Annotated in this window: 52 protein-coding genes (2 of these 52 cut by a window edge); 28 read left to right on the top strand and 24 right to left on the bottom strand. The window is 44.7% G+C overall.

From position 1 onward, the window contains the following. From hisG to hisD, 3 genes are all read left to right on the top strand, one after another. Positions 1-644, top strand: the 3' portion of a protein-coding gene (gene hisG / locus RTL34_RS06615; protein WP_312115616.1) for an ATP phosphoribosyltransferase. It extends 19 nt beyond the left edge of the window; the window shows 644 of its 663 coding nt (coding positions 20-663); its start codon lies beyond the left edge, outside the window; its stop codon occupies positions 642-644. A 15-nt stretch (positions 645-659) separates the two neighbouring features. Next, entirely contained in the window at positions 660-1,007 is a 348-nt protein-coding gene (locus RTL34_RS06610; RefSeq protein WP_312115614.1) for a gamma-glutamylcyclotransferase family protein, read from the top strand. A gap of 286 nt (positions 1,008-1,293) precedes the next feature. Then, on the top strand, positions 1,294-2,589 hold the full coding sequence (gene hisD / locus RTL34_RS06605) for a histidinol dehydrogenase (protein WP_312115612.1): 1,296 nt from the start codon (positions 1,294-1,296) through the stop codon (positions 2,587-2,589). A gap of 71 nt (positions 2,590-2,660) precedes the next feature. Here hisD and RTL34_RS06600 read toward each other — a convergent pair whose 3' ends face one another. Next, complete coding sequence (locus RTL34_RS06600) at positions 2,661-3,773, bottom strand: lipase secretion chaperone (protein ID WP_312115610.1); 1,113 nt, start codon at positions 3,771-3,773, stop codon at positions 2,661-2,663. A gap of 10 nt (positions 3,774-3,783) precedes the next feature. Continuing rightward, positions 3,784-4,833, bottom strand: coding sequence for an esterase/lipase family protein (locus RTL34_RS06595; protein ID WP_312115608.1), 1,050 nt, complete (start codon positions 4,831-4,833; stop codon positions 3,784-3,786). Positions 4,834-5,135: 302 nt separating this feature from the next. Between RTL34_RS06595 and RTL34_RS06590 the strand changes: the two genes are divergently transcribed. Continuing rightward, positions 5,136-6,704 carry a TerC family protein gene (locus RTL34_RS06590; RefSeq protein ID WP_312115606.1) on the top strand — a complete coding sequence of 523 codons (1,569 nt, stop codon included), beginning with the start codon at positions 5,136-5,138 and terminating at the stop codon, positions 6,702-6,704. Between the two features lie 72 nt (positions 6,705-6,776). Here the strand turns inward: RTL34_RS06590 and RTL34_RS06585 are convergent, their stop codons facing one another. From RTL34_RS06585 to RTL34_RS06575, 3 genes are all read right to left on the bottom strand, one after another. Next, positions 6,777-7,250, bottom strand: coding sequence for a hypothetical protein (locus RTL34_RS06585; protein ID WP_065253348.1), 474 nt, complete (start codon positions 7,248-7,250; stop codon positions 6,777-6,779). 64 nt (positions 7,251-7,314) lie between these two features. Next, a complete protein-coding gene (locus RTL34_RS06580) occupies positions 7,315-8,043 on the bottom strand; it encodes a pantothenate kinase (protein WP_219331637.1) in 729 nt (242 codons plus the stop codon). A 26-nt stretch (positions 8,044-8,069) separates the two neighbouring features. After that, positions 8,070-8,999 (bottom strand): biotin--[acetyl-CoA-carboxylase] ligase, encoded by a 930-nt coding sequence (locus tag RTL34_RS06575; protein ID WP_312115601.1) that lies wholly within the window; start codon positions 8,997-8,999, stop codon positions 8,070-8,072. Positions 9,000-9,108: 109 nt separating this feature from the next. Here RTL34_RS06575 and RTL34_RS06570 point away from each other — a divergent pair, with 109 nt between their 5' ends. Then, positions 9,109-9,921, top strand: a complete 813-nt coding sequence (locus RTL34_RS06570) for a sulfite exporter TauE/SafE family protein (protein ID WP_312115599.1) — start codon at positions 9,109-9,111, stop codon at positions 9,919-9,921. A gap of 41 nt (positions 9,922-9,962) precedes the next feature. Here the strand turns inward: RTL34_RS06570 and ribA are convergent, their stop codons facing one another. Continuing rightward, complete coding sequence (gene ribA / locus RTL34_RS06565) at positions 9,963-10,604, bottom strand: GTP cyclohydrolase II (RefSeq protein WP_312115597.1); 642 nt, start codon at positions 10,602-10,604, stop codon at positions 9,963-9,965. Positions 10,605-11,126: 522 nt separating this feature from the next. Here ribA and RTL34_RS06560 point away from each other — a divergent pair. Both RTL34_RS06560 and RTL34_RS06555 read left to right on the top strand, forming a co-directional pair. Continuing rightward, positions 11,127-13,268 carry a 1-deoxy-D-xylulose-5-phosphate synthase gene (locus tag RTL34_RS06560; RefSeq protein ID WP_312115596.1) on the top strand — a complete coding sequence of 714 codons (2,142 nt, stop codon included), beginning with the start codon at positions 11,127-11,129 and terminating at the stop codon, positions 13,266-13,268. Positions 13,269-13,303: 35 nt separating this feature from the next. Beyond that, positions 13,304-14,137 (top strand): inositol monophosphatase family protein, encoded by an 834-nt coding sequence (locus tag RTL34_RS06555; protein ID WP_007115595.1) that lies wholly within the window; start codon positions 13,304-13,306, stop codon positions 14,135-14,137. Positions 14,138-14,322: 185 nt separating this feature from the next. On the opposite strand, the gene RTL34_RS06550 is transcribed toward RTL34_RS06555, so the two are convergent. The 4 genes from RTL34_RS06550 to RTL34_RS06535 form a co-directional block, all read right to left on the bottom strand. Further along, the gene (locus tag RTL34_RS06550) at positions 14,323-15,393 is read right to left on the bottom strand and encodes a ParA family protein (protein WP_076776792.1); all 1,071 of its coding nucleotides are present in this window, start codon (positions 15,391-15,393) and stop codon (positions 14,323-14,325) included. 140 nt (positions 15,394-15,533) lie between these two features. Continuing rightward, on the bottom strand, positions 15,534-15,857 hold the full coding sequence (fdxA, locus tag RTL34_RS06545; RefSeq protein ID WP_007115596.1) for a ferredoxin FdxA: 324 nt from the start codon (positions 15,855-15,857) through the stop codon (positions 15,534-15,536). Positions 15,858-15,929: 72 nt separating this feature from the next. Beyond that, on the bottom strand, positions 15,930-18,833 hold the full coding sequence (gene mutS / locus RTL34_RS06540; RefSeq protein WP_312115591.1) for a DNA mismatch repair protein MutS: 2,904 nt from the start codon (positions 18,831-18,833) through the stop codon (positions 15,930-15,932). A gap of 150 nt (positions 18,834-18,983) precedes the next feature. Continuing rightward, a complete protein-coding gene (locus RTL34_RS06535; RefSeq protein WP_065253342.1) occupies positions 18,984-19,994 on the bottom strand; it encodes an adenosine deaminase in 1,011 nt (336 codons plus the stop codon). Between the two features lie 277 nt (positions 19,995-20,271). On the opposite strand from RTL34_RS06535, the gene secA reads away from it, so the two are divergent. Both secA and RTL34_RS06525 read left to right on the top strand, forming a co-directional pair. After that, a complete protein-coding gene (gene secA / locus RTL34_RS06530) occupies positions 20,272-23,082 on the top strand; it encodes a preprotein translocase subunit SecA (protein ID WP_203172234.1) in 2,811 nt (936 codons plus the stop codon). Between the two features lie 115 nt (positions 23,083-23,197). After that, positions 23,198-23,623 carry a hypothetical protein gene (locus tag RTL34_RS06525; protein WP_284034699.1) on the top strand — a complete coding sequence of 142 codons (426 nt, stop codon included), beginning with the start codon at positions 23,198-23,200 and terminating at the stop codon, positions 23,621-23,623. 70 nt (positions 23,624-23,693) lie between these two features. On the opposite strand, the gene RTL34_RS06520 is transcribed toward RTL34_RS06525, so the two are convergent. The 3 genes from RTL34_RS06520 to tsaB all read right to left on the bottom strand — a co-directional run bounded on the left by RTL34_RS06520 (position 23,694) and on the right by tsaB (position 26,122). After that, positions 23,694-24,494, bottom strand: coding sequence for a class I SAM-dependent methyltransferase (locus RTL34_RS06520; RefSeq protein WP_312115586.1), 801 nt, complete (start codon positions 24,492-24,494; stop codon positions 23,694-23,696). A 6-nt stretch (positions 24,495-24,500) separates the two neighbouring features. Beyond that, positions 24,501-25,337, bottom strand: a complete 837-nt coding sequence (locus RTL34_RS06515) for an undecaprenyl-diphosphate phosphatase (RefSeq protein WP_096489281.1) — start codon at positions 25,335-25,337, stop codon at positions 24,501-24,503. A gap of 113 nt (positions 25,338-25,450) precedes the next feature. Continuing rightward, positions 25,451-26,122, bottom strand: coding sequence for a tRNA (adenosine(37)-N6)-threonylcarbamoyltransferase complex dimerization subunit type 1 TsaB (tsaB, locus tag RTL34_RS06510; RefSeq protein WP_312115583.1), 672 nt, complete (start codon positions 26,120-26,122; stop codon positions 25,451-25,453). 334 nt (positions 26,123-26,456) lie between these two features. Here tsaB and RTL34_RS06505 point away from each other — a divergent pair, with 334 nt between their 5' ends. From RTL34_RS06505 to ubiA, 3 genes are all read left to right on the top strand, one after another. Further along, entirely contained in the window at positions 26,457-27,272 is an 816-nt protein-coding gene (locus RTL34_RS06505; protein WP_138018574.1) for an oxygen-binding di-iron domain-containing protein, read from the top strand. 16 nt (positions 27,273-27,288) lie between these two features. Beyond that, complete coding sequence (locus tag RTL34_RS06500; RefSeq protein ID WP_312115582.1) at positions 27,289-28,113, top strand: methyltransferase domain-containing protein; 825 nt, start codon at positions 27,289-27,291, stop codon at positions 28,111-28,113. A gap of 92 nt (positions 28,114-28,205) precedes the next feature. Continuing rightward, positions 28,206-29,117, top strand: a complete 912-nt coding sequence (ubiA, locus tag RTL34_RS06495) for a 4-hydroxybenzoate octaprenyltransferase (protein ID WP_312115580.1) — start codon at positions 28,206-28,208, stop codon at positions 29,115-29,117. A 69-nt stretch (positions 29,118-29,186) separates the two neighbouring features. Here the strand turns inward: ubiA and purN are convergent, their stop codons facing one another. Both purN and purM read right to left on the bottom strand, forming a co-directional pair. Next, positions 29,187-29,882, bottom strand: coding sequence for a phosphoribosylglycinamide formyltransferase (gene purN / locus RTL34_RS06490; protein ID WP_312115578.1), 696 nt, complete (start codon positions 29,880-29,882; stop codon positions 29,187-29,189). 161 nt (positions 29,883-30,043) lie between these two features. Beyond that, positions 30,044-31,090 (bottom strand): phosphoribosylformylglycinamidine cyclo-ligase, encoded by a 1,047-nt coding sequence (gene purM, locus RTL34_RS06485; protein WP_312115576.1) that lies wholly within the window; start codon positions 31,088-31,090, stop codon positions 30,044-30,046. A gap of 314 nt (positions 31,091-31,404) precedes the next feature. Here purM and RTL34_RS06480 point away from each other — a divergent pair, with 314 nt between their 5' ends. Together RTL34_RS06480 and ttcA are read left to right on the top strand one after the other, a co-directional pair. Next, a complete protein-coding gene (locus RTL34_RS06480) occupies positions 31,405-32,631 on the top strand; it encodes an AI-2E family transporter (RefSeq protein WP_312115574.1) in 1,227 nt (408 codons plus the stop codon). A gap of 251 nt (positions 32,632-32,882) precedes the next feature. Beyond that, positions 32,883-34,088, top strand: a complete 1,206-nt coding sequence (gene ttcA / locus RTL34_RS06475) for a tRNA 2-thiocytidine(32) synthetase TtcA (protein WP_312115572.1) — start codon at positions 32,883-32,885, stop codon at positions 34,086-34,088. Positions 34,089-34,336: 248 nt separating this feature from the next. Here the strand turns inward: ttcA and RTL34_RS06470 are convergent, their stop codons facing one another. Beyond that, entirely contained in the window at positions 34,337-35,002 is a 666-nt protein-coding gene (locus RTL34_RS06470; protein WP_312115570.1) for a DUF2799 domain-containing protein, read from the bottom strand. Between the two features lie 241 nt (positions 35,003-35,243). Here RTL34_RS06470 and RTL34_RS06465 point away from each other — a divergent pair, with 241 nt between their 5' ends. From RTL34_RS06465 to topA, 3 genes are read left to right on the top strand one after another with little or no spacing between them, the layout of a single operon-like run. Next, the gene (locus RTL34_RS06465; RefSeq protein ID WP_309574761.1) at positions 35,244-35,999 is read left to right on the top strand and encodes a nucleotide-binding protein; all 756 of its coding nucleotides are present in this window, start codon (positions 35,244-35,246) and stop codon (positions 35,997-35,999) included. An 8-nt stretch (positions 36,000-36,007) separates the two neighbouring features. Then, positions 36,008-36,508 carry a hypothetical protein gene (locus RTL34_RS06460; RefSeq protein ID WP_050324710.1) on the top strand — a complete coding sequence of 167 codons (501 nt, stop codon included), beginning with the start codon at positions 36,008-36,010 and terminating at the stop codon, positions 36,506-36,508. A gap of 47 nt (positions 36,509-36,555) precedes the next feature. Next, on the top strand, positions 36,556-39,324 hold the full coding sequence (gene topA / locus RTL34_RS06455; RefSeq protein ID WP_312115566.1) for a type I DNA topoisomerase: 2,769 nt from the start codon (positions 36,556-36,558) through the stop codon (positions 39,322-39,324). A 58-nt stretch (positions 39,325-39,382) separates the two neighbouring features. Here the strand turns inward: topA and RTL34_RS06450 are convergent, their stop codons facing one another. Together RTL34_RS06450 and hslO are read right to left on the bottom strand one after the other, a co-directional pair. Further along, positions 39,383-39,604 carry a dodecin family protein gene (locus RTL34_RS06450; protein ID WP_065253328.1) on the bottom strand — a complete coding sequence of 74 codons (222 nt, stop codon included), beginning with the start codon at positions 39,602-39,604 and terminating at the stop codon, positions 39,383-39,385. Positions 39,605-39,837: 233 nt separating this feature from the next. Further along, on the bottom strand, positions 39,838-40,773 hold the full coding sequence (gene hslO / locus RTL34_RS06445) for an Hsp33 family molecular chaperone HslO (RefSeq protein WP_138018583.1): 936 nt from the start codon (positions 40,771-40,773) through the stop codon (positions 39,838-39,840). Between the two features lie 368 nt (positions 40,774-41,141). On the opposite strand from hslO, the gene RTL34_RS06440 reads away from it, so the two are divergent. From RTL34_RS06440 to RTL34_RS06425, 4 genes are all read left to right on the top strand, one after another. After that, complete coding sequence (locus RTL34_RS06440; RefSeq protein ID WP_312115563.1) at positions 41,142-42,221, top strand: glutamate/aspartate ABC transporter substrate-binding protein; 1,080 nt, start codon at positions 41,142-41,144, stop codon at positions 42,219-42,221. 136 nt (positions 42,222-42,357) lie between these two features. Continuing rightward, positions 42,358-43,104 (top strand): amino acid ABC transporter permease, encoded by a 747-nt coding sequence (locus RTL34_RS06435; protein WP_040404072.1) that lies wholly within the window; start codon positions 42,358-42,360, stop codon positions 43,102-43,104. After that, positions 43,101-43,772 carry an ABC transporter permease subunit gene (locus RTL34_RS06430; protein WP_007116978.1) on the top strand — a complete coding sequence of 224 codons (672 nt, stop codon included), beginning with the start codon at positions 43,101-43,103 and terminating at the stop codon, positions 43,770-43,772. The genes RTL34_RS06435 and RTL34_RS06430 overlap by 4 nt, the downstream gene beginning before the upstream one ends. Before the next feature lie 115 nt (positions 43,773-43,887). After that, positions 43,888-44,616: an amino acid ABC transporter ATP-binding protein gene (locus tag RTL34_RS06425; protein WP_143822824.1), complete on the top strand. Its 729-nt coding sequence runs from the start codon at positions 43,888-43,890 to the stop codon at positions 44,614-44,616. 72 nt (positions 44,617-44,688) lie between these two features. Here RTL34_RS06425 and RTL34_RS06420 read toward each other — a convergent pair whose 3' ends face one another. Both RTL34_RS06420 and RTL34_RS06415 read right to left on the bottom strand, forming a co-directional pair. Continuing rightward, entirely contained in the window at positions 44,689-46,047 is a 1,359-nt protein-coding gene (locus RTL34_RS06420; protein ID WP_312115561.1) for a WS/DGAT/MGAT family O-acyltransferase, read from the bottom strand. Between the two features lie 28 nt (positions 46,048-46,075). Beyond that, complete coding sequence (locus RTL34_RS06415) at positions 46,076-46,927, bottom strand: thiazole synthase (RefSeq protein ID WP_312115559.1); 852 nt, start codon at positions 46,925-46,927, stop codon at positions 46,076-46,078. Between the two features lie 173 nt (positions 46,928-47,100). Here RTL34_RS06415 and gspE point away from each other — a divergent pair, with 173 nt between their 5' ends. The 3 genes from gspE to RTL34_RS06400 are packed head-to-tail and all read left to right on the top strand — an operon-like array spanning position 47,101 to position 49,108. Next, positions 47,101-48,606 carry a type II secretion system ATPase GspE gene (gspE, locus tag RTL34_RS06410; protein ID WP_312115558.1) on the top strand — a complete coding sequence of 502 codons (1,506 nt, stop codon included), beginning with the start codon at positions 47,101-47,103 and terminating at the stop codon, positions 48,604-48,606. Between the two features lie 45 nt (positions 48,607-48,651). Continuing rightward, on the top strand, positions 48,652-48,918 hold the full coding sequence (locus RTL34_RS06405; protein ID WP_050324716.1) for a BrnT family toxin: 267 nt from the start codon (positions 48,652-48,654) through the stop codon (positions 48,916-48,918). Beyond that, positions 48,908-49,108, top strand: coding sequence for a hypothetical protein (locus RTL34_RS06400; RefSeq protein WP_050324717.1), 201 nt, complete (start codon positions 48,908-48,910; stop codon positions 49,106-49,108). Before RTL34_RS06405 ends, RTL34_RS06400 begins: the two co-directional genes overlap by 11 nt. Before the next feature lie 10 nt (positions 49,109-49,118). Here the strand turns inward: RTL34_RS06400 and RTL34_RS06395 are convergent, their stop codons facing one another. From RTL34_RS06395 to RTL34_RS06385, 3 genes are all read right to left on the bottom strand, one after another. After that, positions 49,119-49,433, bottom strand: coding sequence for a hypothetical protein (locus RTL34_RS06395; RefSeq protein WP_219333418.1), 315 nt, complete (start codon positions 49,431-49,433; stop codon positions 49,119-49,121). A gap of 4 nt (positions 49,434-49,437) precedes the next feature. Next, positions 49,438-50,904, bottom strand: coding sequence for a tRNA (N6-isopentenyl adenosine(37)-C2)-methylthiotransferase MiaB (gene miaB / locus RTL34_RS06390; protein ID WP_312115554.1), 1,467 nt, complete (start codon positions 50,902-50,904; stop codon positions 49,438-49,440). 73 nt (positions 50,905-50,977) lie between these two features. Beyond that, entirely contained in the window at positions 50,978-51,739 is a 762-nt protein-coding gene (locus RTL34_RS06385) for a class I SAM-dependent methyltransferase (protein ID WP_312115552.1), read from the bottom strand. 258 nt (positions 51,740-51,997) lie between these two features. On the opposite strand from RTL34_RS06385, the gene RTL34_RS06380 reads away from it, so the two are divergent. The 4 genes from RTL34_RS06380 (at position 51,998) to RTL34_RS06365 (ending at position 56,809) form a co-directional block, all read left to right on the top strand. Further along, the gene (locus tag RTL34_RS06380) at positions 51,998-53,983 is read left to right on the top strand and encodes a lytic transglycosylase domain-containing protein (protein ID WP_312115550.1); all 1,986 of its coding nucleotides are present in this window, start codon (positions 51,998-52,000) and stop codon (positions 53,981-53,983) included. 323 nt (positions 53,984-54,306) lie between these two features. Beyond that, complete coding sequence (locus RTL34_RS06375; protein WP_312115548.1) at positions 54,307-55,098, top strand: T2 family ribonuclease; 792 nt, start codon at positions 54,307-54,309, stop codon at positions 55,096-55,098. A gap of 227 nt (positions 55,099-55,325) precedes the next feature. Next, entirely contained in the window at positions 55,326-56,312 is a 987-nt protein-coding gene (locus RTL34_RS06370; RefSeq protein WP_099834341.1) for a malate dehydrogenase, read from the top strand. A 233-nt stretch (positions 56,313-56,545) separates the two neighbouring features. Next, positions 56,546-56,809 carry a DUF2789 family protein gene (locus RTL34_RS06365; RefSeq protein WP_188874780.1) on the top strand — a complete coding sequence of 88 codons (264 nt, stop codon included), beginning with the start codon at positions 56,546-56,548 and terminating at the stop codon, positions 56,807-56,809. 153 nt (positions 56,810-56,962) lie between these two features. Here RTL34_RS06365 and htpX read toward each other — a convergent pair whose 3' ends face one another. Beyond that, positions 56,963-57,671: the 3' portion of a protease HtpX gene (gene htpX / locus RTL34_RS06360; RefSeq protein WP_312115543.1), read on the bottom strand. It continues 182 nt past the right edge of the window; the window shows 709 of its 891 coding nt (coding positions 183-891); the start codon falls outside the window, past its right edge — the gene reads right to left on this strand; the stop codon is at positions 56,963-56,965.

The following is a 57,671-nucleotide window of genomic DNA, read 5'->3' as shown; positions in this document are numbered from 1 at the left end:
CCAATTATAACGGTCTTACCTTAGCGTTATCCAAAGGGCGAATCTTAAAAGATACCTTGCCCCTGCTAAAAAAGGCAAGTATCGAACTACTTGAAGACCCAGAAGAATCACGTAAACTGATTTTCCCGACCACGCATGCTGATGTGCGGATTTTGATTTTACGCGCCAGTGACGTGCCCACCTATGTGGAGCATGGGGCGGCAGATTTTGGTGTGGCGGGTAAAGATGTACTGATGGAGCATGGCTCAAGCAATTTATATGAATTGCTCGACCTACAAATTGCCAAATGCCGTTTGATGACGGCAGGTAAAGTGGGGCTACAATTACCCAGTCGTCGTCTTAGAATTGCCACCAAATATGTCAATGTGACGCGCGCGTTTTTTGCCAGTCGTGGTGAACAAGTGGATGTGATTAAGCTATATGGTTCCATGGAACTTGCGCCATTGGTAGGCTTGGGTGATTTGATTGTGGATGTGGTCGATACCGGTAATACCTTAAAAGCCAATGGTCTAGAGCCGCGCCAAGAGATTTGCCAAGTCTCTTCGCGTTTGATTGTCAATCAGGTGAGTTATAAACGCAAATTTGCCCTGCTTGAGCCAATCATTGAAAGTTTCAAGCAAAGCATCGCTGATAACACCCAGTAAGTTTTCAAAATTACCATGATGCAGCATCTTTTTGTGTATGGCACGCTAGCGCCCAATCGTGACAACCACGCTATCATGACACCCATCAACAACGGCAGTTGGCAGCCTGCGATTATTCGTGGGCATTTGATGCTAGATGGCGGTTGGGGCTCGGCGCTCGGATTTCCTGCAGTCATCCCAGATGAACAAGGCGACATGGTAGCGGGCTGGGTGTTTTCGTCGGATGATTTGGTCAATCATTGGGCGCGGCTAGATGAGTTTGAAGGTGAAGCCTATCAGCGCATTGAAGTAACCGCCACGCTTGACAATGGTGCGAAAATCCAAACCTTTGTGTATGCACTCGACAATCTACAGCATTATTAAAGCTGGCTATGCCGATTAAAACATGGAAGATGAAAACATGGAAAACTAAAACATTGAAGATTAAAAAAAGACGTTATTAAGACGTCTTTTTTTAACTGGGTGAATTTTAACTGGGCGAAAACTAAAAGTGGTGACTGGTTGGCTCAGTTTGGCCGATTTTGATGCGCCAGTTTTGATGCGCCGATTTGGATGGGTTGGCGAAGCTGTGCAGGCTAAAAAGCCGCTTTCATCCATGAAAAATTTGTTATGCTATGGGTTAGTCATTTTTTATTCTTAGGGGAATACCATGCGATTGTTAAATAGCCAACAAGCCAGTTTTGAGCAGGAATTGACAGAGCTGCTTGCTTTTGAAACGGTAAATGATCCAGCGCTACTGGCTACGGTCGATGATATTATCGCGCAAGTGCGTCAGGGTGGGGATGAGGTGGTGTTAAAGCTGACCCAACAATTTGACAACCATCCTGCCAAAACTTTTGCTGAGCTAGAGATTTCACAAGAAAAGCTCAAACAAGCATTTGATGGGTTAAATCCTACAATCAAGCAAGCGCTTGAACTAGCGGCACAGCGCGTCACATCCTTTCACGAACGCCAACGGCAAGAAAGCTGGACGTATCAAGATGCGCTAGGTAATACGCTTGGACAACAAGTTACGCCACTCGATAAAGTGGGGATTTATGTGCCAGGTGGGCTGGCAAGTTATCCATCCAGCGTCTTGATGAATGCGTTACCCGCCAAAGTCGCAGGGGTCGGGCAAATTATCATGGTGGTGCCTGCTCCTCATGGTGAACTAAATCCTTTGGTATTGGCGGCCGCTTATTTGGCGGGTGTGGATAAAGTCTTTACCATTGGGGGCGCGCAAGCGGTGGCAGCGTTGGCTTACGGCACTAACACCATCCCGCAAGTCGATAAAATCACAGGACCTGGCAACAAATACGTGGCAGCCGCCAAACGCGCCGTGTTTGGGCAAGTGGGCATTGATATGATTGCAGGTCCCTCGGAAGTACTGGTATATGCCGAAGGTGTTGCAAATGATAAAGCCGACTGGTTAGCCATGGATTTATTATCGCAAGCTGAGCATGACACCGTTGCGCAAGCGATTTTTGTCACCCCATCTGAGCCATTACTCAAAAAAGTTGCGCAGGAAATCGAAAAAGCCTTAGCAGATTTGCCAAAAGCTGACATCGCTAAAGCAGCGATTGCCAACCGTGGCGCGCTGATTTTGGTGAAAGACCGAGCAGAGGGTATTGAGGTGATTAACCGCATTGCGCCCGAGCATTTGGAGTTATCGGTAGATGACCCAGAGGCAATGGTCAAAGATATCCGCCATGCGGGCGCTATCTTTATGGGTCGCTATACCCCTGAAGCGATTGGTGATTATTGCGCTGGCCCTAATCACGTTTTGCCAACGTCAGGTACCGCACGCTTTAGTTCACCGCTCGGCGTGTATGATTTTCAAAAGAAATCTTCGATTATTTATTGTAGCGAGCAAGGTAGCCAAACGTTGGCAAAAACTGCCGATATATTGGCGGTGGAAGAAAATTTGGATGCTCACGCGCGTTCAGCCCGTTACCGTGTGAAATAGGCTATGAGCCTGTGGCAATTCAACAGCTTATGGCAATTCAATGGGGCATTTAACTCATTTTAACGGGGAAGTTAACGCTGCTTTGTCAACACATCTAGGCGTAGCCGTTCTTCAGGCGTAAACATCGTCTGCTGTAACGCCACAATTTGTTGCTGTGCTTGCGGCACATTACCCAATTTGCTCAATATTTGGTTAGACTGTGTCTGATAAGTTGCCACACGCTGCGCAAATTGCGCTTCAGATTGGTCAAGCTGCTCAAGCCGTTTGACCGCTTCAGGGGAGACGTATTGACTACGCATGGCATTGATTTGGCTTTGCGTTGCCCCTTGTTGCTGCATTTGCTGTGTTTTCGCTAATAACTTGTCAATATTGCGCTGCTCGGTTAGCTTTGTCTGTAGATTTGGGTCTTTAACGCTGGCGATATAGGCAGTTTGCGCCTTATCAATGATGGCTTGGCGCTGATCATTGCTCAGTTGTGCGTTTTGGTTGGCTTCGACGACCGTCATGTTGTAGTCATTGAGGGCTTGTTCATCCCCAAAAAAAGCTTCACGGGTTTTGGCGTCAAAATAACGGGCTTGCAGCTGTTGTACTGCGCGTAATTGGTTTTTAATCGCAGATAAATCTAATGCGCTAACGTTGGGGTTTTGCTGTGCTTTAGGCTTATCTAGCTGGCTGACAGCAGTCAAATAGCTCAGATAATTTTGAAAAATCTGAACCGCCTGGCTTGCGGCAGGCTCAGGCGTATGTTCACGAATATAGGCAATCACCCGTTGTTCAATCTGGCTTAACGGCTCTTCCCCTTGTGCGGACAAAAAATAATCAAACAGTCGGCGCAAACCGGCGGTCACCACCAATTGCTTGTTTTCATCGATGATAATTTCGCCATCGACTTGGGTGCCTTGTAGTGATTTGGGCAGCGATGTGGCCAGTGATATGGGCAGGGGGGTAGCGTTCGCGGTGACGGAGGATGCATTGGCGAGTGTTACGGTTTGATTGGACGGCAATACACCAGATGGCATCGTACTAGCGGTATCATGCTGCAAAGGATTGGCTGTTTTGACAGCGTCCTTAGGTTTTAACCACAGTATGCAGGCTATCAATAATGCGATGATACCACTGGCTAATACGATTATTAGCCAGGTTATCGGTCGTTGGTTTGTGTCAGGGTTGTTTGATGGAACCATAGGCATAAGCTTACAATGATTGACCTTTTAAGCGATTGACTTGGTTGCGATAGACAGTCAATGGATTGGTATCTAGCAAACTGACAATGCCAAATACCTGATTGACTGAATCCATATGATTCATTTTATAGTTATCACGAATCACTTCACCGAGACGACTTGAACAGGGTGAAACAAGACCATCATTGGCTTCGCCATTGAATGACAAACCCGTCAACCCCAACACCGCATCAGACGGATCGACAAGCATGGTCATAGTTTGGGCGCCACTAAATGAGTAGTAACGTACATTGTTGACCACCGTGTTTATTGGGTAGCCACAATAACTGGTCGGCATGGCTGCAGGGAATTTTTGGTTAAATTTGGCCGCATAATTGGTGGTGAGTGAATTGACGGCTGCCCAGCCATCTTGCTGCTGTAGTTGATTGAGTGGCACGCCAGATCCGATGTCCATCACACCGCCCACCAATTCAAAAAACTTGATTGCCATTAAAGAGGCGGTATTAAATTCGCCAGCGGGTAAGCCATCAGCCGCACTGCCTTCAGTCACCATTTTGACCGTCCAATCCGCCATTTTTGAGCCTTGCTCAGGGCTGGAAATCGCCGTCACAGAGGATACTAGCGATGGTGCAACCCCCGCCACATAGCGAATATCAATACCACCGTGGCTATGACCGATTAAGTTAACCTTCGGGCTGCCGGTGATGGCAATGATGGTTTTGATTTGTTGGAGTAGCTGCTCACCGCGCACTTCGGTGTCATTGACACTTGATGTCTTGGTTACATATACACTTGCGCCATTTTTGGTGAGATCTTGAGGGATGCCATTAAAATAATCGACCAAACCAAACATTTTGCTCCAGCCACCAAGCCCGTGAGCAAGTACGATAGGGTATTTGGTTTTTGCATAATCTGAGGTGGCGCTCAGGGAAGTGACTGCGACACAGCCAGTGGCATTGGCACAGTTGTAATAGCTTGAGGCATAAGAAGACACAGAAAATGCGATGGAAGAAAAAAGCAATCCTTTGGCGGCACGGCGCATAAAGCGATGATGTGACATATACTTATCCTTGTAAAGTCATAATGAAGTTTCGCTGTCCTATCGATTAATTTAACCTAAATCAAGAATTTGTGAATCAAATGAAATGACTGATCAGTATATTTTTCTGCAATGTTAGTTGATGCAGTATGTAGGTAAGGTTACAGGTCAAGTGATGTATTAGCACAATTGGCGTGCCTTCTACAAAAGCAGACACAAATTATCATTGATTTTTTGCTATGATTTGCTAAGGTAACGGCTGATTTTTCGTTTTTGCTGTTTTTATTTTTTGCCCCTCATAACAAGAGAATAACTGACCCACTATGTTAGAACTACTATCTGACCCGTCAGCGTGGCTAAGCCTTGCGACGCTTGTCATTCTTGAGATTGTTTTAGGTATTGATAATCTTGTCTTTATTGCCATCTTAGCCAATAAACTTCCACCGCATCAGCGCGCTAAAGCCCGTAATCTAGGTCTTGGCTTGGCATTGGTCATGCGGCTGTTCTTATTATCGATTATGTCATGGCTCATTACCTTAACCGATCCCGTGCTCACATTGGGAAGTTTTGATTTATCGGTTCGTGACATTATTTTATTGGTAGGCGGGGTGTTCCTGCTGTTTAAAGCAACTACGGAGTTGCATGAGCGGCTAGAAGGAAAACCTGAGCATACCAACCAAAGCAAAGTGCAAGCAGGGTTTATCGCGGTTGTCGCACAAATCGTGATTTTAGATGCGGTGTTCTCGTTTGACGCGGTGATTACCGCTGTAGGCATGGCAAAACACCTTGAAATCATGATGGCGGCAGTGATCATTGCCATGGCATTGATGGTGGCTGCCTCTAAAGCGCTCACCGAGTTTGTCGGTCGTCATCCAACCGTGGTGATTTTGTGTTTAAGTTTTCTACTGATGATTGGCTTTAGTTTGATTGTTGAAGGACTAGGCTTTCATATGCCAAAAGGTTACTTGTATGCGGCGATTGCGTTCTCAATTTTAATTGAAGCGTTTAACCAAGTAGCCAAACGCAATAAAACCAAATATGAAAATCAAATTCCGATTCGTGACCGTACCGCGGATGCAATTTTACGTTTAATGGGTGGTAAAACCGAAGAAGTGGTTACCCCAGAGAATAATTCAGAACATTTTGATTTTGATAGTATGCCATTTGCGCAAGAAGAGCGTTATATGATTAGTGGCGTACTAGCGCTCAATGAGCGCGATGTACATACCATCATGACGCCGCGCAATGATATCTCTTGGGTCAATATCAACGGTAGCCGCGAAGAAATGCGCGCGCAATTGCTTGATACGCCGCATAGCTTGTTCCCTGTGTGCCGAGATACCATTGATAAAGTGCTTGGGGTAGTACGCGCCAAAGACTTTTTGGATTTGCTCGATAACAATGTCGCAGATATTGAAACCGCCATTAAACCCTTACTTAACAAGCAGCAGCCTGTGTTTGTGTCAGAGAGCATTGACAATCTAAAACTGCTCAATATGCTCAAAAAAGCCAAAGGTAATTTGGCAATGGTGATTGATGAATACGGTCAAGTCGCAGGATTAGTGACACCGCTTGATGTGCTAGAGGCGATTGCAGGTGAGTTCCCTGATGAAGATGAAACCTTAGAAATTATCCCCTATGACGATTATTGGATTGTGAATGGCACAGCAAGTTTGCACCAACTACGTTTGGAGCTTGACGATCCAGATTTTCTACTCGATGCCGATCAGTTCACCATTGGCGGGTATTTGATTTCGCAGCTGACCGATGCCCCAAAAGTCAATCAAACCATTGATATCGGTGCCTATAAGTTTACCATTCTAGAAACTTCAACATCGCGCATTTTGAAATTAAAAGTTGAACGTGAAGCCCCGATGGTGGCAACGGTTTAAATCACTGATTGGGTATAAAAGAAGGGGTAATTAACCCCTTTTTTTTGTATGACTTTTTTAGGGATATAACAATTAAGGAATTTGCTTAATTGTCAAGGTGATAGTAGGCAGTTTGCTGGTTGACGTGGCAGTAGATTGACTGGACACAGGCGTGGATGATAGCGCAGTCAAGGTAATATCCATATTGGCAAAACGCTGTGTTTGACGCAAGTCTCCGCGCAAATCCCCAATCGATAGGTTGAGGGTTTGTGGGCGAGAGGCGGTAGTCATAGCCGTGACCGCTACTGTGGCATTACCTGCCCAAATACACTGTACGCCTGTGGCACAGCGGCTATCATTGAGCACTTTATCAAAAGTCAGATTTAGCTGGTGTTCTTTAACAAAGATGTTTTGACCCAGTGCAAGCGTGACCGTGCGAGTGGCATTGGCTGGCTGGTTGACTGTTGAAGGCGTTGGTTTGGCGGGCAAGGTGGGCGCAGTCATACAGGCGGTTAATAGGCTCGTAGTGAGTAAGGCGATACTTGTGGTTTGAATGATTTTTTTCATCAGTAATTTCCTTTTTTTTTTAACGGTTAATTTTATTTCTGGTTTTTAGTTTTGATTTTTAGTGTTATTTTTTAGCGGCAAAAAAACGCTGTAGTCCCGCCAATACCAAGTCTTGCCGAATTTCCACGCTGGCTGATAGGTGCGGCTCAAAAGTATGGGCATCACCGCCTGTCATGGTGATTTCAAATTGAGGGTAGCGATGAATGGTTTCATTGATGGCCCCGACAATGGATAACATAATACCATGATGCACCGCGTCTTGGGTATTGGTGCCTGAATCTATACTATCAAAAGTGCCATCAATAATACTAATCTGGCGCGTTCCCGAAAATAGTGACTCGCGCTGCAAATAGATACTGGGGGAAATATAGCCCCCCAAGTGATGACCCTGATCGACCAAATCAATGGTAACGGCAGTGCCGCAGCCAATAACGCATTGTTTTTTGCTAGGCTCGATGATGCCGAGCATTTGTAGCCAGCGGTCAACGCCAAGTTGGGCGGGGTTATAGTCGCTCGACATCAGCGCGTGCTTGGCATGGACTTGGGCAAATTCAAACGGTTTTTGCAATCGCTCTAGGCTTTCTGCAACGTGATTATTGACGGCTTGTCCGAGCACGGATGACACCCCGATAAAATCAGGATTGAGTCGTTCAAGCCGAAAGGTCAACCCTTTGAGCAATTCGGCAGGCGCTTGCAAATGCTGCTCAGCCGCATGATCGAGCACTTGACCGCTATCGTCCGTGAGCCAATATTTTAAGCGGGTATTACCCAAGTCTAGCCAAAGTTTTGTCATAAGTGAGAACCTTTGAGAGGGATGCTTTATTTGTGTTTATTTGCCTGCAACGATGAAACGGCTGAATCCAAAACTTGAATGGTGCCTGTCCAAATCGTTTGTGTGCTGCCATCTGCTTGCTCAATCAATAGACAGCCTTGCGCATCGATACCTACTGCAATGCCTGTTATTGATTGCTCAGATAAGGCGTTATAAATTTGCAAATGCTTGTTGTTTAATACGTCTTTTTGGGAAAAATCATGGATAAATTGTTGACTTGCTTCAGCCGCTTGCAGCTGATTAAATTGCCCAATCGCACTAGCTATGGCATCGGTAACAGGCTGATAAAATTCACGGGGCTGTAAGCGCTGCGCTGTCAAATCTTGCAGGCTTATCGCTTGGTAGTTTAAGCCTTCTTGGGTTTTTTGGGTCAGCACAGGGGCATGGGCAATATTGACCCCCACACCGACAACGACCCCTAGCATGTGACCTGCGACATTGACAGGCTCTATCAAAATACCCGAGAGTTTTTGAAATTGGTCAGGTAGGTTGTCTTGTGGTTGATAAAAACCCACATCGTTCACCCATTTGACGCCAATGGTTGGCAAATGCTTTGCCAGTCTTGTTTGATTGATGTGTTCTATGATAGGTATTTGACTGAGCTGATAACCCACGCACAGTGACAAGCGACCATCTAGTCGATAAGATAAGCAAAGATTTTGCGGCAATGCATAGGCTTGTGTCGGCACATACAGCGATAAATAAACATTGCCTAGCGGTGATTGCCATGTTCTGCCATGTTGACCACGTCCGCTAGATTGGGTATCAGCAGTGAGTAAATGGGGTCGGCTAAAATGCGGTCGGTTATGGTCGGTGGGCGACTGTGCTTGATAACTGAGCACTATCCACTCAATCAGCTGGCTGTTGGTTGAGTGGGTGCTGGCTAAGTGGGTATGGCAAAGCGAATCAATTCTCATGAGGATGGGTACATAGGGTCGGGTTCATAAGCTTAGGCACAATGTTACAAACGTCAAAAAGATAAGTTTGCTATACTAACGCTATTTTTAATCAAAGGAAATGCAAAAAATGATGTATCTGTGGTTTTTGCTGGCCGGGGCATTTGCTGGCATTTGTGCCGGGCTATTTGGTGTCGGTGGCGGATTGATTATCGTACCCGTGCTGATGGCGATTTTTAAAGCATATGGCTATCCAAGCGATGTCATTACCCATTTGGCGGTAGGGACATCGCTTGCCACGATTGTGGTGACATCGATAAGCTCCATGCAATCGCACAATAAGCGCGGTGGCGTGCGCTGGGATGTATGGCGCAATATGTCAATTGGCTTGGTGGTTGGTAGTTTTGTTGGTGCTTATATCGCAGATTTATTGCATGGTAAGGTCTTGGCGTTTTTGATTGCTGGCATGGCGCTGTTTATGGGGCTAAAAATGCTTTTGGCTAAAAAATCGGAAGTTATCGCGACCACTCACTTGCCATCTGCGCCTGTACAAACAGGAGTGGGCGGGTTCATTGGGGCAGCATCGGCGATTTTTGGTATTGGCGGTGGCAGTTTTACCGTACCGTTTTTGAGCCGTTTTGGTTTGACCATGCAACAAGCGGTGGGTACGTCAGCAGCCTGTGGCTTACCGATTGCCATTGCGGGGGCGCTCGGGTTTATGTTTTTTGGCAAAGATGTACAGGGCTTGCCCGCTGAGGCGATTGGCTTTGTGCATATCACTGCGTTTTTATGTATTTCAGTGATGAGTTATTTATTTGCCAAAGTGGGGGCAAAATTGGCGCACCAATTGCCTGCCAACACCTTAAAGCGCATGTTTGGTGGTTTGCTGCTAATTGTGGGGGCAAAAATGATGCTAGGCGCGCTTGGCATTAATTTATGGTAAAAATAAACAATGGGTTTTGTGTCATGTCATGAGAATGAATTTTATAATCCATTCTCAATCATATGCCCCATGCGCTCTTTTTTGGTGATGAGGTAGGCTTCATTGTGAGGATTGACACCCACCAACAGCGGTACGCGCGCTACCACCTCAATACCAATATCATTGAGATAGTCAATTTTGTTGGGGTTGTTGGTTATCAGCTTTACCTTATCCACACCGACATGCTCAAGCATCGGCTTGCACATTTCATAGGTGCGAGCATCGGCAGGTAAATCGAGCAGCAAATTGGCATCAAGCGTATCATGTCCTTGGTCTTGCAATGCGTAAGCACGGATTTTGTTGGTCAGCCCAATCCCGCGCCCTTCTTGGCGCAAATATAAAATCGCCCCGCAGCCGCCATCTTTAGCATAAGCTTGAATCATCTGCATGGTAGCGTTGAGCTGGGGGCCGCAGTCGCATTTAAGCGAACTAAACGCATCCCCTGTCAAACATTCGCTATGAATGCGTACCAATGGGATTTTGGATTTATCAGCCGTGGGCAAACCAACCGTCAGCATGACGTGTTCATGTTTACGATTGCCAAGCGCATCGCGTGCCGTGTCGTCCGTATCTTCAAACACATGAATATCAAATAGCCCATGCGCTGTTGGTAAGGTTGCTTGCGTGATAAATTGATACGACACCCACTACTCCAAAAAAATGACCCACTGACTCAAACAACTGAACCAAGTCGGTAAACCCAAAAATAAAAGTGCCCTTTACATGAAGGCATTGATTAAAATATCAAGAAGGATAGCGTCATTACCCATCTTATCAATAACCCGCAAGCTAGGCTCACATGCTATCTGACGCAACTTTTTTGTCAAAATTTATCAAAAACTCAAGGCTTTAGTCTAAACTTTATAGAAGCTATAAGATACAATCTAAAATAGCGAGGTTTGATGTCTAATCAACAAAAAAATGCTATTATGCCACATTCATGCGCCACATTGGCAATTCAAAGCTGGTAATGCCAGCTTAGCCACCTAGATTTTCAAGCGCCCAACGCTTTGGCAGTCTGTCAACTTTGTGCCCGTATTTTGTGCCAATTTTGTGCCAGCAATAAGGTGTTAATAGTCATTGTGCGTTTTAACTATTTATTTTTTTCACCTGTGTCAACAGGGCTCATCGAGTCCCTGTAAGCAATGAAAAGTGTCAGCCAAGATATGTCAAAAACTAAAATAGCTAACCAAAACTACTCATTAAAAAACTTTGATACCATCCCTATGCTAAAGCCGCATACGCCGCTGCTCGATGGGGTGGACAGTCCTGCTGACCTAAAAAAAATGAGTACCGCGCAATTGCAGCAATTAGCCGATGAACTGCGCGAGTTTTTGCTGTATACAACGGGCGTCAGCGGCGGGCATTTTGGTTCTAACCTTGGCGTCGTTGAGCTGACCATTGCACTGCATTATGTCTTTAACTCACCCAAAGACCAAATTGTCTGGGACGTAGGGCACCAAGCCTATCCCCACAAAATTTTAACGGGTCGCCGTGACAAGCTTACCACCATTCGTAGCCAACATGGGCTGACCGCTTTCCCTGAGCGTCATGAGTCTGAGTATGATACTTTTGGCGTTGGGCATTCATCGACGGCGATTTCTGCAGGGCTGGGCATGTCGCTTGCTATGCGCTATTTAGGCAAACATGACAAAGTGGTTAGCATCGTCGGTGATGGTGCTATGACAGGCGGCATGGCGTTTGAAGCGATGAATGACGCGGTGCAGCAAAATGCCGATTTGATTGTGGTGCTCAACGATAATGACATGTCAATCTCACAGGCAACGGGCGGATTTTCTAAACATTTAGCCACCCTTTGGCAGCGTGGTTTGGCAGTCGATATCGATAAAAACGGTGATGCGATTTTTACCAAGCGCGTCATCTCCAGTGAAGACCGCCGTATTCGTCATTATTTGCACATGGCAAACGAAGCCTTAGATGATTGGACCTCGCGCTTGCCCAATAAAATTGTCGAAAAATTGGCAGAAAAAGGTATTCCTAAACCCTCTCAGTTAGAGACATTACCTGAGAAAATCGCCAATAAACTCATTGATGAAGTGTTCCCTGAAAACTTGTTTAAAGCCATCGGTTTTCAGTATTTTGGACCGTTTGATGGGCATGATGTTGCCAAATTGACGCAGGTATTTGAACGGGTGAAGCAGTTAAAAGGGGCAGTACTTGTCCATGTACATACGGTAAAAGGTAAAGGCTTTTTACCTGCAGAATGTGACCCGATTACTTATCATGCCATTACCAAACTTAAAAAAATCAACCCAGTGCAAGAAAAATCTGTGCCAGTTGACAGCCAAAAGCCGGCACCCACCCCCGCCAAAAAATACTCGCAAGTGTTTGGCGAGTTTATCTGCGATAAAGCCGCCACTGACAAACAACTGATGGCGATTACCCCTGCGATGGCTGAAGGCTCAGGCATGACCGAATTTGCCAAGCGCTTTGCTAGCCAGTTCTTTGATGTGGCGATTGCCGAGCAACATGCAGTGACCCTAGCGGGTGGTATGGCAACCCAAGGCGTCAAACCAATTGTCGCGATTTACTCCACATTTTTACAACGTGGCTATGACCAACTGATTCACGATGTGGCTTTGCAAAATCTCAACGTGATGTTCGCCATTGACCGTGCAGGCTTGGTCGGTGAAGACGGTGCGACCCATGCGGGGGTATTTGATATCGCCTTTATGCGAACTGTGCCCAATATGGTGATTGCTTGTCCCAAAGATGAGAATGAGTGCTATAACTTACTTAATACCTGTTATGAGCATATTGGACCCGCTGCGGTGCGTTATCCACGTGGTAATGGCATTGGCGCAGAAATTGATAAAAACCAAGCGATGTATCCAATCGGTAAGGCAGCGCTTGAGCAGACTATCGAAGCCACTGCAGCAGATACGAGCAACGTGGCGAAAAAAGTTGCGGTGCTTGCTTTTGGTACCATGGTAAAGACGGCGGTCACGGCGTGTCAAAAATTAGCCGAAACTTACCCAACGACGACGTTTTTTGTTTATAATATGCGGTTCGTTAAACCGTTAGACAGCGAATTAATAGATACTCTATTGGCGCAAAACTGCTCCATTGTTACCCTTGAAGAACACCAAGTCATGGGCGGTGCAGGTAGTGCGGTCAATGAATACCTCGTTGCCCAAGCAGCAAAAACAAGCCAAGCCTTGCCAACGCTACTTAATATCGGTATCCCCGATAAATATATCGCGCATGGCAGCCCTGAGCAGCAATTAGCTGATTGTGGGCTAGATGTCGCGGGTGTGGTCAAACAGATACAAACGATTTTGTCATAAATTTTAGATTTTTATCCTTCAACAAAAGGTCAAGTATGGAACCGATGGTCGTCATGGCAGCTCGCGCTGCACAAAAAGTAGGTCAAGAGATTTTAAATGCACACAACAATCGCCACAAGCTAGAGTTCACGATTGAAAGCAAAGGCTTAGATGGTTTGGTGACCCAAATCGACCGTTACAGCGAAGAATTATTGATCGCGATGCTCAAAGAAAGCTACCCAACCCACTCATTTTTGGGTGAAGAATTTGGGCTACAAGAAGGCAAGGGCAATGATAAAGACTGGTGCTGGGTCATTGATCCATTAGATGGTACCCACAACTTTATTCATGGCTTACCGCATTTTTGTGTCTCAATTGGGGTGCAAAAAAATGGCGTCACCGAACATGGCATCATCTATGACCCAGTGCGTGATGAGATGTTTTCAGCCAGTCGTGGTAAAGGCGCGCGTCTCAACCAACGCCGTATCAGCGTCAGTGAGCATAAAACCATTGATGGCGGCTTTTTTACCACAGGTCATCCGCTTGAGCGTAACCGCGCGGAAGGTAAAGTCTCCTATGCCAAAGAGCATTTTGAAAGCTTACAAAAAATCTGCGAACAAGGCGGTCAAGTGCGCCGTGTGGGTTCAGCCGCGTTAGATTTGGCATATGTCGCAGCGGGACGGTTTGATGGTTATTTTGAAATGTCTATCAAACCTTGGGATATATGTGCTGGTGAATTAATTGTCACTGAAGCACGTGGTACTGTGGTTGACCATACAGGCGCACACAATGCGATGCAAACAGGCTCTATCTTTGCAGCAAATATCAAACTATTAAAACCATTGATGCAAACCGTGGTACCAGTTTGGGGCAGTGCCGTAAAAGGTTAATGTTTGCCTTAAAAATAGAAACGCCCTAATTATTGATTAGGGCGTTTTTTAATGCTTAAAATAAGCAATAAGTGATAAGTATTGAATAGAAATTGCGTTGTTGTTAGGCAAATCGTAATAAAATGGTGAAGTCTTCAGTTATTTAAAAAGCCAAATATCATTAATAGCAAGCTTCTTTAAGTCATTTAAATTAGGTTTTTAACTAAATTTTCGATATTTGGTACTTGTTTATCAAGTTGTGTTTGATTAATGGTTACTCTCTTCCCATTCATATTTTTTTGGGGACCCGCTGTAACCTTTGAAAGTGGAATCCCCATAACGCTAGAGTATACTGAAGCAGTGTTAGCATCATTAACTTCATATAAAAACATATTTTTAAAAGAGGACTTGTTGTTTGGAGTATTTGCCCCATTAGGATGAATTTCAAATACTGAAGAGTTATTCTGCCAAAGTTGGTATATCTCATCAGTAATATGCAAAACAATATTTTTAAACCCCGTTGCAGAGTTATTATTTGATTGAGTTAAACGATTTCCAATATACATATATATTTTTGGTACAGTCATGCGATAGGTGTTACTATTTTGAAAATAAGTTGATTGAGGTAAGCCTGGGATACTATGACCATAGACAAGATTTATTAAACTTTGAATAGCCATTAATGACGAACCATCTGCTGTGAAAGGAATTAATAGGCTATCTGTCGCAGCTAAAGCAATTGTTGTATATATTGAGAAACTTGGATTACTGTCAATAAAAACTGTCACGTCTTTTTGATTGTAAAAATTGCGGATATCGGCTATCAAATCACTAATCCACAAATGAACATATCTCCAAGCGTCGAATGGTCCAGTTCTAGTAGCCCCTTCAATTTGATGTGCTTGTAACTCAAGATTTTGATCACCTGCAACTAAGCTTAAATTTGATGGAATTTGATTATTAAGTTGATAAACATCTGTTAAATATCCTGTCCCTTTAAAAGGATTTTGATAAGGGCTCATTATTCTTTCATTAATATACCCAGCAATAGATTTAGGGTTGCTATTTGGATTAACTCTTTGATGTAACTGTTTTAGGTTGCTATAACCTTGATTAACTCCGCCTAAGAGCATCACTGAAGAATTTGCCTGTGGGCACATATCAATAACGACAATTTGTTTTGTAGGGTTTTGTTTTGCATATTCTGAAGCTATCTGGAAAGTCAAATAACTTTTTCCTACACCGCCTTTATTATTCCAAATCATGTATGTTTTCATATTTAATCAATCCAAAATATTAAAAATTAAGTATACCAAATCATTTAGTATTAATGTTAATAAAGAGAGAGACTCAATTATGAAAAGGATGTGATAAAAAAAGGTGGAAGTATATTCCACCTTTTATATTTAATTGCAAATTATCTTTCAATATACTGTAATTTATTGGGTACGCCATCCCATTCTTTGGCATCGGGTAGTGGGTCATGCATGGCTGAGATGTTTGGCCATTTTTCGGCAAGCTCTGCATTCAGTTCGATGTATATTTCTTGACCTTTTGGTACTTCATCTTCAGAAAAAATCGCATTGGCAGGGCATTCTGGTTCACACAGCGCACAGTCAATACATTCATCAGGATGGATGACCAAAAAATTCGGACCTTCATAGAAACAGTCTACAGGACAGACTTCAACGCAGTCAGTATATTTACAACGAACACAGTTATCAGTAACGACGAAAGTCATGGCGGTGGCTACCTTTTTTTAGTTGCACAAATGTTAAAAGCATAAAAAATACAATCGTATTATTTTAGCGCGTTACGCTTTTTTTAACAATTCCTTTAATGAATAAATAAATTCTAATGCCTGTTTCGGCGTCAGCTCGTCAGGGTTTAGGGCGTTTAGTTGTTGACTAAGTTTATATTCATCAGCCTTCAACGTTTGATAGTCAGCCGCTGCACTTTGCAAATCCAGACCCATTTGTTTATCATCTTTTGGTGGATAGGGTAAAGGATGGTTTGGCAAAATTTTTTGTTCGCTTTGGTTATCCAAATAGTGTTGTGCTTGGGCTAATAAGGCTTGCGGCAAACCTGCCATTTTGGCGACATGCAATCCAAAACTGCGATGCGTTGCCCCGGGTGCGATTTTATGCAATAGCAGCAACTGCCCGTTGATTTCTTGGGTGACAAGGTGCTGATTAAACATTTTGGGGTGGCGCTCAGCCAGTTCCGTGAGCTCAAAATAATGGGTGGCAAAGAGGGTCAAACAGCCAATTTTTTCTGCTAAATAATTCACGCACGCATGCGCAATCGCTAGACCATCTTGGGTGCTGGTGCCACGACCGACTTCATCCATGAGTACCAATGAGTTGGCATTGGCTTGGTTCATGATATTGGCGGTTTCGATCATCTCGACCATAAAGGTTGATTTACCACTTGCCAAGTCATCTGCCGAGCCAATGCGGGTAAAAATCCGCTCAATACGACCGAGCGTCACCGACTGCGCAGGGACATACGCGCCACAACAAGCAAGTAGTACGATAAGCGCGGTTTGACGCATGTAAGTTGACTTACCGCCCATATTGGGCCCTGTAATGAGCATTAATCGTTCAAGTTGGGTGGCTGTTCCCATGACACAGTCATTGGCGACAAATGGGTCAAGCGATGCCGTCTGATGGTGAGCTTGGCGCTGTTGACCTGCTTCAACCACGATATGCCGTCCGCCTTGGATATTGAGGCTTGCGGTATCATCCGTGGTATTAAACAACGGGCGGCACCAGCTTTTAATATGAGTAGAACGATTCTGCAAACGCGTTAGGCTGACCCAGTTGGCAAGTACATCCAAATACCCAATCGCTTTGGCAAGGCGCTGCAGCTCACCAAGCTGTGACTTGAGCTGACGCAGCAGATTTTCATAGATACGCTTCTCAAGGGTCAACGCTTGCCCTTGAGCCGATAAATAGGATTCTTCAATGGTTTTGAGCGCTGGCGTGATAAAGCGTTCGGCATTTTTGAGCGTTTGACGGCGAGTAAAATATTCAGGCGCGTTCTTGGCTTGTAGGGCGCTGAGTTCAAAATAAAATCCGCTCACTTTATTAAAGCCCACTTTGAGCATGGGCAAGTTATTTTTTTGCCGCTCTTGCACCGCCAATTCTTCCAATGTTTGCTCGATATTGCCATGCAGATTTTGTAATTCATCAAGCTGTGGGTCATAGCCCTTTTTTATCATGCCGCCATCACGGATGTGGGCGGGCGGCTCATCGACAATCGCTTGGTCTAGCAAGGCATGGATATTGGCAAAGCTATCAGTTAAGGCTAAGTCAGGTAGCTGTTTGCTAAGCATGGCAAGCAAAGGCGTCTCAGCACTTAGCGTCGTTATGGTGGTAAAATCAAAATGTTGCTGTAACTGCTTTGACAACGCTAACGCTTGCGCCAAGCTCAGACGCAATTTGAGCAAATCGGTCGGTTTTGCTGAACCCAAGCCAATGCGTCCCCCAATGCGTTCGATATCGCTGATTTCGCTTAAGGTTTGTTTAAGCAATTCAAACGCTTCTATCGGTAATGTCATCAGTTGTTCAACCGCATCAAGCCTTCGGTTAATCAGGGTGACATTGCGTAGCGGTCGGTGCAAATGATGGACTAAAGCGCGTTTACCCATCGGCGTTTGGCAATGATCAATCACCGATAACAGCGAAATACCCGATGCCAGCACGGGTTTAAAAATTTCCAAATTTTGCTGACTGATGGTATCAAGCTGCAAAAAATCGCCGTTATGCTCAAGCTGCAGGCTACGAATATGGCGTAAATCAGCTTGCTGGGTCTGTTTGCCGTAATGCAGTACAACCGATGCCGATGAGATGGCAAGCGGTTTTTGCTCAATGCCAAACCCTGCCAGCGTGGTGACACTTAGATGCTGGGTCAGATGTTCAAGCGCGTTATTGGGCAGAAAATAACTGTGCGGCTGTGACAAAATAGGCGGTAGGGTGGCTGTTGGGCTATTTGCGCTCAGACAATCCTGCAAAAAATGTTGCCATGCCTCAGACAGCTGTTCATCTATCAGCACTTCACTGGGATCAAAGCGGGCGAGCGCGTTAGCAAGCTCGCTTTGTAGCGCAGTATGGCTATCGCAGTTAAGCTCAGTGACGCGGATTTGTCCTTGTGCCAAATCCAGCTGTGCCAATCCCACCGACATTTGCTGTTTGGCAAAGCTGATAGCGACGACCGTTGGCGTCTGCCCTTGGGTGATGAGGTTATCATCCGTCAGCGTTCCTGCGGTTAAGGTACGGACGACTTTACGTTCCATAATCTTAGCGGCATTGGCTTTTGTTTTGCTGGTTTTTGTTGCCGTGTTTTTTGCTATGCTTTTGGCTGCAGTGTCTGTTGCTACAGTGTTTTCTTCAAGGCTGTCTTCTGGCTTTTCTTCTTCGACTTGTTCACAGACCACCACGGTTTGCCCGGCATTAATCAGCCGAGCAATATAGCCGTCTGCCGAATGAAACGGCACGCCTGCCATCGGGATAGTATTGCCCTGTTTATCTTTGCCACGTCGGGTCAAGGTGATGCCCAAAATATCGGCAGCAAGCTTGGCATCATCGAAAAACAGCTCATAGAAATCACCCATCCGGTACAGCACCAAGGCATGGGGATAATTCGCTTTTAGCGTAAGATATTGCTGCATCATGGGGGTGTGATGGTCAAGATTGTGAGGCATGGTCTGGGGCATAATAGTTAAACGTTATGAAATTAAGCAACAGGTGCGTTTGTCGCACCATGTTGGGTGTGTGAGGTTGGTTAATGGCTGGCATGCACGTTACTTGTAGCTTATTTCTGCCAGCCTATTTTTTCGAGCTTATTTACCAACTTATTTAAAAGCTTAAAGCGATTCGATTTTTGAGATCCAATGCTGTTTTTCAGCATCCCCTATAAAAGATGCGTTAAAGCTGTTGATCGCCAATTGTTTGATATCGTCATTTGATAGCGCTAGCGCCTGCTCAATAGCGACAAAGTTGTCATTCATATAGCCACCAAAGTACGCCGGGTCATCTGAGTTCACCGTCACGCACACGCCTTGGTGCAGCATGCTTTTGATATTGTGCTCGCCCATGTCTTGCACTACTTTTAGTTTAAGGTTACTTAATGGACACACCGTCAACGGCATTTGCTCCGCTATCAAGCGTTGCATGAGTTTATCATCTTCAGCCGAGCGCACACCGTGATCGATACGATTGACCTTTAGCAAATCCAACGCTTGCCAAACATACGCGGGATCGCCTTCTTCGCCCGCATGCGCAACCGTCAAAAACCCAAGCGCTCGAGCTTTGGCAAATACCCGTTCAAACTTGGCTGGTGGATTGCCCACTTCGCTAGAGTCAAGCCCCACGCCAATGATATTATCTTTAAATGGCAACGCCTGCTGAAGGGTGGCAAACGCGCTGTCTTCGCTCAAATGACGCAAAAAACACAAGATCCAATGCGAGGTGATGCCCATTTTTGCTTTGGCATCTAAGCTTGCTTGATAAAGCCCTTGAAAACAGGTAGCAAAATCCACCCCCCGCTCTGTATGGGTCTGTGGGTCAAAGAAAATCTCCGTATGCACCACATTATCAGCCTGGCATTTTTCAAAATACGCCCACGCTAAATCATAAAAATCCTGTTGTTTCACCAAAACGTTTGCGCCGGCATAGTAGATATCCAAAAACGATTGTAAATTATGAAAATTGTAGGCATTTTTGACATCTTCAATGGTTTGGTAGGGTATATCAATTTGATTGCGTTTAGCGATGGCAAACATCAGCTCCGGCTCAAACGTGCCTTCGATATGCACGTGTAGTTCGGCTTTGGGTAATTGATGAATCAGTTGTTGTGGGGTCAATGGGGCAGTCATGGCAAACTCGATAGCATAATGGCAAAGATGGGTTAAAATCTTTCAAGAAAATTTCAACAATGAAAAACTCGAAAATAAAGCTCAATTATGGGGATGGATTGATAAAGATAAAGGTAATAGAGGCAAGCGGTTCAAACTTACAGGCTGTCATAACCTTGTATCTAAAAAAAGCAAACCCATATATAATAGCAAAATTTATTTTGAACACCTTTATTAACCGTCATCGTATTAAAAGTCATCGCACTTATTGATTTGAGCACTTTAGGAAAACCCTCGTATGTTAGGCAAAATGATAGGCAAGGTTATCGGCACCAAAAACGACCGTGAGCTTAAGCGAATGCGTAAGTTGGTCGACAAAATCAACGCCTTAGAACCCAAAATCCAGCCCCTCTCTGACGAAGCATTAAAACAGAAAACTGCGGAATTTAAAACCCAGTTTGAGCAGGGTACTAGCCTAGATACCATTTTACCTGAAGCCTTTGCGGTCTGTCGTGAAGCCTCAAGCCGTGTCCTTGGCATGCGTCACTACGATGTACAGCTCATCGGCGGTATCACCTTGCACGAAGGTAAAATCGCCGAGATGCGCACGGGTGAAGGTAAAACCTTGATGGCAACGCTTGCGATATATCTCAACGCGATTAGCGGTAAAGGCGTGCATGTCGTCACCGTCAATGACTACTTGGCAAGCCGCGATGCCGAATTAAACCGCCCGTTGTTTGACTTTTTGGGCTTGACTGTCGGCGTGATTTACTCACAGCAAGACCCGATGGAAAAATTTGAGGCCTATGCTGCGGATATTACCTACGGTACCAACAACGAATACGGCTTTGACTACCTACGTGACAATATGGTATTTCGCCTAGATGAGAAAAAACAGCGCGGACTCAACTATTGTATCATCGATGAGATTGACTCGATTTTGATTGATGAAGCGCGTACGCCGCTGATTATCTCGGGTCAAGCCGAAGACTCATCGGCTATGTACAGGCTGATTGACACCATCATCCCGCGCCTCAAACGCTCAGAAACCGAAGAAGGCAACCGCGAAAACCGTGAGCAGGATTTTTGGATTGATGAAAAAAATCGCCAAATCGAAATCAGCGAAAAAGGCTACGAGAAAATCGAAAAATTCTTGGTGGAAAAAGGTGAGCTTGGCGAAAACGAGAGCCTATATAGCCCAACGCGCTTGCCACTATTAGCCCACGTTCAAGCTGCGATTCGTGCGCACCATTTATTTGTTAAAAACATTCACTATATCGTGCATGAAGGCGAAGTCATCATTGTCGATGAAAACACAGGGCGTACCATGCCCGGTCGCCGCTGGTCAGAAGGGTTGCACCAAGCGGTTGAAGCCAAAGAACAGGTCGAAATCCAAGCCGAAAACCAAACCCTTGCAACTACTACTTTCCAAAATTATTTCCGTCTGTATGACAAACTCTCAGGCATGACAGGTACAGCCGATACCGAAGCTGCGGAGTTTAAACAAACTTACGATTTAGATGTGGTGATTATCCCCACCCACAAACCAATTCAGCGTATCGACCTTGATGACCAAATTTTCCTAAGTAAAATGGGCAAATATCAAGGCATCATCCGCGAAATCAAACGCATTCAAGAGAAACAGGCGCCGATTTTGGTGGGGACGGCAACCATTGAAGCCAGTGAAGTGCTTTCAGAATTACTGACGCAAGAAGGCATTCAACATAACGTCCTTAATGCCAAACAGCACGAGCGTGAAGCCGATATTATCGCGCAAGCGGGTAGCCCCAATGCGGTCACTATTGCCACCAACATGGCAGGTCGCGGTACCGATATTATCTTGGGGGGTAACTGGCAAGCAGAGCTCGCCAAAATCGATAATGTCACCCCTGAAATGAAACAACAAGCCCATGCCGAATGGCAAGTGCGAAACCAACAAGTGCTAGAGGCGGGTGGCTTACATATCATCGGTTCTGAGCGTCACGAATCGCGCCGCATCGATAACCAATTGCGCGGTCGTGCGGGCCGTCAAGGTGACCCGGGGGAGTCACGCTTTTTCTTGTCACTTGAAGATGACTTGATGCGGATTTTCGCTGGCGATCGCGTGGTGAATATGATGCGCGCCATGGGGCTAAAAGAAGACGAAGCCATTGAGCACAAAATGGTGTCACGCTCGATTGAAAACGCCCAAAGCAAAGTGGAAAACCGCGACTTTGATGCCCGTAAGAGCCTACTCAAATACGATGACGTTGCCAACGAACAACGTAAGGTTATCTATAAGCAGCGCGATGAACTGCTCGCCGAAAGTAATCTACAAGCAGGTATCGAAGCGATGCACTACGATGTATACAATGCCTTGATTGACCAGTTCGTGCCACCCGGCTCGATTGATGACCAATGGGACATTGATGGGCTTGAAGACGAGCTTGAAAATGAGTTTCGTATTTATATGCCAATCAATGACTGGCTAGATGCCGATCGTCGTTTGGATGAAGAAGGTTTACGCCAAAAAATCATCGAGGCTGCGTTACTCAACTACCGCGCTCGACGTGAGCAAATGGGCGAGGAAAATGCCGCCCAACTTGAGCGTCACTTTATGCTATCTAGTCTAGATAAGCATTGGAAAGAACATCTCAACCAAATGGATCAACTGCGTAAAGGTATCCATCTGCGAGGCTATGCGCAAAAAAATCCTGAGCAAGAATATAAATCTGAATCTTTCTCTTTGTTCCAAAGTATGCTCGGTGCCATCAAGTCTGAAACCGTGCAAGATTTAGCGCGTGTGCATATCCCAACGCCAGAAGAAATCGCTGAGCTTGAGCGCCAGCAACGCGAACAAGCCGAGATGATGCGTCTGCATTTTGAGCACCAAGAAATGAATGGCGTGACCGGTGAGCTGAGTGACGATGAAGACATGATTGCGCGTAACAGCCAGCAACGCACGCGAGCCACGTATTCATTTGGTCTAAGCGGCTCAGCTGCGGCAACCGCGAGTCCAGAGATGGCTGAAAATGGTGACAATCCGTATGCCAACTTAGCGATTAGCCGAAATGCCCCTTGTCCATGTGGTTCGGGTTTAAAATACAAGCAATGCCATGGTAAAATTTAAGGTGACATCATTATCATCTTTAAATTAGCAAACTCGTTGATTGAGCAATTTTTACTATATAGGCTATCAAGTACGTTGTCGGATTGAGCGATTTATTGATAGTAGAGGAATACCCATGCAAAACACACTAGCAAAAATCACCATGCTGAGTTTAGTATCGGCGCTTACGTTGACAGCTTGTGATAAAAAGACAGACAGCACAGACAATGCCGCGGCAGCGTCAGCGGCAGAATCACAAGCCGTACCAATGTCAGCTGCGCCTGCCGATGAAAAAAATAGCGCCGCTGTGACCGAAGCCAATGCCACCGTAGATGCCGGTCCTGACGCTACCAGCGCCAGTGGCACGGCAGCGACCCCTGTTGATGCGATGCCAGCAAGTACCGAGGCAGACGCCACAGATGACGGCGGCGCGGATAATTCAGACATGGATAAGATTACGGAAAATGATACCGTGATTGATAATGCCCCTGCCTCGCCCAATGCACCAAAAGCCAGCGATGATGCAGCGCCTGCCGTCGGTAACCAAAAGGTTGGTCAATAATAACCAGACCCACAAAAAAAGCTGATACTCATCAGCTTTTTTTTAACATGGCAACTAGACGCTATTCAAACTAAATGCGGTTCAAATAATTATCAAAACGCACGATATCATTTGATAGGCTTAGGTTGGGCGATTTGTCTGCAAGAAAAGGCGCTGATTTAGGTCTTTTAACTACCACCATACCGTGTGGGGTGATTTGCGCCAACGCTGCCGACAATAATTGTTGTGATTGCGCAATCGACGGTGGGGTCGTCACAGTATGCAACATCTGCATATGTTTATTAACCGCTGATTTGTAGCTATCCGCGGGAAACATCGGATCTAGATAGACACGGTCAACTTTTGGCAATTTAGCCAGCAATTCTATCGCGTCGCCATGATAAATCGTTAATCGACTCATCAATTTTTGCCAGTTGCGATGCTGCGCCATTTTTTGCTGTTCCAGTTGCAATAGTAAAAACATAAGTGGCTGCTGCTCTAGCAAAGTCACACTGGCACCGGTACTTGCCAAGATTAGGCTATCATGCCCAAAACCTGCGGTCGCATCAATGACAGTCATGCTGGCTTGTAGCTGCATGGCTTTGAGTAGCAGTTCAGTTTTTTTGCCCGCTTTGACCACACGCTGTTGTAGGCTTTGCCAATTTGGGCTGACTTTCATGCCCGCTGCGATGACAAAAACATCGCCTACCTCATCAATCAGCACACTGTTATCATCGACTGATTTCAGCCATTTTTGAGTTACTTTGCTAGTAATCTTTTGCAATTGTAAATCGACGGATAAAGGGGCGAGTATCGTTTCAACATTTGCCAAACGCTGCTCGCTTGGCAAAGTGTCAACATAATACAGTTGGATTGATTGATGAGATAGCATAGGGATTTAAATATAGCCCAGCATACCAGCGATGAGTACCAGTACGCCTACCACGATACGCCACCAAGCAAAAATCGTAAAATCACGGGTACTGACCCAGTTAACCAACCATTTGATGAAAATCATGGCAAAAATAAATGAGACTACCACACCCACTGCCATGATGGTCCAGTCTTCAGCACTGGTCAAAATATGATGGTTTTTGGTCAGATCTAATAGCCCAGCACCTACTAATACAGGAATCCCTAAAAAGAAAGAATATTCCGCAGACGCCTTACGTGATACCCCCAAAAATAGAGAGCCAATAATCGTAGAACCAGAGCGAGAAGTACCAGGAATCAAGGCAAGACATTGAATCAAACCGATGATAATCGCCGTTTTAATATCAATATCTTCCGCTTCAGCATATTTGACGGTATGTTTGTGTTGTTGGCGCTCTGCCCAGAAGATAATCAAACCACCGACAATCAAAGAGATTGCCACCACGGTTGGGTTAAACAACGCCGCTTTTAACGCTTTATCAAACATCAAACCTATCAGCATAATCGGAATGGTGGAAATAATCAGCGAGATGCCCAGTTGACGCGGGTTTTTACGCTCAGGGTCTTTACCCGTGATAAGTCCCATCAAGGCACGCCATAACCGTCCCCAGTACAAATAAATTACCGCTGAAATCGCACCCAGCTGAATGACGACGATAAACAAGTCGGCTTTATCTTTGGTCCAAAAATTTAACAAGGAGTCGGCAAGAATTAAATGCCCGGTACTTGAAATCGGTAAAAATTCGGTAATGCCCTCAACCATGCCCATGATGATGGCTTTAAAAATCAAAATAAGATCCATAACGTATCCAACAATGTTAGTGATTAACAGTCAAAGCTAACAATTTTTGCGCTTATAACAAGATAAAGGGTAGCGAGTCAAACTTAACACAACATGAGTAATCAGCCGATAAATTAAGTCTTTTGTTGTTCGGCTAGTGTTTTCCACGCATTATTTCTTAAATAAACCGGCAACGCCAGCTCAGCAGGGACTGATTGGTGCTGCTCATACAAGGCTAGCCCAAGTTTGGCAATGATAACCGCTGAGGGGCAAATATCGGCAAAGATGGCTTGACCTAGCTGCGCATTGACCAAGGTTGCGCCATTACCTACTAAGGCTAAGTCTTTGTCTATCACACTGTCATAATCAAGTAAATGCTCAGTAGCACCTGCCACAAGCTGCATGATACCAGCGCTCATAGCGTATTCACCGGCGTACACTTGGTTCATGCGCGCATCTGTCAGCGCCAATACGTGGGGGCGTTGGTGTAGTTCAAATGCCGATTGGGCGACAGCTTGCAGGCTTGATATAGGCAAACAAGGCACATCATGGGCAAAGGCGATGGCTTGCGCTACCGCCGTATTAATGCGTATGCCACTAAAAGCCCCGGGACCTCGATTAAAAGCAATCGCAGTCAGTTGTGACCAATCAATCGATGATGCTGTCATCAGCGCGTGTATCATCGGCAAAATTTGCTGGGTTTGCAGACGATTTCCCGTAAGGGTCTGTTCAGCGACCACATTACCCGCTAAATCCACGAATGCCACTGAGCATTGGTCAAACACACTTTCAAGTGCCAAAATCATAACAAATTGCCTTTACCGTTTGCAGCAATCATGCGCTTAAAGCACACAAATTTTGCCTAAAAAATTGCTTGGTATGATACCACTAAAAACAAATTTGAGCATAATTTAGTTAACAGGGATTTAAGCAAAAATGCCTCAATCCCGTCAATAAAATGCTATAATCCTTACTATTTTTAGGGATTTAAAGCCAATGTGTTAAAGTTGATAGCTAACGGTTAATAATGGTTTGCAAAGTCACTCAAAGTCACTTTGCTCCGCACTTTTATAGCGTGTGTGATAGCGTTTTTTATCAGTAGTTTAAGTTTTATTTGTCGGTTAAATGGGCAGGTAGGCTATGAGCGGTAAAATAATTTTTGATAATGGCAAGCATCAGTGCATTATGTTTAGTGATTTGGTAAAAGGTGACGGTATTCAGTCCAATCAATTTTTAATTTTGCACTCAGATGAGGAAACTGTCGGCGCGGTTATTGACCCAGGTGGGGACTTGACCTATACGCCGCTAACCCTAGCATTGCTCAAACATACGGATATAAGGCATATTCGCTATGTGATTGGCTCACACCAAGACCCTGATATCATTGCGTCATTACCGCGCTGGTTACTGCATACCCAAGCCAATATCGTTATCTCAAGATTGTGGGAGCGTTTTTTACCGCATCTTAACTCCGCGTTTACCACTGATCGTCTGCAAGAAGGGTATCTTAAGCGCTTGATTGCGCTGCCGGATGAAGGCGCGGTGTTGCCTTTGGGTAAAACCCAGTTATTTGCTTTGCCTGCGCATTTTCTGCATTCAGAAGGTAATTTTCAATTTTATGACCCCATCAGCAAAATTTTATTTTCAGGCGATATGGGGGCTTCGTTGTTGGGTGATGCGAATGTGCCAGTGGAAGATTTTGATTCCCATATTCCGACCATGCGAGGGTTTCATCAGCGCTACATGGTCAGCAATAAAGTCACCCGCTTTTGGGCAGATGCGGTTCGGCAGTTAGACGTCGAGATGATTGTGCCGCAGCATGGCAAATCTTTTGTTGGCAAAGCCATGATTAATCGCTTTTTGGATTGGATAGGCAATTTGCCTTGCGGGGTTGATTTGCTCACACAAGACGATTATGACTATGCAGGGCTGATTAATAGTGTTAAAGTTAACTGATTTGTTGTTTTAGTCGATGATGTCCTGTACTGTTACCCCTGTTTTTGAACAATTTGCCACCTCATACGATGCCGCCACGCCGATTCAATCGCAGGTGGCAGAGCACTTGGCGCAGCTCATTGTGCGTTACCATACCGGCGTAACCGATATGTGCATGGTGGATGTGGGTTGTGGCACAGGAAAATTGACGCAGGCGGTAATGTCAAAGTTTTTACAAAACGCAGCGTTAGCTTCCGCTCAGTTATATGGTGTCGATACTGCTGCCAGTATGCTTGCAATTTGGCAACAGCGAGTCGCGCATCTTTTGTCGATGCCGCTGTCATCTACCCCAGTCTCGTCGCTACCAGCTCCCACAATGACGCTACACAGCCAAGCGCTTTGCGCCAATATGGCAGATATGGCATTGGCAAATCAATCTGCCGATTTGGTGATGAGTAGTTTTGCCCTTCATTGGACATCGCCAAGCGTTATCGCAGAGCTTGGGCGCATTGTCAAAACCAAAGGTCAACTGCATTTGGCAATTCCGGTGGCAGGCTCTTTTCATCAAGTCAGTCAGCGCTTTCCCAATTTACCTGTTTTTGATTTTTTACCCAGTCACGCTTGGCTAGCGGCGATAGAGACGTTGCGGCAACAGCGTCAAGGCACGCTAATGTATCACACCGAGCAATCGTTTGCTTTTTCTTATGACAATTTAAAAAGTCTGTTAAAAAATCTCAAGCAAATGGGCGGCGCCGTCTCTGGCAAAGACAGCATCGATACAGCGACATTTAGACGCTATTTGCAAGACCAATCGCCGATTGGGCTGGATTATGAGCTGCTGATGATTGGCTTACAGCTGTAAGGGTAACAAATTTATTGACGATTTAGCTAACGTTTAGCGTTACACTAGCATCAACTTTATCCCCCTTTTTGATTAGTTTAATTAACAACTCTATGACTACGCACACTCTGTCTTTTAAAGATAAGCTACAAGCCTATATTCACCTGACCCGCTTTGATAAGCCTGTGGGCATTGAGCTGGTGTTTTGGTCGACTTTATGGGCGGTTTTTTTGGCGGCAAAAGGGTTTGAGCAACTCCCACCTTGGCATGTGGTGGCAATCTTTGCGACGGGTGCGGTGTTGATGCGAGCGGCAGGCTGTGCCATCAATGACTTTGCTGATAGAAAAGTCGATGGGCATGTGTCGCGAACCAAAGGTAGGCCGCTGGCGGATGGTCGCTTGACGGGTAAAGAAGCGGTTTGGACGTTTTTAATTTTATCTTGGGTGAGTGCAGCGCTATTAGTGTTTTTGCCCGTGCAGGTTTTTATTTGGTCATTTGGTGCGGTGGCGTTGGCGTTTATCTATCCGTTTATGAAACGCTTTACCCATTTACCGCAAGTATTCTTGGCGGCAGCTTTCGGCTGGGCGATTCCGATGGCGTATGTTGCGGTATCGCAAGTATTAACGGGGCAGACCGAAGTTGATATTTGGTGTTGGCTGCTGTTTTTCGGCTATATGTGCTGGACGGTGGCGTATGATACCCAATATGCGATGGCAGATCGTGAGGATGATTTAAAAATTGGGGTCAAATCCACCGCGATTTTATTTGGTAAACACGATGTGTTGATAATTAGCCTACTTCAAGGGGTATTTTTGCTCAGTTTGGCGGGCGTGTTTTGGCATTATTTTGGCGCGCTTTCAGTATTGGCGCTGCTACCTATCGTTGTCATGTTTTACCGACAAAATAAACAATGTCTCACCTATGATCGCAAGCTTTGCTTTAACGCATTTTTAGATAACGTGTGGGTAGGACGCTATGTATTTTTGCTAATCGTGATATTGAGTGTATCGGCACTTCGAGGATAAAATGTGATAAACATAAAAAACGCCTAAATTTGATTGTAGGCGTTTTTTTTGATAATAGCCATAATTTGACTATAACCATAACTTGATAGGCAAATTGAGTCCAAGGCGGTTGGTGAGTTGGTTATTTTTCAGTGAAACAATCCGCTCAGCAAATAACCCCACCACCATAGGCAGCAGTTGGTGCTCCATCGCATGAACGCGCTGCTGTAATTGGCTAGCATTCTCAGCCGCGTTGACGCAGGTCACCGCTTGGGCGATGACTTCCCCTGCATCGAGTTCGCTCGTTACCAGATGCACGCTGCAACCATGATAGCGCTCGCCAGATTGTAGCACGCGGGTATGGGTATCTAAGCCTTTATAATTGGGTAGCAGTGACGGGTGCAGATTTATCATGGGTACATTTAATCCCGTGCTGCTAGTCACCCCATCAATAAACAGCGGCGTTAAAATCCGCATAAATCCTGCCAACACCACCAAATCAGGTTGCCACGCGCGTAATTCTTGCAGTGCCTGTTGTTCAAAACCGACACGGGTATACTTTTTGCCATTATCGTCACGCTCAATCACCGCGGTTGCAATATTGGCTTGCTGCTGCTCATTGGTAAGGCGGATGCGCTCAAGCGCGTAGGCATCGGCTTTATTACTAATCACGCCAACGATTTGAATGTTCAATAGTTGCTGTAGCTGCTTATCAATTAATACTTGCAGATTACTGCCACTGCCAGAGACGAGGACGGCAATTTTTAACGGGGTAGGGTTTGTCATGTTTAACTTCATAAGGATAGCAAAGCAATAGGTTAGAAAAACTAAGGTGCGTAAAAACGCACCTTTTAAATCAACGCAAGGGTAAACTAGCTCAAGGATAAATTAGCTTAATGGTAAAATAGCCTAATATAGTAAAGTAACCGATTGAGTCGCTGATAACATTAGCGATAGGTTACTGCATCGCCCTGTCTTTCAACGATTTCACCCAATTTCCATGCGGTTTCGCCTTGTTCATTGAGTAAGTCAATGGCTTTGTCTGCTTTATCTGCCGGTACCACGACGACAAAACCCACGCCGCAGTTGAAGGTGCGGTACATTTCCATCTGCTCGATATGACCTTTTTGCTGAAGCCATTGGAACACAGGCGGGAATGTCCAAGAACTCACATCAATTTGCGCCGCCAAATGGTCGGGCAATACGCGTGGTAGGTTCTCCGTCAAGCCGCCACCGGTGATATGTGCCATCGCATGCAAGCTTGCGTTGCCCAAGGTTTTTTGCAGTTGTCCAATGGCTTTGACATAGATTTTTGTCGGTGCCATCAATACGTCTTTTAATGCTTTGCCGTCTAATTGTTCAATGGCAACATCGGCACCGCTGACTTCAATGACTTTACGCACCAGTGAGTAACCATTTGAATGCACGCCGCTAGAGGCGATACCGATTAACACATCACTGTTGGCAACGTTTTTACCCGTGATAACTTCCGACTCTTCGACGACGCCGACACAAAAACCTGCCAAGTCATAGTCGTCATCTTGATACATACCCGGCATTTCAGCCGTCTCGCCACCGATGAGCGCACAATTTGCCAATTTACAGCCGTCACCAATACCGGTGATAACTGTTGCTGCGGTATCGACGTCTAGTTTTCCTGTGGCATAATAATCCAAGAAAAATAACGGCTCGGCGCCACAGACTAGCAGGTCATTGACACACATCGCGACCAAGTCTTGACCAATGGTGTCGTGTTGCTGCAGTTGTAAAGCCAGTTTAAGTTTGGTACCGACACCATCAGTCCCTGAGACCAATAAAGGGGATTTATAGCCTTGTGGAATACGGCACAAGGCACCAAATCCACCCAAACCACCGACTACTTCAGAGCGGCTAGTTGCTTTGGCAACTGATTTAATGCGCTGAACTAACGCTTCGCCAGCATCGATATCGACGCCAGCATCTTTATAACTTAACGAAGTGGGTTGTGTAGTCATGGTCTTCCTATCGCCAGAATCATTGGGAAAAGTAATACGCGCATTATACCCAAATTCCCATCAAAAAGAAAAATAATCCATCGCTTTCTAGCTGGCTAGCATTAGGCTTTTCATCGTTCATAACGCCTTCTAGCCCCACAAATGTGATAGGGCTTTATAACATAGCTTTGAATATTTGTATGAGTTGTGCAGTTTGCGCTATCTATTTTTGTCAAATTACCTAAAATTAGTCGAAAATACAACGATGGCAGTGACCGTCTTTTATTTGACATTACCCTTTTATTTTTGGCGTATTTGGCTTTTTTGAGGAACCTATGTACAACCCATTCCCTTATCGATTTACGAAAGATGTGTTTTTCAAACGGGTATTTATATCGCTGTTTTTGGTTGCAATAGGCTATATCATTTATCAATTGCAATCGGTGATTTTGCCATTTTTGGTAGCATTTATTTTATCGTATGCGATTAATCCGCTCGTGCAAAAATTACAGGACAAGGCGCACATTCGCCGCTGGGTGGCGATTTTGCTGGTATATTTGTCCACTGGGCTGATGATTGGATTGATACTTTGGTGGCTCATTCCACTGGTGTGGGAGCAGTTACAATCGGCATGGAAGTATGTACCGACAGCGATTGACTATTATAACAATACGTTTCGAAGCTGGGTGCGTTCTCATACCCCCATACGCTTGCCTGCCATGCAAGTACGTGATATGTCCAAAGGCTTGGTGGATTATCTCAAAGAAAACTACAATATCACCGATGCGCGCTCATTTTTTACTAATTTAATGTTATCAGGCATGAATGTAATCAACGTGGCGGGCATTGTGGTGCTGGTGCCGATTTTGATGTTTTATTTTTTATATAATTGGGATGAGCGCTTGGTAAAAATGCGGCATATGATTCCCAACCGTTATATTCCATCGGTCTATCGCATCGCCAAAGAAAGTGATGAAGCGTTGATGTCATTTATCAAAGGTCAGTTACTGGTGATGGTGTTGCTCGGTATGGTGTATGCGGTACAACTGCAACTCATTGGACTTAAAGTCGGTCTTATCATCGGTATGATGGCGGGCATCGCAAGTTTTGTGCCGTATCTTGGCTTTACCCTGGGCTTTATTGCGGCGATTATTGCAGGGCTGTTTCAATTTGGCGTGGACTGGGTACATTTAGTGTTAATTGTCGGTGCCTTTATGGTGGGGCAGGCGGTGGAAGGTTATATTCTGCAGCCGTTATTGTTGGGTGATAAAATTGGTTTATCTCCCCTGTGGGTGATGTTTGCGGTACTTGCAGGAGCGGCACTGGCAGGCATTGCAGGTATGCTGATTGCTTTGCCGCTCGCCGCTGTGCTCAATGTGCTATTCCAACATACATATGACAGTTACCGTGAAACTGAGTTTTATAAAGGCGATGCTCAATATAGTCTATTTAAAGAAAAAAATCTGATGGATATCAAGCTTGAGCAGCAACAAAAACAAATCGAGGAGCAAGTAAAAAAAGAAAATACCAGTTGGATGACGCGGATAAAAAATATGTTCTAAAACAGCAAGCTGTCATTCAACTGACTACAAGCGCGTAATTTTGCCGTATAATAGCCGCCTATCTGATAAGCATTTCCTATCCGATAGGCGGCTATAGATACGCTCAATCAAGCATTTATTGTGGGTGGTATTTTAGTCCGCCTTACGCTAAATGCTTTTTTATTTGCAATTATCCCAATCAATTACGCGTCGTTGATAGCTGAAGCGTCCTCATATTTTTATTTATTGGTTTATCATCAGTTAGGTATTTTATGCAATCAAACAATTCTGTAAACCCAGCGGCAACCATGTCTGCCGTTGAATTAAATCCCCAATTATCAGCCCAACTATTAGAGAGTGACGTAGACTCAGATAGTGACATAGATGGGCTTGATGATAATGATTGGGATGATGATGCGTCAAACAATGATGCTTTAAAAAATGACGCGCAGCAAACATTGGGCGATGCCAAAGGGGACAGTCAACGCGATGACATCAAATCCGCGCGTTTTCGTAAGCTACAAAAAAAATTACGTAAGCTGGTCTCTTGGGCGATTCGTGACTACAACATGATTGAAGACGGTGATGTGGTCATGGTGTGTATTTCAGGCGGTAAAGACAGTTTTACCTTACTGGATATTTTATTGTTCTTAAAGAAAATAGCACCGATTCAGTTTGATGTGATTGCCGTCAATCTTGACCAAAAACAACCTGATTACCCTGAAGATATTTTGCCCAATTATCTGACCAAGCATGGCATTCCGTATTATATTTTAGAAAAAGATACCTATAGCGTGGTCAAGCAAATCGTACCAGAAGGTAAAACTTACTGTTCTGCGTGTTCACGTCTGCGCCGTGGTTCGTTATATGGATTTGCCAAACAAATCGGTGCAACCAAAGTGGCACTGGGTCATCACCGTGATGATATCATGGCGACGTTTTTCTTAAATTTATTTCACGGCGGTAGTCTCAAAGCGATGCCACCAAAACTGTTATCGGATGATGGGCAAAATATTTTGATTCGTCCGCTTGCGTATGTGGAAGAAAAAGACATTATCAAATATGCCAATTATAAGCAGTTTCCGATTATTCCTTGTAACCTGTGCGGCAGTCAAGAAAACCTACAACGGGCGATGATTAATGACATGCTGCGTACATGGGATCAACAATACCCGAATCGCTTGGATTCGATATTCGGCGCGATGCAAAATGTCGCACCGTCACAGCTCGCTGACCGTGAGTTGTTTGACTTTGAAAATTTGCAGTTAAAGCGTGATGAGCATATCCGTGTATTTGAAGGGGAAAACATCCAAGCGGGGCAGATTGATGAGCAACTTCAGCAAAAAGGCGTGCCAACCGCACCCGCTGTGCAAACCTTTGACCCCACCAAATCTCAGAAAAACAAAGCGCCTCAAAAATCCAAAGCCCGCCAAAACGCTGAGAGCCAAAAAATACCGACAATCAATCCTTTGATTTGATAACCAAGCAGGTCAAGCACACGGCTATTTTGGTTGCTGTAATGGATTAAGCTATTAAGGTGATAAGCGGTTGATTCGATAAGCTGCTGGTTTAATAAGGAAGCTCGGTTAAATAAATCCAAGCTTCTTTTTTAGTTTTAACCTATAAATTGTTGTCATCACGTAGCGGGTTATATTGTTCAATGAGATTTCAAAACAAAATTTTACGATAAGTTAGTTCGTCATGTTGTTTTTTATCTTAGCTGCAATTATTTTTTTGACCCAATGGTTGCATCATTGCTAGGGGTAACAGGGCTTGGCATAACAGGGCGAGGCGCTACAGGTTGGTTTGATGTAGGCTGATGGGTATCAGTGTATTTTGGATAGCGGTTGTTAGGTACACTCCGCGGATAATACGGACGTGACCTTCTATCTAAACCGCCCCAACCACCAAAACGATTACTATAGAAGGGTGAGCCCCAAAATGGGTCGGTGTTGTACCACAGTTGATTTAGCCTTTGCTCACGTTGGTAGTTGAGATAACCTTCGTCATGCGCTTTTAACAAATCAAGCGTCATCGATTGTGGGCATACATCATTGTAGTCATAGCCCTCACGTCCCAACTGGTAAGCACGTAGCGGTGTGCAATAACGTTTTAACCCTGCTTCACGACCTTGTCGCCACTGTTGCTGGTTGGGTACAGCATTGGCTTTAGCGCATTGCTTGATATGCTTTTGAATATAATCTTGACTGCGACCCAGTAAACCATCTTGATAACCAACGGTTTGCCAATTGCTTTGTTGGCACTGAGTGGGTGTTAATCCGCCACCCAAGGTAGCACAACCTGTCATCGAGGCAGTGACAGCAAACAGTCCAAGTATTTTTTTTGAGGTGGTTGCTGGGTGATAGGTTTCTATGAATGAAAGCATCGTCATGGTGGCACCTTTGAGGTTTACGGTCGCCATTAGTCAGTCAAAAACTGGCTAAACCGATTAAACCGTTAATGAATTGATATTTTTTAATTTAGCAGATTATTTATATAAAAGCATTTATCAATGGTTAAAATTTTGTTAGGCTACTTAATACAACCAAATGAATAGCGTCAAATTAACAGGGTCAAATTTTTGAGTTAATGTGGTGATATTGCATTAATTTTTTATCAACAGGGTGAGGGTCATGCAAAAAATTTTAATCGCCAATCAAAAAGGGGGATGTGGTAAAACCTCGATTGCGGTAAGTCTAGCGGCGGCATTGGCAAACCAAGGCAAAACAGTGGCATTGGCAGATGCAGACCCCCAAAAATCAAGCCTACAGTGGCTAAAAATGCGCCCAGCGGACGTACCTGCCGTTATCGGTATTGACTGGCGCGATAGCAATGATATAGGTGATATCCCAAAAACCTTGGGTAAAAACGACTGGCTGATTATTGATGCCCCAGGTGCGTTATCAGGCACTAAAGCCGAGCAGCTGATTGCCGAATGCAAGGCGATTTTAATTCCTGTTTTACCTGCTTTTTTTGATATTGACAGTACCAAACGCTTTTTAAAAAGCCTAGAAGACATCAAACGTATCCGCAAAGGCAAAGTCGATATTTATCTGGTTGCCAATCGCGTGCGTAGTCAATTGATGCAGGACAATGAGCCGACCGAAAAACTGATGGCGTATTTTACTGATATTGGGCAGCAGCCCCTGGCTTGGCTATCTGAGCGTAGTATTTATCAAGCCTTGGCAGAGCGCGGCTTGACGATTTTTGATAAAAGCCAAAAACCGTATCGAGACATTCAAGCCCAGTGGCAGCCAATTATGGATATGCTAGCTTCCGAGCTGCAGCCGACTGATAAAGCTGACGCCAAAGCCGAAAACAAAGCTGACACCAAAACTGAAGCAAAAACCTCATCTAAAAAATCCAAAAATAGCAGCTGGTACGAGTGATATAATCAATGGGAATATGGATAGCCATCGCCATCGGGGTGTTTATTGTCGGTAGTATCATGGGGTTAAAACCATCTGCTCGCGAGACCATGCGTGATAATCTGCGTATGGCAGCCAGACGCGTGGGCGTGCAGCCAAAACTGGTCGCATGCCCCAATTGGATTATCGGCGATACAGGCGAACGCGGTAAAGGCATGATGGCGCAATACGGCGTGGTGATTGAGGACGCGAAGATGCGCCCCTGTGATTATCAAGTGATTGAGGGCAAATGGCGACCCTTTACCGGGCATTATCCCGCTAATTTTGCGCTCGATAATCGGGAGGTGGATTTACCGGCATCCATCGCAACAACTGTTAAAGGTTTAAGCTGTAAAGCCAATTTTGTGTGTATTTATTGGCAAGAAAATAGCCAACTGGGCATGAAATCAGAACTTGAAACCACCGAAAAAGACCTAATCATGTTAAAAAGTAAATTGCATGATTATGCCAAATTGGTGCAGAATAACTAACTTTTCGTATTTTAACTTACCCTTTTTAATGATTTTGTGAACCCAACATGAGTAAAACACCGACAGCGAGAAAATCAACCAAAACCACGGATACGGCTGATACAAAAGCAGACACGAAAGCCGCCCAAAAAGCCGCAACCAAAGCCGCCGCGCCCAAATCAACAACCAGATCAAAAGCATCGAAAACAGCGCCTAAAACGTCGGGGCAAGGCAAGGCCTTGGTGATTGTCGAATCCCCTGCCAAAGCCAAAACCATCAATAAGTATCTGGGAAATGATTTTATCGTCCGCTCTAGCGTGGGGCACGTGCGTGATTTACCTGTGTCGGGTTCTGGTGCAACAAAAACCGATGATAAATCGGATACCAAGCTCACCAAAGAGCAAAAAGCGCAGCAAGCCTTGGTACGGCGCATGGGCATTGACCCCGAGCACGACTGGGTGGCGCATTATGAAATTCTACCCAGCAAAGTTAAAGTCATTAAAGAATTAAAATCCCTTGCCAAAGACGCCAAAGAAATTTATCTTGCAACCGACTTGGATAGAGAAGGGGAAGCGATTGCCTGGCATCTCAAAGAAGTTATCGGTGGCAGTGATGACAAATACAGCCGCGTGGTATTTAACGAAATCACCAAAAACGCAATTCAAAATGCCTTTAAAAGCCCCACCAAGCTAAACTATGACCGTGTCAACGCGCAGCAAGCCAGACGATTTTTAGACCGTGTCGTAGGTTTCATGGTATCGCCATTGCTATGGCAAAAAGTAGCGCGCGGACTGTCGGCAGGGCGAGTACAATCTGTCGCCACGCGTTTAGTGGTGGAGCGTGAACGTGAAATTCGTGCTTTTACTCCAGTGGAATATTGGGAAATCCACAGCAATACCCACAGCCAGCAAGCCAAACAAGAGACCATTCGCCTAGAAGCGGTAAAAAAAGCGGGCAAACCCCTTGAACTAAAAAACGAAGAACAGACCAATGCCGTTGTTGCGCTGCTTGAACAGTCAGATTTTATCGTGGCGGATCGGGAAGAAAAACCCACCCAATCAAAACCGTCTGCACCCTTTATCACCTCGACACTGCAGCAGGCCGCAAGTACCCGCCTTGGTTTTCCGGTCAAAAAAACCATGATGCTGGCTCAGCGCCTGTATGAAGCAGGTCATATCACTTATATGCGAACCGACAGTACTTTTTTGTCAGCGGATGCACTTACCAGTGTGCGCGGTTTTATTGACAAGCAATACGGCGCAAAATATGTCCCAACATCGCCCAATGTGTATGGCAACAAGCAAAACGCCCAAGAAGCGCACGAAGCGATTCGCCCGTCAGATGTTTTGGTGCAATCTGCCTCGCTAAAAGACATGGAGCGCGATGCCCAGCGTTTATATGAGCTGATTTGGCGCCAGTTTGTGGCGTGTCAGATGCCACCTGCGCAGTACCAATCCATGACGTTGATTGTCAATGCTGGCGAGATTGAGCTTAGAGCCAAAGGTCGGGTGATGACCTTTGATGGGTACACCAAAGTACAGCCCCCTGCCAAAAATGAAGACAATCTATTACCTGATGTAAAAATCGGGGAAAAACTGGTGGTCGATAGTATCGAGCCTACCCAACATTTTACCAAGCCACCGGCGCGCTATACTGAAGCAAGCCTAGTCAAAGAACTGGAAAAACGTGGGATTGGTCGTCCATCCACGTATGCCGCTATCATCTCAACCATTCAAGAACGTGGGTATGTCAAGGTAGAAAACAAACGTTTATTCGCCGAAAAAATGGGTGATATCGTCACTGACAGATTGGTCAACAGCTTTCCGCATTTGATGGACTATACTTTTACCGCAGGGCTGGAAGAAAACCTAGATGAAGTCGCTGAAGGCCAGCAAAACTGGAAAAAAGTGCTGGATGATTTTTATGGCGATTTTAAAGGCAAATTAGAGCGTGCCAAAGACGAAGACGGCATGAAGCCCAATGACCCAACCGATGTTCCAGATATTCATTGTGACTTATGTCAGCGCCCAATGCAGATCCGTACCGGTTCAACAGGGGTGTTTTTGGGTTGTACCGGCTATAATTTACCCCCCAAAGAGCGTTGTAAAGGCACCAAAAATTTGATGCCTGTGGAAGCCTTTCATAGCCAAACCAGTAAAGAGAGCCAAAATCTCGGTGAGGACGACGCGGACAACAACGACGAGATACAAGCGCTACTTGAGAAAAAACGCTGCCCGAAATGCCATACCGCGATGGATGGGTATATCGTCGATGGCGGGTTAAAACTCCATGTCTGTGGTAACAATCCTGACTGTGATGGCTATCTATTAGAAAAAGGCGTCTTTGAAACCGCAGGCAATGACGATGTGCCTACCATACCTTGTGATAAATGCGATGGGCAAATGGTGCTTAAAACTGGGCGTTTTGGTGCCTATTTTGCCTGTCAGCAGTGCAATAACACCCGTAAAGTGCTCAAAAATGGCGATGCAGCGCCGCCACGCATGACCGCAATCCCTATGCCAGAACTCAAATCACAAAAATTTGATGACCATTATATTTTGCGTGAAGGGGCAGCAGGGTTATTCTTGGCAGCGTCAAAATTTCCTAAAGTGCGCGAGACGCGCCCACCAAAACTGTCAGAGTTACGCGCGATACAAGATCAGTTGGAAGATAAATTCCAGTATTTATTTACCGCGCCAGATACCGACAATGAGGGCAATCCAACAATTTTGCGTTGGAGTCGTAAAAATGCAGAGCAATATATCGGCTCAGAAAAAGACGGCAAAGCCACTAAATTTGCCTTGGTTTATCGAAAAGGACAGTGGGTGGAAGAATAATGGCAACCAACAAAAAACCCTAGCCTATGCTAGGGTTTTTTATGGATAAATAAAATCTTTATTTTAAATCAGTGCTGTCATCTTCAATTACAAAGCTAACAATCATCATCACGTTATAGCTAGTGATATTACCATCACTAATGCGTACTTTTTGCTCTTTAATCCAAGCACCTTCCACGTTATTAACCGTTTTGTTGACTTGTGTAATGCCTTTTTTGATCGCATCTTCAAAACTTACCGTTGAGCTGCTACTAATTTCAATATTTTTTGCCACTGACATAACGATATCCTTATTTTCTATTATATTATTTTCCTAATTAATTTTTAATCTAAAACTTATCAAGTTTAACTTAAGTTATCGCAAACCCGATGTTTATAACTTATCAAATATGCAAAAAAATACCAAAGTTAACTTGTAACTTTGGTATTAGTTTTGGCTATCACATCAACTAGAAGCGTAACCAATATTGCGCTATTTTAAATGATGTAAAAGTAGCTATGCAATCCATTAAATTAAGCAAAAATCATTTCAATATCTTTGTGATCAAAACGGTAAACATGCCCGCAGAAACCACAATCTAACGCCAATTCACCCCCATGCTCATTAGCAATTTCTAATGCAGCTGGTTTGCCCAACTGAAAAATTGCCGATTCACTTTTCTGCTGTGAGCAGGTACAAGCAAAGGTCAACGGCATAGGCTCAGCCGTCACCACGTCTTCTTCATGATACAATCGATATAAAATCTCATCGGCTGGCAAGGTGGTTAATTCTTCAGCTTTTAGCGTTTTGGTTAAAATTTTTAAGCGGGGGAACAAGTCATTATCCACCGTCTCATACTCTTCTTCTGTGGTACGTGGTAGCAACTGCAGCACGATACCGCCCGCTTGCTCACCATCACAAGCCAAGTTGATTAGGGTAGGAATCTGCACAGATTGCTGTTGGTAATGTGCCAAACAATCCGCCAAGTTATCTGCCACACGTTCAACAATGCCTTGATACCCTTCTGCTTGCGTGCCATACGTGGCATCAGGTTGGATATTAATAAATAACACCCCTTCACCCACTTTACCAAGTTTGGCAAAGGCATCATTTGCCGTTTGTGCGGATTGCCACGAGCCTGTCCACTCTGCAAGACCTCGAATGTGACCTTGGTGGTCGCACTCTGCCATCGCCCAAGTTAAGCTGTCCTGTTCAGTATCCGCGGCTGCACCTGAATTTTGTAATTGAATGGATAGACGACCTTCGATTTTTAATGTACCAATCAGCAAGCTTGCCGCAACCAACATTTCCCCAAGTAGTTTTTGCAGGGCAACTGGGTAATCTTTTTGCTGCAATATCGTCTGCAGGCTGTCATTGATGCGTACCACGTCACCGCGTACAGGGCTTTTCTCAAAATAAAAACGTTGGCGCATATCAAAATCGTGAAGTGCTTGAGTCGCTGTTGTCATAAATAACCTATCTTAAGTGAGTTTTAATCAATTTATTGAACTCTAAATGGGGATAAAATAGAAAATAGCAAAAAAATGGTAAAAAAATTGTCGATGATGAAAAAAATATTTTTTGTAAATCTATTGTCACAACACAGAAAAGTAAATTACTATAAACTCACATTTGAAATCTTTTGAGTATCCTAAACTATTTTTTATCAGTCATTGTGCAAGGTTTTGCCAAATTTTAATAGGTGCAATGAGAGATGATGAAGGACAGGGAAGGATAAGCATAAAGAGATGGGGGGAGTCTTTTTACTCGATTTGGCATTGAATGCCACACAGCGAAAAGATTAACTAAGAACGTATCATACGACAAGGATCATAGGATGATTTTAATCTCTAAAAAGCCAATCGCCTTAGCAACCGTTGCTATTATGGCATTAGGTCTTGCAGGTTGTAACAAAGCCAGCGACAACAAAGCGGCAGGGACTGAAGGTAGCCAACCAGCGGCTACGGCTACTGGTGAAAAAACGCTCGATAAAATTAAAAAATCAGGGGAAATCGTACTGGGTTACCGTGATTCCTCAATTCCATTTTCTTATATCGCAGGTACGCCAAACCAACCTGTGGGTTATGCCCATGACCTGCAATTAAAAATTGTTGATGCAGTCAAAAAACAATTGAATATGCCAGACCTCAAAGTGCGTTACAACCTAGTAACCTCACAAACCCGTATCCCATTGGTACAAAATGGTACGGTCGACTTAGAGTGTGGTTCAACCACCAACAATGAAGAGCGCCAAAAACAAGTGGCTTTCTCAAACGGTTTCTTTGAGATTGGTACTCGCTTATTAACCGCTAAAGATTCAGGCATCAAAGATTTTGCGGATTTAAAAGGCAAAACCTTAGTGACTACCGCAGGTACTACTTCTGAGCGTTTTATCAAGAAACTCAACGATGACAAAAAAATGGGCATTAACATCGTTTCTGCCAAAGACCACGGCGAATCTTTCTTGATGTTAGAAAGCGGTCGTGCGGCAGCCTTCATGATGGATGACGTACTGCTTGCAGGTGAAAAAGCCAAAGCCAAAGATCCAAACAAATGGGTCATTGTTGGTACCCCACAATCGTATGAAATTTATGGCTGTATGATGCGTAAAGACGATAGTGAATTCAAAAAAGTAGTCGATGATGCGTTGGTTGCGACTTATTCATCAGGTGAAATCAACGACATCTACAAAAAATGGTTCATGTCACCGATTCCACCCAAAAATATCAATATGAACTTCCAAATGTCTGACAACTTAAAAGACTTGTTAGCAAACCCACATGACGGCGCGCAACCAAAAGACGTTGCTAATGCAGCCGCATCTGCTACCGTCAATGCAGTAGCAACGGGCGCTAGTAATGTGGCAACCGCTGTGGCATCTGCAAGCAATGCAATTGCAAGTGCAACAAAACCTTAGTTGATGGGATAACAACAAACTAGGTTAGGAAGGTTACTATCCAACATAAAACTGACGTCATCACCTATCAATTGTGGTTACGTCAGTTTTAGTTTTTGGGTAAATCAATTTGCTAGACAGGATTTTGGGGGTGGCAATGAATTATAGTTGGAATTGGGGCGTGTTGCTGCAACCAACAGGCGTAGGCAACGAAGTCTACTGGCAGTGGCTATTGACAGGCTTTAAATGGCTGTTGGTCATTGGTGGGAGTGGGTGGCTGATTGCCTTAATTATCGGTACGATTTTAGGTATTATGCGTACTTTACCAAATAAAACTGCCAGAGCGATTGGTACGGCTTATGTGAGTTTTTTTCGTAACATTCCGCTATTAATACAGTTATTCTTCTGGTTTTATGTGGCACCTACTTGGCTGACACCTGCCTTACAAAAATGGTGGTTTCAAGAGTTAGACCCAAATACCTCGGCGGTGATTTCGGCAAGTATAGGTCTTGGGTTATTTACTGCGGCGCGTATCGTTGAGCAAGTGCGTACGGGTATTGAATCATTGCCAAAAGGGCAGACCAATGCTGCCTATGCGCTCGGGTTCACCTTACCACAGACGTATCGTCATATCGTCTTGCCACAGGCGTTTCGGGTGATTTTACCACCGATGAGTTCTGAGCTTACCAACTGTTTTAAGAATGCCTCGGTCGCTTCATTGGTCGGGGTTACTGAGCTGATTAGCCAAACCAAAACTATCAGTGAATATACCCAAAACAATATCGAAGTATATACCTTTACCACGATTATTTATTTATTGTTTAATTTGGTGTTGATTTATTTTATGACTTGGCTTGAGAAAAAATTACGCATCAAAGGTCAAATCGATGGGGGTGGCGCATGAATATGATGGAATTACAAGCCGCAATGCCAGGGTTGATGGGTGGCTTATGGATCACCTTCAAAGTGTTATTTTTAGCTATCATTGGCGGTTTGGCGCTGGGTACGATTTTAGCCTTGATGCGATTGTCGGGCATTCGTATTTTAGCCGTGCCTGCCAAGCTGTATGTCAACTTTTTCCGCTCAGTGCCGCTGCTGTTGGTATTGCTTTGGTTTTATTTTGCTGTGCCGATGGTGTATAACTTGGTGACGGGCACGTATTTGACGTTGGATACGGCGTTTACTTCGTGCGTGGTGGCATTTATGGTGTTTGAAGCCGCATATTTTTCTGAGATTGTACGTGCGGGTATCCAGTCAATTGGCAAAGGACAGGTCAATGCTGCTAAAGCCTTGGGTATGACTTATGGTCAGACCATGCGCTTTATTATTTTGCCACAAGCGTTTCGCAAGATGTTTCCGCTACTGCTACAGCAGTCGATTATTTTGTTCCAAGATACGACGTTGGTGTTTGCGATTGGCTTGGTAGATTTCTTCCGAGCCTCATACGTGCGCGGTGACTTGATGGGGCTACTCACCCCCTATATCTTGCTGGCAGGGGCGTTTTATTTTGTGGTCAGTCTAACCGCATCGACCGCTGTCAACCACCTACGCAAACGCTTTCGCATGGCTTAATCAATATTGAATAAAGGAAAATAACATGTCAGTAGTTACTAAAATTGATGAAACCACCTGGCTCAACGAATTTGGTGGCTTGGTATCAAACAGTGGACACGCCAGTCCCGATATCATGATTAATGTCAACAAAATCAGTAAATGGTATGGCGACTTTCAAGTATTGACCGACTGTACCGCGCATGTGCACAAAGGCGATGTGACCGTCATCTGTGGTCCATCAGGTAGCGGCAAATCAACTTTAATCAAAACCGTCAATGGTCTTGAAGCGTTTCAACAAGGTGAAATCTTGATTGATGGCATGTCGGTCGGCGCCAAAGAAACCGACTTGCCAAAACTACGTAGCCGTGTAGGGATGGTATTTCAGCATTTTGAACTGTTTCCACATTTATCCATCTTAGAAAATTTGACCTTGGCACAAATCAAAGTATTGGGTCGTAGTCAGTCTGAAGCGCAGAAAAAAGGCTTGGGTTATCTTGACCGCGTGGGCTTGTCAGCGCATGCCAAAAAATACCCTGCCGAGTTGTCAGGCGGTCAGCAGCAACGGGTGGCAATTGCGCGTGCGCTCAGTATGGACCCGATTGCAATGCTATTTGATGAGCCAACTTCCGCGCTTGACCCTGAGATGATTCAAGAGGTGCTTGAGGTGATGATTGAGCTTGCTAATGAAGGCATGACCATGATGTGTGTGACCCACGAAATGGGCTTTGCGCGCCAAGTCGCCAACCGTATTATCTTTATGGATCAAGGTCATATCGTTGAAAACTGTAGCCGTGAAGAATTCTTTGCCGGTGCGCGTAGCGAGCGTGCGAAAGATTTCTTGTCAAAAATTTTAAATCACTAAAGATAAGATAAAGTTTATTTCAATAAAAAACGGCAGTCACTGCCGTTTTTTATTGTCAAAGTTTGCATTAGCCTAATTGCTGATGAGCGATTCAAATTGCTTGAGTTCCTCTTCCATATAGGCAAGTAATCGTTGGCTATGGGGCAATATTTGGCTACAGGTGACGATACAAAACTCGATTTTATCCACGTAAGTACACAAGGTGATATTCATCGCTTGGTCATTGAGCACAATCGAGGCAGGATACAGCGCCTGCAATTTTGCCCCTTGCCAATACAAGGGCTGATGCGAGCCTGGTACATTTGAGATAATCAAGTTAAAACCGCGATAATCGGGAAACAGACCCGTAAGTACCTGCAACCCTGAACGGCTATAAGCAACCCCACTATAAATAATCGATGAGGCTTGCTTCATCCGTGAAAAGCGTTTTTTACTATTTTTGGTGCTGCCATTAATCGTCTTTAACCGTGCCACAGGGTCGGCAAGGTGGGTGGCAAGATTGGCTAAAATAAAGGTAATTTGATTGCCAACGTGTTGGCTTGCGCTATCGTTGTCATCGCGCAGGGATAAGGGTACAAAAGCAATCAAGGGTTTTTTGGGTAAGCCATCGATATCGAGCAAATAACGGCGTAACGCGCCCGAACAAATCGCCAAAATCACATCATTGACGGTCACAGCGTAATGTTTGGCGATGGTTTGAAAACGAATAAGCTCATAAGATTGGGCAGAGATACGCCGTGAGCTTGATACTGGTTGGTTGAGGGGGCTATCTGGCGCTTGGGTGGTGGTAATGTAGTCTTTGTGAAATCGCTCTACCACATTTTTACCTAAGGCTTTGATGGCAGGCGGGATAGCCAGCGCTTGCTCTTTGACGACACGCAGAAGGGATTTATCTTCTGGTATCAAAGCATCGAGTTGGTGACGATGGCGGGTCATTAGCGACCAAATTGGCAAGCTAATACGCTCGGTTGGCGATTCTGATAGCGACTTTTTGACCAAACGAATCGCCGCTATCCCATCGACCATAGAATGGTGAATCTTAAAATACAACGCAAAACGATTGCCTTCAATCCCCTCGATGATGTGACATTCCCACATCGGTTTGGCACGGTTGAGTAATTTGCTGTGCTCTTGAGATACATAGGTCAATAGCTCACGGATGCGTGCCGGTTTGGGCAGGGCGATATGGCGAAAATGATGGTCGACTTCAAAGTTTTCATCGGTTTTCCACCATGCTAAATGATATAACACTTGGTTAAACGGAAAACTCGGCAGCATCTTTTGCGTGACCATCTGCTGCACCAAATCACTGACAAAGGTATCGCTTGCGCCATCGGGAATCTCAAACAAGAACAGCCCACCAATGTGCATCGGCTGATTGCGATTTTCAAGTAAGATAAATAACTGGTCAATGGCGGTGAGCAGACGCATGCGATGTCCTTAAGTATGAAATAATAAATTAGCGGAAAAAATAGCCAGTCTGTGGCGAGCTAGCTTGTGCCATATAACGCGCTGGCATACGACCCGCCAAGAAAGCCTCACGTCCAGCTATCACCGCGTGTTTCATGGCAGACGCCATCAATACAGGGTTTTGTGCATGGGCAATCGCGGTGTTCATCAGCACACCATCACAGCCCAATTCTAAGGCAATGGCAGCATCACTGGCCGTACCCACGCCTGCATCCACCAAAACAGGCACTTGGGTTTGCTCGATGATGAGACTTAAGGTATGGCGATTGAGCAATCCTAGACCTGAGCCAATCAAACTGCCCAATGGCATAATCGCCACACAGCCCATGCTCTCTAATTCTTTGGCAACAATCGGGTCATCTGAGGTGTACACCATCACATCAAAGCCATCATCAATCAAGGTCTTAGCCGCTTTCACGGTTTCGATGACGTTAGGATACAAGTTTTTTTCATCGCCCAATACTTCAAGTTTGACAAGGTTGTGCCCATCCAATAATTCACGCGCTAATTGACAGGTACGCACGGCAGTATCAGCATCAAAACAGCCAGCGGTGTTGGGGAGAATGGTGTATTTTTCGGGAGAAATCACATCGAGTAGATTGGGTTCATCTTTTTTCTGCCCGATATTTACGCGTCGAATGGCGACAGTGACGATTTGCGCGCCGCTGGCAGCGATGGCTTCACCTGTTTGTGCCAAATCTGTATATTTGCCAGTACCGACGAGCAAACGAGAGTTAAACGTGCGCGAACCAATGTGTAGGAGGTCGTTTGGGGCGGTCAGCGTATTTTGGATTGAAGAATTTTGGGTTTCAGGATTTTGAGTTAAAGTGGTTTGGGTCATTGTCATCCCTTTTTAGAGTTTGATTGTCATGGTTATCAATCAGTAAAAAATGCTTTAGTATAACAAAATATAGCTTGTCTCAGGGTCTTTTTGTGTGCCTTGGTAGGATTTGTCCTACTGATAAGCTACAATGGAACGCATCTTTTCTTGGCTTATTTCATTTGATAATCCCTATGCTAAATCCGATTGCCTTGCCCTATAGTTTTGCCAAACGTCATCAACTGCTGTTGCAATACTCGCAAGATTTGACTGCCCCGCCGACGTTGTTGATGACGGCGGATACCCCTATGGAAGCCATCAACGAAGCCAACCGTTTTGCCAGTCAAGCAGGGGTGCCACTGCCATTGAATTTTGCCATGGCGCAAAGTGACGATTTTGAAAAGCAGTTAGCCGCTGTCTATGCAGGTAACACAGGGGAATCTCAGCATATTGCCGCTGGGCTTGAAGACCATCCCGACTTGATGAGTCTTGCTGACAGTGTCCCCGAAACGGAAGACTTGATGGACCAAGAAGATGACGCGCCCATCATTCGCCTAATCAATGCGCTATTGTCCGAAGCCATCCGCCTAAACGCCTCAGATATTCACATTGAAACCTTTGAAAAACGCCTATCGGTGCGCTTTCGGGTGGATGGGGTGCTTAAAGAAATCGTCAGTCCAAAACGGGAACTGTCACCACTACTGGTGTCGCGTATTAAAGTGATGGCAAAACTGGATATCGCTGAAAAACGGGTGCCGCAGGATGGACGCATCTCACTACGTCTGGCTGGGCGTGAAGTGGATGTACGGGTATCAACATTACCATCAAATTTTGGTGAGCGTGTGGTGATGCGGCTTTTGGATAAACAAGCGGGTCGGTTAAATATGACCTATTTGGGTTTGTCAGACAATGACTATGCCGAGCTTAAACGCTTAATCCATCGCCCGCATGGCATTATTCTGGTCACAGGTCCGACAGGTTCGGGCAAAACCACGACGCTGTACGCGGCTTTAACAGATTTGAACGATAACACCCGTAATATTTTGACCGCTGAAGACCCGATTGAATTTCAGCTAGATGGTATTGGGCAAACCCAAGTCAATAATAAAGTCGATATGACCTTTGCCCGTAGCCTGCGAGCCATGCTACGTCAAGACCCTGACGTGGTCATGGTGGGGGAGATTCGCGATTTAGAGACCGCAGAAATTGCGGTGCAAGCGTCACTCACAGGTCACTTGGTACTCTCGACCCTGCATACCAATACGGCGATTGGTGCGGTGACGCGGCTACAAGATATGGGGGTTGAGCCGTTTTTGCTGTCATCGAGCCTCATTGGCGTGGTGGCACAGCGACTAGTGCGCACCTTGTGTCCGCATTGTCATACATGGACAGCCGCCGATGGCTATCAAACGCAGATTTTTACTGAAATAGGTGAAGTCGGGGAGATTAAACTGCCAAAACCCGTGGGCTGCGAGAAATGCAATCACTCAGGATTTCGGGGACGTACTGCGATTTATGAAGTAGTGCCTGTCGATGACAAATTGCGACAACTTATTCATAGCCAAACGGCAGAATTTAAGCTTGAAAGCTATGCTCGCAGCAAAACGCCCTCCATCCGAGCCGATGGACTCAAAAAAGTGTTGGCAGGGAAAACTACATTGGAAGAAGTATTACGTGTCACTAAAGAAAAAGAGATGTGATATATTTTTCTAGTGTTAATGAAAAAATGAATGTAGGTCGCTAAATTGATACAAATAACTTTTGACCAAAATAAAGCTGAGAGTAATAAAATCAAACATGGTGTAAGTTTTGATGAAGCAAAAATTGCATTACTTGACCCGAATGCGCTAGTACGTGAAGATTTTGACCAGGATGAACCAAGATTTGTATTATTAGGAATGGCAAATCGCTTATTAGTTGTTGTCTATTGTTATGTAGATAATGATGATATGATTCGGTTAATATCTGCACGAAAAGCAACCAAAAACGAGGAAAAACAATATGCAAACTGAATACGATTTCTCAAATGCTCAAAGAGCGACACAAATTTCCCATCTTAATCGGTTGCGAGAACAACAGCATTTGCTGGATAAAGATGTGAGTGATTGGCTTGTAACCCAAGATGATGATACTAAAAAACATATCAGTGAAATGATTCGCCAAGTAATGGCGATGAAAATTCACACACAATCTACTGTTTAAATTATGTGTTTTAGTCACTGATGCAATGAATAACTTGCATTTTTTCAATTGACAAACGGATAAAGTTTTCGATTTTCTGACAGTGAGTGATAGATTGCTTATGGTTATTTTTCGCAAAATAGTCTGCCAAATTATTTAATTCAACGACCAGTGATTTAGCAACATTCGGATAAATCACTGGGTCATTATAGAAGTTATCTAGTAGCCAAGTAAGCGTTGAAAAGTTAGTGTTACCTTCGGCTAAACGTAAAATACGTTCGTCCTCATGCGAAATTTGACAATTAATTTTCTCATTGTCACAATCAAACCACATGTCAAATGCCATTATCTTAACCTAAAACCTCCACCAACTCACCTTCCACCAAATGCGGACTCATGGCTCGCGTGACTTTTACCATCACCAGTTTACCAATCAACGTGTCATCGCCTTTGAACAATACCGTTCGCGTATTATCTGCCGTTCCCATCAAAAATTCAGGATTGCGGTCGCCATGTTGCTCCACCAGCACACGCACGGTTTGACCCACCATGCCTTGGGTTTTTGCCCAAGTCGAATCGACAATCACCTTTTGAAACTCAGCCAAACGGGCTTTTTTGGTTGCTATATCGATATTGTCGGGCAAGTCTGACGCAGGCGTACCTGGACGCTTGGAGTAAATAAAGCTATACGAATGGTCAAAATCCAAATCTTTGGCAAGATTGAGCGTATCTTGGAAATCTTGGTCGGTTTCATTGGGAAACCCGATAATAAAATCGCTTGATAAATACATATCAGGGCGCACCGCGCGCAGTTTGCGGATTTGCTCAATGTAGATATCAATGGTGTGGTTACGCTTCATGGCAGCTAGGATAGCGTTGGAGCCACTTTGCACGGGTAGGTGCAGGTGGGATACCAGTTTTGGTATTTTGGCATACGCTTCAATGATATCATCGCTAAATTCCAGTGGATGGCTGGTGGTATAGCGAATACGCTCAATGCCGTCAACGTGCGCCACATAATGCAATAACTCACTAAAACGGCAAATTGTGCCATCGTGTTTTTCACCGCGGTAGCCATTGACGTTTTGCCCCAATAGCGTTACTTCACGTACCCCTTGGCTAGCAAGGCTGTCAATCTCGGCAAGTACATCATCGAGTGGGCGCGAGATTTCTTCGCCTCGGGTGTAAGGCACCACGCAAAATGAGCAGTATTTTGAGCAGCCTTCCATGATGGATACAAACGCCTTAAACCCTTCCACTTTGGACTCGGGTAAAAAGTCAAATTTTTCGATACTTGGGAAAGACACATCGACGACGCCGATACGGTTTTTGGGTTTGACATCCAGCTGTTTGGTGGATTGGTCATACAGTTCTGGCAGGCGATGCAGGGTTTGCGGTCCAAACACCATATCGACATGCGGGGCACGGCTTTGGATTTTATCACCTTCTTGTGACGCCACGCAGCCACCCACACCGATGACCAAATTCGGGTTTTTCTCTTTAAGCTTTTTCCAGCGTCCGAGTTCAGAAAATACTTTTTCTTGCGCTTTTTCACGAATCGAGCAGGTATTCATGAGCAGCACATCGGCTTCTTCAGGATTGTCCGTTAGCACCATGCCATGGGAGTCGCCTAGCACATCTGCCATTTTTTCAGAGTCATACACATTCATCTGACAGCCTTGGGTCTCGATAAACACGCGTTTGACACGAGTATCCGCTGGTAGCATGGTGGGTTCAACACTCGCCGCTAGCGTTGGCGTTACCAAATTTTGAGTTTTGGAAATCTGTGCTTTTGGGTCAAAAGTAGTAACTGTCATGACTACACCTAAATGTTTCGCCTAAAATAAACCCTCAATTATAACAGATTTTTTTGGCAAGATGCGGTAGTGATTATTTTGACAGCACTAAATAAATGACATCGGTGCTAAAATTGCCAGACTCATCTATCTCAAAATATTGTCTAACAGGCGCGGCACAATTTTTTTGTAAGCCTCGTATCACTTGTATGCTAGTGTCAGCTGTATGCATACGGGCGACCCAACTGTCAAAATTTAACGCCAGTTTTTGCATCTCGACAGTCGCCACGCAAAAGCCGGTGATTTCTGCAAAATACAACCACTCGGCAAGACTATAATCTTTGACATGACTGGGATCGCGGATGGTTTCAATGGTCTGTAAAAAATTATTGAGCACTGGGTTGCTATTGCCCAACACATCGACAATCACCACTTTGCCACCGTCAGCTAGGGCGCGATGCATCTCAAACAGCGCTTGTGGTACATTTTGCCAATGGTGCGCAGAATATCGCGTGATAATGGCATCAAATTGGTGGTCGGCAAAAGGTAATTTTTCTGCCGTACCGATTTGCGTGGTGATATTGGTTAAGCCGCGTGCTTTGGCTTGCCTGGCGACAACTTCGGTCATCGTAGGGGTAATGTCGTAGGCAATCACTGATTTGGCAACAGGCGCTACCTGATAACTGACGTGCCCACCGCCACAGCCCAAATCCAATATATGCCTAAGCTTGTGCGCCTCTATCAACTGCTTTATTTTGTCGAACTCAGCGCCTTGTGCATGAACAGGGCTATTGAGGTAGTTATGGGATTTGTCTTGGTATTGTTGAATATTTAGGGCGTGTTGGGTATGGGTCATGGCTTATCGCATTTATTGGTGGCTAATAATAGGCTTATCATAAGCCAAATAATTGATAATTTATAGTTAATTAAATTTAAAATTAAAAAACTATTTGTTATATAAAATACACTGCAACATTTTTATACAATTAGTTGAGATTTGGGTAAATTTTTTTAGTCGACAATCGTTATAATCGCTTTAGCAAGGTTAACCAATTTTTACATTATTTTTGTCGTTTTTTGCCTACTTATCTTATTAAAGGTATTACCAATTATTATGAAAAATCTCAAGCTTTCGATGATTTCATGCGGTGTGATTGCTGTTTTTGCAGAATCTGCTTGTGCAAGTAGCTATTCTGTAGGGACGCCTAGCACCGCAGATAGTTATTTTAACCAAGCCGAACGTGAAGCTAGCCGCGGCAACTTATCGCAAATGGGCAACTATCAGCAAATGATGGCAGGTGGCAGTCTAGCCATGTATCCAGAATATTGGCAGCTCAATAAAGACTTAGACGCGCAGCCTGCATCAGCGATTGTGAGTTTTGCCAACCGTTATCCACAGACTGCGATGGCAGAAAAATTGGCGGCGGATTATGCGGAAACCAAAGCGCGGATGGGTGATTATGATGCAGTTAGACAAGTGGCAAGCTATGTAACCAATCCTGATGCCAGTGAAGCTTGTGCCATTGCGTTAGGTTTCAATCACGGTGGCGACAGCATGCGCGCTTATACTGAAAAAGGTAATGTTTGGCTCAGCACGGATAAAAAACTGCCACAGCTTTGCCAACAGTTGGCGACAGAGCTCAATGGCAATCGCATGGTTAGCAATGATGACCGTGAGCAGCGACTGTATCGTATGCTACGCACGGGCAACAACGGTGATATCGTGCAGCTTGCCAGCCGATTGGGCGTGCAGATGAGCTACAATCAGCTCATGAGCATCAGTAGCAGTCCTAATGCGTTTTTTTCACAACTCGGAAGTATGCCAGCAACCGCCAGCAATCGGTATTTATATTTATATGGCTTAGGGCAACTTGCCAAAAAATCTGTCAGTGAGGCGGCGATGCAGCTTAACTATGATGTGGAGCGAAACCCGCAGTTTTTTGATGCCAAAACCCGTCAATATGCCTACCGTACCTTGGGTGTGGCAAGGATGGGGGTCAATACCGATCAAGGGTTTAGTAGTGACGCGGTTGATTGGATGCAAAAAAGTTTGGGCGTACCATTTAACAATGAAGAAGCCGAAAACTATGCCCAAGCAGCGATACGCTATAGCCGATGGTCAGATTTGGCACAAGCCATTGGCGCAATGGACTATAAAAATCAACAGCAACCGATATGGCAATATTGGCTTGCCAAAGCCTACAAATTGGGCGGCACTAACCAGCAGCGTCAACAAGCCAATCAGCTATTTAGTCAATTGGCGCAAACCAATGACTATTATGGACTGCTCTCCAAAGACCAACTGGGGCAGCGTTTTGACCGATTGCCGACCAATCCACCGGTGAGTAATAGTGATTACTCACGCCTCGCAAACGATAGTTTCTTTAATCGCGCATTTACCCTCTATAAACTTGCCGCCAATCCCAGCTATACCAACCGTGAATGGAACTGGGCGGTAAAAAAAGCACGTGACCGTGGTGATGAGACGATGATTTTGGCAGCGGCGCAAACCGCATCGGACATGGGATGGTACGACCGTGCTATCTACGCATTGGAATCCACCAAAACGATTCCAAATTCGGCACTGGCATTCCCGATGCCCCATCAGTCTAGTGTCGTGCAATACAGCCGCCAAGCAGGAATCGATCCTGCGTGGGCGTATGGCATCATGCGTCAAGAAAGCCGTTTTAATATCGGTGCGCGTTCGGGTGTTGGGGCAGGGGGGTTGATGCAAATCATGCCAGACACAGCGCGCTATATCGCACGTAAATTGGGCGAACCGTATGAGCCATCTCGCGTCGCAGGGGGCGATACCAATATCCGCTATGGTACGTATTATATGGGCGATATTTTAAATAAATTGGGCGGTCAGCCTGTACTAGCCACTGCGGGCTACAATGCAGGGCCAGGTAAGGCCAAAACTTGGCAGCCTGAGAACGGTAGCCTAGCCGCGGATCAGTATGTTGAGACCATTCCTTATTCAGAAACGCGCAATTATGTCAAAGCCGTGATGGAAAATGCGACCAATTATGATGTGCTCCTTGGCGGCAGCAACCAACCGATTACTCAGCGTATGGGTACTATTGCTGCTAAATATTAAATTAATCTGAATTAAATAAACCTGCTAAATCCGCTAAAAAACAACAGCTAATTGATTGATAATAGTCAATAAATTACTGTTGTTTTTTAGTATATACAGGGTTTACAAATTCTGACCTAATCAGTATGATTTCAAAAAATTGACATGACTCATTAAGGTTAGTTGCAATGGGAAAAAATTAAGTTTTTTCAAGCAAAAAATTGATAGGTCAACAACCCCTGCTGTTACTTCTATTTTAAAAGCTCACTGTAAATTTAAAAGCTCACTGTAAACGTTAAAACAACCTGCTTGTTTTTAATCACCAACTATTTGGTTTAATTGTTATGCTGTCATCTTGTCTAAAAACGTTACTCGATTTTACCAACTTGCACGCGGCATCACACGCCGTCAAATGGGCATCGTTACAGTTTCCATTACAGTTTAAAGATGATAAGGCGGCGGCAAATTTAGCTAGTTTAGTTATCAACTCAAGTCATCAAAAAAGGGCAAAGTTTAGCGGCTATTTGTCACTTGGCTACTTACTACTTGGCTGCTTGGCGGTGATGGGTACTATAGCAACCCCAGCTGCCCATGCCGACAGTGTTTTAGGGGTGGAATTATCCCCTGCTGTCTGCAAGCTCAACCCATACATGGGTAATCTTCGCCAATGTATCGAAGGCAACCCGATGACGGTGAATTTTTATCGGGTGGCGAACCAGTCTTGTAGTAATAGCCGCTATAGCATGTCGCCACTGCAAGAAAAGATCACCTCAAAAGTCATTCCAGACGGTAATATTCGCAAAAATATTTGGCAGCAGTATGGTCGCTGCAGTGGTCTAAGTACCCCTAATTATTTTCGCACCATTACCTCACTTGCCAGTCAATTAAAACTTCCAAAAGAACTCAGTAGCGGTCGCAGTTATCGATTCACGTCCAGTGGCTTGAGCCACCAATTATTATCTTTAAACCCTGGCATGAAGCCAAACTCGTTTAATTTTTTCTGTCAAAAAAATAGTGCAGGTCAATCTGTATTGACCTATATTAACGTGTGCTATGACAATAACGGACGGTTTGCCCAATGTGCCACCCGCTCTTACGCCTGTCCTAGTCAATTTTTGATTGATGGTAATTATTGAGGGATGGCGGTATCAATTTTTGCCTAGTTTTAAGCGTTTTTTATTTTGTTCTTTGCCTTACTTTAACCCATAATTGTCAAGCTCACCCGACAATTGACCCCATAAATTTATGGTCTTTGATGGTGACAAGTGATAAACTAGGCAAGCTTTTTTAGACAACTTTTTCTGCTTTTTTCACTGCCTTGCTTTTGCAAAGGATCTTGTACTTATCATAATAGGAGCTTTCAATGAAACAGCCTGTTCGTGTTGCGGTGACTGGTGCTGCTGGTCAAATCAGTTATTCATTATTATTTCGTATCGCATCGGGTGATATGTTAGGTAAAGACCAACCTGTCATTTTACAATTATTAGAAATCACGCCAGCCTTAGAAGCCTTAAAAGGTGTGGTAATGGAACTTGAAGATTGTGCATTCCCATTGCTAGCAGGCGTCGTACAAACTGACGACGCTAATGTTGCGTTCAAAGATGCGGACTATGCCCTACTGGTAGGTGCCCGTCCTCGTGGACCAGGCATGGAGCGTAAAGATTTGCTCGAAGCCAATGCCGCCATCTTCTCTGCACAAGGTAAAGCGTTAAATGACAACGCTAGCCGTACTGTCAAAGTATTGGTTGTGGGTAACCCAGCCAACACCAATGCCTTAATCGCACAGCGCAATGCCCCAGACTTAGACTCACGTAACTTTACAGCGATGACACGTCTTGACCACAACCGTGGTATGGCGCAACTGGCTGAAGAAACTGAAACCACCGTGAATGACATCAAAAAAATGATCATTTGGGGTAACCACTCTTCAACCCAGTACCCAGATTTGACTTTCACTACGGTAAAAGGTCAACCTGCCCTAGAGCAAGTACAACGTGATTGGTACGAAGGTACTTATATCCCTAACGTACAACAACGTGGTGCTGCCATCATTAAAGCACGTGGTGCCTCATCAGCGGCATCTGCTGCAAACGCTGCGATTGCGCACATTCGTTCATGGGCACTAGGCACCGATGAGAATGATTGGGTATCTATGGGTGTTTACTCAAACGGTGAATATGGCATCCAAAAAGGTCTTATCTATTCATTCCCATGTACTTGCCAAAATGGCGATTGGAAAATCGTTGAAGGGCTAGACGTTTCATCGGCTTTCTCACAAGAAAAAATGAAAGCCACCGAAACTGAATTGGCTGAAGAGCGTGATGCGGTAAGCCACTTACTTCCTAACTAATTAGGTTAGAATATTTTAACCGAAAAAAACCAGTCTCATTAGGCTGGTTTTTTTACATGAAATAACCACACTATACAATCAAATCACATTTTTTTTACCCAGTTTTGACTACAATGGTCTGACGGTATAAATAACCTGTGGCACTTTTTTGATGGTTTTTAAATAAAACGAGTGCTAAAAATAATGATATTACAATAACCATTGATACTTTTTAGAGTACTAGGAGAACTACAATGATGACAGATGGCGAAAGAAACATTAATATGTTGTTTGAGCAAATGGGTATGGATGGCGATGATGCCGCGGTTGAACAATTTATTCAAGAAAATCAATTGGCGCAATCAGTCCAGCTGAGCGATGCGCCTTTTTGGAGCGACAACCAACGTAAATTTTTAAAAGACGAATACCGTGCAGATGCGGGTTGGATTGAAATCATCGATGAGCTCAACACCCGTCTGCACAAAGATGCCATGGATGCACAAAAACTGACCAAATAAGTCATTTTAATACTGTTGAGTTTTAATACTTTTGAGGATATTATCTGAGTGTATTAAACAATAACTAAAAAACCCAATCAGTGATTGGGTTTTTTACATTGCTAAAAAAGAAAAATAGTTAAAACATATAGCTAAAACAAGTGGTCAAAATAATTACTGAGCCAATTTTTGTAAATGGGCAATACGGTCATCAAGGGAGGGATGGCTGGCAAATAACTGGGCAAAACTAAATCCCCCTTTACCTTCATTAATGGCAAAGGCTTTCATGCCTTGTGGCATATAGTCGGGATGCTGGCTGGCAGGTTTTAATGCTTCAAGCGCAGCAATCATGTTGTATTTACCCGCCAAACGCGCGCCTGCTTCATCTGCACGGTATTCACGGTAACGAGAGAACCACATGACCACTGCTTGTGCGGCAATACCAAACACAATATCTAACACCATACTGGTAATGTAATAGCCCATGCCAGGCGCGTTGCTCTCGTTTTTAAATACCGCCTGATCTACAAATAAACCCACAATGCGGGCAAAGAACATCACAAAGCTATTAACCACCCCTTGAACAAGCGCTAAGGTCACCATATCACCATTGGCAACGTGACCAATCTCATGAGCAAGTACTGCTTCCACTTCTTCTCGGTTCATCGATTGTAGTAACCCAGTCGATACCGCAACCAAAGCTTTGTTTTTATTCCAACCTGTGGCAAAGGCATTGGGTGACGGATTATCAAAGATACCCACTTCTGGCATATCAATATTGACGTTTTGCGCTAAACGGCGAACCGTTTCGACCAGCCAAACTTCCAACTGGGTAGCAGGCTGTTCAATAACTTGCGTACCTGTGGAGCGTTTTGCCAACCAT

The organism is Moraxella sp. CTOTU47915 (assembly GCF_031986685.1).
Taxonomy (GTDB): domain Bacteria; phylum Pseudomonadota; class Gammaproteobacteria; order Pseudomonadales; family Moraxellaceae; genus Faucicola; species Faucicola tetraodonis.
The sequence above is the reverse complement of the archived record's forward strand: the minus strand, read 5'-3'. Positions and strand labels throughout refer to the sequence as shown.

Bases quoted from the DNA above. Each gene is read 5' to 3' on its own strand.
- RTL34_RS06420 (WP_312115561.1), bottom strand. From the start codon at position 46,047: ATGCGTCTGCTCACCGCCATTGACCAGTTATTTATCTTACTTGAAAAT.
- mutS (WP_312115591.1), bottom strand. From the start codon at position 18,833: ATGCCCCAGACCATGCCTCACAATCTTGACCATCACACCCCCATGATG.
- hslO (WP_138018583.1), bottom strand. From the start codon at position 40,773: ATGACAACAGCGACTCAAGCACTTCACGATTTTGATATGCGCCAACGT.
- tsaB (WP_312115583.1), bottom strand. From the start codon at position 26,122: ATGATTTTGGCACTTGAAAGTGTGTTTGACCAATGCTCAGTGGCATTC.
- RTL34_RS06370 (WP_099834341.1), top strand. From the start codon at position 55,326: ATGAAACAGCCTGTTCGTGTTGCGGTGACTGGTGCTGCTGGTCAAATC.
- gspE (WP_312115558.1), top strand. From the start codon at position 47,101: ATGCTAAATCCGATTGCCTTGCCCTATAGTTTTGCCAAACGTCATCAA.
- RTL34_RS06460 (WP_050324710.1), top strand. From the start codon at position 36,008: ATGGGAATATGGATAGCCATCGCCATCGGGGTGTTTATTGTCGGTAGT.
- fdxA (WP_007115596.1), bottom strand. From the start codon at position 15,857: ATGACTTTCGTCGTTACTGATAACTGTGTTCGTTGTAAATATACTGAC.
- RTL34_RS06610 (WP_312115614.1), top strand. From the start codon at position 660: ATGATGCAGCATCTTTTTGTGTATGGCACGCTAGCGCCCAATCGTGAC.
- secA (WP_203172234.1), top strand. From the start codon at position 20,272: ATGTTAGGCAAAATGATAGGCAAGGTTATCGGCACCAAAAACGACCGT.
- RTL34_RS06425 (WP_143822824.1), top strand. From the start codon at position 43,888: ATGATTAATGTCAACAAAATCAGTAAATGGTATGGCGACTTTCAAGTA.
- RTL34_RS06470 (WP_312115570.1), bottom strand. From the start codon at position 35,002: ATGACGATGCTTTCATTCATAGAAACCTATCACCCAGCAACCACCTCA.
- RTL34_RS06465 (WP_309574761.1), top strand. From the start codon at position 35,244: ATGCAAAAAATTTTAATCGCCAATCAAAAAGGGGGATGTGGTAAAACC.
- RTL34_RS06380 (WP_312115550.1), top strand. From the start codon at position 51,998: ATGAAAAATCTCAAGCTTTCGATGATTTCATGCGGTGTGATTGCTGTT.
- RTL34_RS06535 (WP_065253342.1), bottom strand. From the start codon at position 19,994: ATGACTGCCCCATTGACCCCACAACAACTGATTCATCAATTACCCAAA.
- RTL34_RS06395 (WP_219333418.1), bottom strand. From the start codon at position 49,433: ATGGCATTTGACATGTGGTTTGATTGTGACAATGAGAAAATTAATTGT.
- RTL34_RS06365 (WP_188874780.1), top strand. From the start codon at position 56,546: ATGATGACAGATGGCGAAAGAAACATTAATATGTTGTTTGAGCAAATG.
- RTL34_RS06585 (WP_065253348.1), bottom strand. From the start codon at position 7,250: ATGAAAAAAATCATTCAAACCACAAGTATCGCCTTACTCACTACGAGC.
- RTL34_RS06525 (WP_284034699.1), top strand. From the start codon at position 23,198: ATGCAAAACACACTAGCAAAAATCACCATGCTGAGTTTAGTATCGGCG.
- RTL34_RS06440 (WP_312115563.1), top strand. From the start codon at position 41,142: ATGATTTTAATCTCTAAAAAGCCAATCGCCTTAGCAACCGTTGCTATT.
- RTL34_RS06505 (WP_138018574.1), top strand. From the start codon at position 26,457: ATGAGCGGTAAAATAATTTTTGATAATGGCAAGCATCAGTGCATTATG.
- RTL34_RS06555 (WP_007115595.1), top strand. From the start codon at position 13,304: ATGGAACCGATGGTCGTCATGGCAGCTCGCGCTGCACAAAAAGTAGGT.
- RTL34_RS06450 (WP_065253328.1), bottom strand. From the start codon at position 39,604: ATGTCAGTGGCAAAAAATATTGAAATTAGTAGCAGCTCAACGGTAAGT.
- RTL34_RS06595 (WP_312115608.1), bottom strand. From the start codon at position 4,833: ATGTCACATCATCGCTTTATGCGCCGTGCCGCCAAAGGATTGCTTTTT.
- RTL34_RS06375 (WP_312115548.1), top strand. From the start codon at position 54,307: ATGCTGTCATCTTGTCTAAAAACGTTACTCGATTTTACCAACTTGCAC.
- RTL34_RS06515 (WP_096489281.1), bottom strand. From the start codon at position 25,337: ATGGATCTTATTTTGATTTTTAAAGCCATCATCATGGGCATGGTTGAG.
- hisD (WP_312115612.1), top strand. From the start codon at position 1,294: ATGCGATTGTTAAATAGCCAACAAGCCAGTTTTGAGCAGGAATTGACA.
- RTL34_RS06480 (WP_312115574.1), top strand. From the start codon at position 31,405: ATGTACAACCCATTCCCTTATCGATTTACGAAAGATGTGTTTTTCAAA.
- RTL34_RS06600 (WP_312115610.1), bottom strand. From the start codon at position 3,773: ATGGTTCCATCAAACAACCCTGACACAAACCAACGACCGATAACCTGG.
- RTL34_RS06550 (WP_076776792.1), bottom strand. From the start codon at position 15,393: ATGAAAACATACATGATTTGGAATAATAAAGGCGGTGTAGGAAAAAGT.
- RTL34_RS06520 (WP_312115586.1), bottom strand. From the start codon at position 24,494: ATGCTATCTCATCAATCAATCCAACTGTATTATGTTGACACTTTGCCA.
- RTL34_RS06435 (WP_040404072.1), top strand. From the start codon at position 42,358: ATGAATTATAGTTGGAATTGGGGCGTGTTGCTGCAACCAACAGGCGTA.
- RTL34_RS06415 (WP_312115559.1), bottom strand. From the start codon at position 46,927: ATGACCCAAACCACTTTAACTCAAAATCCTGAAACCCAAAATTCTTCA.
- ttcA (WP_312115572.1), top strand. From the start codon at position 32,883: ATGCAATCAAACAATTCTGTAAACCCAGCGGCAACCATGTCTGCCGTT.
- RTL34_RS06500 (WP_312115582.1), top strand. From the start codon at position 27,289: ATGATGTCCTGTACTGTTACCCCTGTTTTTGAACAATTTGCCACCTCA.
- ubiA (WP_312115580.1), top strand. From the start codon at position 28,206: ATGACTACGCACACTCTGTCTTTTAAAGATAAGCTACAAGCCTATATT.
- RTL34_RS06385 (WP_312115552.1), bottom strand. From the start codon at position 51,739: ATGACCCATACCCAACACGCCCTAAATATTCAACAATACCAAGACAAA.
- miaB (WP_312115554.1), bottom strand. From the start codon at position 50,904: ATGACAGTTACTACTTTTGACCCAAAAGCACAGATTTCCAAAACTCAA.
- RTL34_RS06590 (WP_312115606.1), top strand. From the start codon at position 5,136: ATGTTAGAACTACTATCTGACCCGTCAGCGTGGCTAAGCCTTGCGACG.
- purM (WP_312115576.1), bottom strand. From the start codon at position 31,090: ATGACTACACAACCCACTTCGTTAAGTTATAAAGATGCTGGCGTCGAT.
- RTL34_RS06430 (WP_007116978.1), top strand. From the start codon at position 43,101: ATGAATATGATGGAATTACAAGCCGCAATGCCAGGGTTGATGGGTGGC.
- RTL34_RS06580 (WP_219331637.1), bottom strand. From the start codon at position 8,043: ATGACAAAACTTTGGCTAGACTTGGGTAATACCCGCTTAAAATATTGG.
- purN (WP_312115578.1), bottom strand. From the start codon at position 29,882: ATGACAAACCCTACCCCGTTAAAAATTGCCGTCCTCGTCTCTGGCAGT.
- RTL34_RS06575 (WP_312115601.1), bottom strand. From the start codon at position 8,999: ATGAGAATTGATTCGCTTTGCCATACCCACTTAGCCAGCACCCACTCA.
- RTL34_RS06560 (WP_312115596.1), top strand. From the start codon at position 11,127: ATGTCAAAAACTAAAATAGCTAACCAAAACTACTCATTAAAAAACTTT.
- RTL34_RS06570 (WP_312115599.1), top strand. From the start codon at position 9,109: ATGATGTATCTGTGGTTTTTGCTGGCCGGGGCATTTGCTGGCATTTGT.
- RTL34_RS06400 (WP_050324717.1), top strand. From the start codon at position 48,908: ATGCAAACTGAATACGATTTCTCAAATGCTCAAAGAGCGACACAAATT.
- topA (WP_312115566.1), top strand. From the start codon at position 36,556: ATGAGTAAAACACCGACAGCGAGAAAATCAACCAAAACCACGGATACG.